Origin of the sequence: Salinirubellus litoreus (assembly GCF_037335815.1) — an archaeon.
GTDB classification, from domain to species: domain Archaea; phylum Halobacteriota; class Halobacteria; order Halobacteriales; family Haloarculaceae; genus Salinirubellus; species Salinirubellus litoreus.
Window position 1 is genome coordinate 57,672 of the sequence record NZ_CP147842.1, and the last position, 56,979, is coordinate 114,650.

The following is a 56,979-nucleotide window of genomic DNA, read 5'->3' on the forward strand; positions in this document are numbered from 1 at the left end:
TTTTGGCATCCCAATTCGAAGTACTCGTATGGAAGACGTCCGCTCGGTACGGTTGAGTGAGGGCGAACGGAACGAATTTTTAGGCCGCGGTGGAACGGGTATCATCTCGTTCGATACCCCGGGCGATGAACCGCCGTATTCCCGTCCGGTTTCGTATGGATACGACGCAGAGACAGGGCATTTCTACTTCCGGTTTGCCGTTGGCCCCGACGACGCTGGGAAGGCAGATATTGTAGACGAAGACAGGGTGGTTTCGTTCGTCACGTATGACCAGACGGACAGCGGCTGGCGGAGCGTCATCGCCACGGGGAGGCTGGAAGAGATAACGAAATCGGCCCTTGATCCAGCTGTCGCTGATGCGATGGAGCGAGTCACCATCCCGTTCGTCGACGTGTACGACAGCCATCCACTCACGTTGGAGTTCCGATTCTTCCGACTCGCGCCCGATGAAGTGACCGGAAAACAAGAGGCTGGGACTGCGCGCTGAGCAGTGTGAACAGGACGGGTTCGACGACGCTCCTGAAACAGAGCATCCACGGTAACGACCTGTCCACACTCTGCAGCCGGGGGACAGTCGCCCGGCACTCCGCAAGATCGGTTCGTTTGATGGCAGCGTACTCCCGACCCCGGATCAAGGATTGACAATCGGTCTCGTCCTTTTCTACGGTAACCTCGACCACATCCTCTCCTCTCAACGGATCACCGGAAGGATCGCTGCCGCAACTGCCTCGCTCGCAATCCCGACGAGAAACAGAAGGAGCAGAAACAACCCCAGGATGATAACGAGGACCGTTTCTTCTTTCATCCGTTACTCCATGCAATTCTCTTCGACGGTGTGGACTCTCCTGTGTTGACGTGTTCCGTGCTGATCCATCGAGAATCACCGTGTCTCGTTGGCTTCCATTAGCATATGCAATCGGAAAAGGAGCGGGCCTACGTTCGTCAGAGCCATACTGGTGCTGGACAGAGAGGAATACTTTTTTAGTCGTCTCCTCTCGACTCAGCTATACTAGTTTAGGTGGTCCTAAAACATGATCCGCGATCACATCAGGCATATCAGAGCGCACCTCGACGAACAGTCGGTTCCAGTCCGTGGCGGCGTTACCGTCGGTGCACTCGTGTCGCTCCCACTGTTGGGAAGCGGAGTCCGAACAGTCGGGAGTGCGCTTGACCTCGGGATGTGGACGCTCCCGCTACTCGCGATCGCGCACGTGCCAGCCGTCATCGCCCTGATCGCGATTTGGTCCATCGTGAGTGCCGTCCGGGGGTGACTACCGATGTGGAACCAGATTCCTCTGCAGGACAGTAGTTCCAAGTGGACCGGTCGAAACACCCCCGAAACGGGATGATCAAACGATGACGACCGTCGAAAACGTTCACGAGGGTCCGGGAGCGCCGCACGCACAGCTCTTCCCCGAGTCCGAACCGAAGACGATTCGACTCACCCTCGAAGCGGGCGAACGGGTCGAACCACATCGGCATCCTGACAGGGAGATCGTCTTCTACGTCATCGACGGAGCTATTGAACTCCAGCTCGGCTCGGAGAGCCATGACATAGAAACGGGTGACGTCGCTCGCTTCGAGGGCGATCAGGACATCTCGCCGCTCGCTACTGAAGCGAGTACCGCGTTGATCGTGCTGGCTCGCCAATCGGAATGAACACTCCGTGGACACGATTAGGGGTGCCGATGTCCCGGGAACCGGGTCGTCCGTGGGAAGCACTTGAGCAACGGTGACGAGTTTCGAAGACGGGAACCGGGAATGATGACCATTCAACAGGAATTCGACCAGTGGGCCGCGTCGGGGAGAGATCGCGACATGGAGGATGACCACTGGCACACGGCAAAGCAAGCCCTGGCGATGATGCCCGTCGAGGCGGGCGACACCGTTCTCGATCTCGGCACCGGTTCGGGGTATGCGCTTCGGGCGCTCAGCGAGATCCACGAACTCGACCGGGGTGTGGGTCTCGACGGAAGTCCGGAGATGGCGACCAACGCACGCGAGTACACTCAGGCCGACTCTATCGGTTACACGGTCGGCGACTTCCATCACCTTCCGTTCACAGACGACAGTATCGACCACGTCTGGAGCATGGAGGCGTTCTTCTTCGCGCACGAACCGGTCACGATGCTCGAGGAGATCCGGCGGGTGCTCCGCCCCGGTGGGACGGTCTTCTGTGCGGTGAACTTCTTCGAGGAATCCGAACAGTCCCACCAGTGGCGGGAGCGAATCGATCCGCCGATGTACCTGTGGAGTCAACAAGAGTATCGAACGCTGTTCCGCGAGGCCGGATTGAGCGTCGCTGTACAGGACACGATTCCGGACGAGGAGATCGAATCCCTCCCGAAGACCAGTTCCCGACCGACGAGTGGGAGACGCGCGAAGCGATGGTCGATCGCTATCGGACGTGGGGGACGTTGTTGACCGTCGGTGTTGCACCGTAGCCGGTGGGAGTACGCCGTGACCGACTCGCGCCCTCCATCTTGCAGGCGCTCGGAGAACTATCCAATACGATACAGATGAGTGGTGAAGCGCGAACCCGCAACTCTACGGTCGACGAACCACTCACCTCCGGACGAACCCCTACCGGATAATTGAGACGAGGACGGGCGACCGCCGCATGACCGTCTCGGCGACACTCCCCAAGGGAAGTGGCGAATCGTCGTCTCTCCCGTGGCTCCCCATAATGATGTGATCGATGTCGTTCTCCTCGGCGTACTCGACGATAGCCCGCCATGGTTCGCCCACGGCTACCTCAGTGGTTATCTCCGCACCATGATCGGAGGCCACCTCCCGTGCCTCGTCGAGTATGTCGTCGGTTTCCTCCCGAGCTTCGTCGTACCAGTTCTCGAATTGGGCTTGTGAGAGCGATTTATCGCCGTCGTTCCATGCGCCGTGTGGCGTCATCACAGAAAGAACCGTGACCCGGTCCTCGGGGTACGTCGTTACCGCGTACTCCAGCCCCTCCAGAGACTTCGGCGATCCGTCCACGGGTACGAGGATTTGTCGTGACATGACTACACATCAGACCGCGAAACGAGAAAAGTCTGCAGGCAAGCCAATCTGACTGCAGCCACACTTGCATCCCCCTATCTCGACAGCTCTCGCTTGAACACCTACAGTGACCCATCTCTTTTCCCTCTCACGGAACGTAGACCCTCTGGTATGCCAGAGGAAGTGCTCTTCAAGTCTGAGCAGCGCCAGAGTCGAGAACAGATCGCATCGTACCTCCAGACGGTCGTCGATACCCTCAGCGCCGGTGAACCGATCACACTCCAGGGTGGTGGTGACTCGGTGACGCTTGAGCCCCCCACACAGCCCACCTTCGAAGTAAAAGCCGAACGAGAAGGCCCGACGAACGGCCCGAAAGAGTTGAGTATCGAGTTCGAACTCGAATGGCCCGAAGACGGTGATGACGGCGGCGAGCTCGAGATCGGGTAACCTCTCAGTTGACTTCTCGTAGGGACTTCTCGTACACGTTCCGACGGGACCCCTCCTTCTGTTTCGCCTGACGGCGTGTCTCAAGATCGAACTCCTCTTGGACGGTGTCATCGATCGCTCGGAATGCCTCTTCCACGGTCATATCTGTTCATTCGTAGTGGAGTCAGGAAACTCTACGTGGTGATTCCCGTAGAACGGGGCTTGATCTCTCACCGGACCTAGGAGACAGCATGTACTTCGATATCCTGATCCCCACGGATGGAAGCCAGGGAGCGCAGGTAGCTATCGAACACGGACTTGAAATCCCACAACAGTCCGCGACCACGGTTCATGCCTTGTACGTGGTCGATACGCGAGTGTCGCGATCCGGTCCGCTTATCGAATCGCTCCGGCGCGAAGGGCGAGAGGCAGTGCGAGAACTCGAGGTGGCTGGAACTCAAGCCAGCCTCTCTGTCGTCACGGAGGTTGTTGAAGGAATTCCACATCAAGAGACTCTCGAGTAGAGTACGACTCATGGGATCGATCTTATTGTGATGGAAACCCGGGGTCGGACAGGTGTTGATCGTTTCGTGATGGGAAGTGTCGCTGAACGTGTGGTCCGCCACTCTCCAATCCCCGTGCTCACGGTACGAAGAAATAAACTGTAGCCGAATACCCACACATATAGCCGCCACAGAGAGGACCACTACTCTCTATCGCAATCGGTCGCAGCTTCGGCCTCGAGCTGGACCCACAGATCCTGAAAAACTCACACATTACGAGACGCGGCCTCAACTACTGAGCGCTTTGGGGAGTGGAACTACAGTTGGGGTATCGGGGCTGTAATGCGTGGTATCGGACAAATTCTATCTACCCGACCGAAATGCGACTGGTATAATGTCTCCGGCACATCAGGGTTTGCAGCAGGTGCCGGCGACAATGCTCGATGTATGCTGCAGGATTTCACACACTGCTGATTTCGGCCTCAGACTGACTAACAGACCGTGGGAGACCACCTTTCTGGATCACGTTGAATGCCCGCATCAAATCTGTCCGGGAGATGATCCCGACGAGGTTCCCGGTTTCGTCGACGACAGGCAGGCGACCGACGCCGTTCTGCTGCATTTGCTGAAACGCCTCCATCGCGTCGGCATCGGGGGCAATCGTCTTGATGTCGGTTGACATCACGTCCTCGACCCGGAAGGCGTCTCGTTCGACCTCTTCGATAGCGCCCGCATCATCCAGTGTCACCATTCCGATGAGATCACCGTTTCGTACCACCGGATATCCGATATGCCGTTCATTAAACATCCGCGCAACGAGGTCGGTGATTGAGGTGTCCCCGGTAACCGTCTCAAGATCCTCTTTGTGGGTCATCACGTCCTCGACGGTGACGCCTTCGAAGGCCGCTTTGACCGAGATCTGTTGCGCTTCACCGGATGCGGCGATGTAGATGAAGAACGCCAACAAGACGAGAAACAGATTGGTGAACAAGCCGAGCAGGCCCAACATGAACGCGAACACTTTTCCGACGGAAGCTGCCTGTTGTGTCGCCCGAGCGTGTGGCTGATTGCGAGCGAGAATCGCCCGGAGGATACGTCCCCCGTCCATCGGAAAGCCGGGGAGGAGGTTGAACGCAGCGAGCACGATGTTGAGAATGGTGAGATAGCCGAAGACGAAGCGGGCGGGGTTCAGACTCGACGGTAGTGAGACGAACGCGACGTAGGAGCCAATGCCGATGAGGACACTCACGATTGGCCCGGCGATAGCAATCACCAGCTCGTGCTGCCAGTCTTCAGGGAATTCGGTGAAGCTCGCCACGCCGCCGAGCAACCAGAGGGTAATCGAATCGATCTCGTACCCGTACCGCAGTGCGACCAGCGAGTGGCCGAATTCGTGTAGGAGCACGCCAGCAAAGAGGCCCAGAGCTGATGCCAGTCCAAGTATCCACGGAAGATATCCGCTTGTCAGTTGCTCGGAGTCGATCGTTGTGGTAAATGTCTCGTTGATTACGAGTACCAATTCAGTGATGTCCCAGGCGATGAACGCAGCGAACAGGGGCAGGACGATCAGAAAGGTCCAGTTGAGCCTGATCGGGATCCCGAACGCCGAACCGATCCGAAATCCTCGCATACGTGAGTGATTGCGTGGAATAGGTTAAAAAGCGTCCGTTGGCAGGAGCTACGTGTATCGGTGAGACTGGTAGTATCGCCCTCACTATAATCTTGTAACTCATCAGCGGACTCGGTCTGGATGCCTCTACGACTTGTCTAGCCGAGTGCGAGATATCCTTCTGAGGGCGTTTTCGGCTGTCCTGTTCGTTTCCGCGATCGGGGGAGCGAATTCTCGCACAGCACGAGTTTGACCCATTCGAATCGGGCGCCGCCTTACTTGACCGCCGATGGATCCGTAGGGGGATTCCTTCGTTCTGGGGTACGATTGATCTGAGAGACCTCTCCCACAGACCCAGACTGCATCGAGCGATCTCCAGTACTCGTAAGGGAACCACGCGTGAACGACTACCATGCCCAAGTCCGAACCCTTCGAACGATACACCGAGCGATACGAAGGCTGGTTCGACACACACGAAGCCGCCTATCAGTCCGAAGTCGAGGCGCTCCAGCGACTGGTCGCACAGCCGGGATTCGGTATCGAGGTCGGCGTCGGCAGCGCTCGGTTCGCTGTCCCGCTCGGGATGCAGGTAGGACTTGATCCTGCTGGCGACATGCTGGTTCGCGCTCGCGAGCGAGGGATCGACGTGGTCAAAGGCGTCGCCGAATCCCTCCCGTTCAGAAACAGGACATTCGACACTGCGCTGATCGTCACGACGATCTGCTTCGTCGACGACATCCCCCAGACACTGGCTGAAGCCCAGCGAGTGCTGCGCCCGGACGGATCGCTCGTCATCGGCTATATCGACAAGGACAGCCCCGTCGGTCAGATCTATCAGGAGAAGAAGTCGGAGAACCCGTTCTATCACGAGGCCGTGTTCGTCTCGACCGACGAACTCGTCGATACGCTTGACGCTGCGGGGTTCTCGGAGTTCGAGTTCGTGCAGACCATCTACCACTGGCCCGACGATATTGACGAGCCCGAACCGGTTGACAAAGGGTATGGTGACGGGTCCTTCGTCGGAATCAAGGCTACCATGTAGTAGCAATAGTCCAGTACTGGACCGCGTCTACTGTTGAAGATGTGTTCATGGCCGCGGGCAATCTACTCTAGTGACTCGGTCGAATCGCGGGTTGATGGGGAGAGAATCCTGCTTTCGCGACCACCAAGTGCAGCCGGATTCGATCAGATATCATCGAAATCAAAGAGCTACGGAACGTAGGGTGTCGGAAAATTCGAAAAACGGCGCGGTAGGTTCACGGACTGACCCCTCCGTGAACGGACCTTTATCTACATCAGATCCCCGAGAAAGATGACGAGAAGCCCGAGAGAGGTGACAAGCCCTAAGAGAGCGGTAATCGAGAGCCGTCCGACGGTGAGCGGGGCAGTAAACCCGTCCCGTACGCGTGGGGCGTCAAACCGCAGCTTCAACAGTGCCCCGTTCACCAGAACGAAAACGATGAGCAGTGCTGCGTTAGCCAGCCCAGCCACGGCTCCGAGGTCTCCAATCAGGACGAACGGAACCGTGAGACCGCCGACCAGAGCGACCGCCAAGTACGGCGTCCGACGGGTACGGTGAATTCGCGAGAATACCGTCGGGAACGACCGATACTCCGACTTTGAAACGCCGTAGAGTAGACGGGATGTCGAGACCAGCAGGATGAGGACCGTGTTCGCCGTCGAGGTTAACGCAATGGCCGCCACGAGCGTTCCGAGTACCGGCCCGCCACCGACCTCCGCGACCAGCGCGAGCGGCGACGCCGACGCACCGAGGGCCCGCCAGTCGACGACGGCCACCGCAGAGACAGCGACGAGTACGTAGAGGACCGTCGTGATGCCGATAGCGATGAGGATGGCTCGCGGGATGGTTCGTGTGGGGTCTTCCGTTTCCTCGGCGACGTTAACGATTGAGCCGAACCCGAGGTAGGCGAAGAATACGAAGAACGTTGCCTCGAACACGCCAGTAACGCCGTACGGCACCTCGAACGGCGCGACGGTCCCCCAGGATCCTCCCCCCGACCCAGATGACCAGTGCCAACCCGGCCACTTCAGCGACCGTGAACAGCAAGTTGAGTTTCGCCGAGGTTTCGATCCCCCAGAAGTTGACGGCTGAGGCGGCCACCACCAGAGCCACGGCGACGGCGACGGCCGGCGTCCGGAGGAACGACGTGAGGTATCCCGCGAAGGCAAGCGCCACGGCTGCTGCCGAGACGGCTCCGACGAAGACTCGGAGAAACGCCGCTATCTCCGCGAGACGCTTGCTCTGGATGGCCTCGCGGACGTAGACATAATCGCCCTCACCTTTCGGAAATCGTGACGCGAGTTCGGCGTAGCTCAGACCGGTGAACGAGGCGATGACCGCCGCCAGGAGAAACGAGAACGGGACCGCCTCGCCGGCCACGGCAGTTGCCTCGCCCAAGATGGCGTAGATACCCGCGCCGAGGATGAGTCCGACACCGTAGACAACAACCTCGACGAGCCCCAAATCACGACGTAGCGTCGGTACTGCCGACCCGCTCGCTCCCGGTCCTTTTGGGGTCGTCATCTAGTCCCTCCCGGATATCGTCGCCAAGATAACGCCGCTACGGCGACGTGGCTCGAGGATCGTGTATCATCCATTAGCGGCGTTGTCACATTCGGAACCAATTGATCTGTGATTCTGGACGCGGTGCTATTGGCGTTAGGGGAGTGTCTTATCCCCACAGATGGGTGATCACCGTCATGGTCAATCTACTGTTGCATCCGGTACCGAGCTGTCTTGCGAATGGATAGTTCCCAGTTGGGGGTAATTACAACGTTACCCTTCGTTGGGCGAGGGGTAAAGTTGCATGACGGAAGAAAATGCGCACTGTAGAACTGTTTCGACTTCTCGGAGATATCCCCACCGGAGCGGTTCCCCGACGGACGCTGCTCACCACGGGGGCGAGCGTTCTAGGCGGTGCGCTCGCAGGGTGTCTGATCTCCCCATCATCAGGCGGTCCGCCGTACCAAACGCACGAGATCGACGACGGTGCAGTGTACGGTCCTGGTCTCCAAGACGAGCAATCGATGCAGTTCTACGCCGCCCTCGTCGAGGACGAGACCGCGACGAACGCCTTCGACCCGCATGGGCTCATGGAAACCAATGCTCGGGAATTCATTGAGCGGACTGACTTCCGGAGACAGTACCTTGGAGTCGTCCAGATCGGGGGCATCAACTCCTCAATGCGGGTCCGTGTACCGGACGTCTCCGAGAGCACCGTGAACCTCACGGTGATCGCGTCTCTCGAGGATGAACCCCCGTATTCCGAGGACAGAGTAATTACGACGCTTTTGATCCGAGTGACCCGGACGCGGCAGACGGTTCCCGACAATATTCGGGTCGAACTATCGATCGATGGCCGCCACGAAGTATTTACTGGTGACTGAAATGAATCAGTACAGCAAGAATTCAGGTGTGTCTTCCCCTATCTCCCTGCATGACACGCGCTCGCCAGCGACGGGGACACGCTCTTCACGGGGGAGTAATAGTTCCAATAGATCGCAGACGGCGCTTGCGATGACGACTCCACGAACTCTAGTTCGTCTCCGCGGAGGACGAACCCTCCACGAGACGTATGCCACGGGAACATATTACCACTCCTCAAGAGGGGACGATCGGTAATGCTAGTGGAGGCGCTACTGTTTCTGGGCGGCTTGGCAGCCCTCGTCATTGGGGCTGATCGGGCGGTCACCGGCGCGGGGGATCTGGCGCTCTATTACGGCGTTTCGCCGTTTTTCATCGGCGTCACGCTCATCTCGATCGGTACCTCGATCCCGGAGATGGTCACGTCGGTCTACGCGGCCCACTACGGCGCGGGCGACCTCGTGGTGGGGAACATCGTCGGCTCGGAAATCGCCCAGATCACGCTCGCCATCGCGGTCGTCGCGTTTATCGCCCCGTTCGTCACGCAACGACGCGACGTCCTCGTCTACGGGAGCGCGATGATACTCGCGATGATCATCATGCTGTTGACCCTCGACGACGGGATCATCGGTCGCTCGGAGGGGTTTCTGATGATGCTTGCCTACCTCCAGTTCATCTACACGTTGTACACGAACAGGGGTGGCGAGGAGATCGCCGAAGAGGTCATCGAGGAACCCCGGACGCCACGTGAGACGTACCCGTGGATCGTCGGCGGGTTACTGCTGGTCGTCGTCGGTGGGCAAGTGATGGTCACGAACGGTGTCGCTATTGCCAGATTGGTTGGTATCCCGGAGTTCCTCGTCGGTCTGCTGACCGGCCTGGGGACGACCCTTCCGGAGGTCGTCGTCGCCGGGATCGCGGCCCACGAAGGCCGGGGCGGTATTTCTGTCGGAGCGATCCTCGGGAGCAACATCACCGACCCGGTGTTCTCGCTTGGCGTCGGGGCGCTCTTTTTCGACGTCGTCGTCGATGACATCTCCGCACTGCAACCCTCGCTGACCTACATGCTCGTCGTCTCCATCCTCGTGTTGGCCCTGTTCTACTGGCGAGAAGGGATTGACCGGAAGGCAGCCGCCATTTGCCTATTATTATACATTCCTACGTTCTTCTTGCTGTGACCCACGCCCGGGTCGATATGATGGCTTTCCCGTCTCTCAGTAGCTCCATAACTCAACCCAGCAGGACCGGCCAGACCAGTCTGATGAGCAGGTACGCCACTCCTGTTGTCAGAAGGATAACGATGCCATCAAGTAATGCTCCCGCGCGAAGCATATGTTCGCGTCGGATGTATCCGGCACCGAACACGATGGCGTTGGGCGGTGTCGCAACCGGCAACGCGAACCCGTAACTGGCGGCGATCCCGCCTGTCACCGCCAGCAACACTGATGCGACCTCCGACGACGTGCCGAACGCGGCCGCGTATACCGGGCCGATGTTGACGAGGAGCGGAGCGAGAAGCGCTGCCATCGCCGTATTCGACGCTAGCTCGCCGACGACGATTGTCATCGCCACGACGACGAGGAGAACGACGACGATCGAGCTCCCCTCGAACTGGCCGAACGTCACTTCGGCGAGCCATCTCGTGGCGTTCGTATCCGCCAGCGCGTTCGCCAGCGAGATGCCGCCTCCGAGGAGCAATAACGTCCCCCAATCGATGTGGAGCAGGTCGTCCCACGCCGCTGCACCGCTGACGACCAGTGCAGGCACGGCGAGAAGCCCCACGAGGACATAGAACAGAACCCCTTCGTGGCCGACCGTTCCGAACACGCTGGTCGCTGTCCCGCCGAAGAGGGTGACATATCAAGTATGCGGGAGCAGATCCGCGAACAGGAACCCGAGCCCGCCGAGCAGCCACAGGAACGCCGTCGCCCCGAAGATCGCGACGGTTCGGTGTGCCGGCGACGATAGCGATCCCATCGAACGGCGGTGCTCGTTCGCCCACTCTCGGGCCCGGCTCACGTCGAACGATTCGGGCGGATACGTGACGTACGTCAGGAGCACCCACGCGACTGGGAGCGTGACGATGACCATCGGCATCCCGATGGCCAGCCACTCCACGAAGGTGATCTCGATGCCGACGAGTTCGCTGAGTTGTCCGACGACGATCGCGTTTGGCGGCGTCCCCACCAGCGTCCCGACACCACCGAGGCTCGCCGCGTACGGGACGCCGAGCAGCATGGCGATCTGGAGGTTCGAGCTGGCCGGGGTGTCACCGTTCGAATCGTCCTCGAATTTCGCTACGTCCGTGACGCTCTCGACGATGCCGAGAACGATGGGCACCATCATCGCGACCGTCGCGGTGTTGGAGATGATCATCGAGAGGAGTGCCGTCGACACCATGACACCGAGGACGAGTCCCCGAGCCGAGGTTCCGAACCGGATGAGGATCGTGAACGCGATACGTCGGTCGATAGCGTGCTTCTGGAGCGCCTCGGCTAGCATGAATCCCGCGAGCAGGAGGAAGATGACCGGATCGGCGAATCCGGCGACTGTGTCCCCGAAATTCGGGTAGACGCCGAAGATTGTCAGGAGAATCGGGATCAACAGCGCAGTGAGCGGGAGTGGAACGGCCCCGGTCACCCAGAGGATCGCCGCGAACGTCATCGTCGCGACCGCATACTGACCGGCCGTGGTGAGTGTTCCTGACGTGGGAACTGTTGCGACTCCGGCCATGCAGAATATGGCGGCACAGATCGTCAGGAGTCGTCCGTGTTGATTCGACGCCACGAGAAGTCACTCTCCACCCACTCTGTGTCCTCGTCGGTCGGGAGCTGACGTGTATCAATTTCACCAGCGAGTTTGCGATACAGATAGGGAATCTCGACGAGAAGGCTCAAGCGTTGATGAATGATCGCGGCTTTTCGCGGTGTTTCACCGGAGGAATCGAAAATATTGGTTATCGGTCTTCTTGATCGGTAAGAACTACTGCATTAGACTGACCGACTGGCAGACGAAGGTCAACCGAATCATGAGTGACTTCGACGAGGTCAACGACGCGGTTCAGCGGGTCAGAGACGCCTTCGAGAATGTGGTTAAGAAACCGAGGAAATGAGCGAGCAAGCGAGACAGAGCGTCGAAGAGGCCATCGACGACCTCGAACAGCGAATCGAGGCGCTCAAAGATCGCGAGTAAAGGGACTGTGCATTAGATACGGCTTCGACGTCCTTTCTCCACGGGCTGACGGGAGTGACTGAGAGATGGGGCCCATACCCTACGCAATCCCCCCGACTCCGACGAGTGGTTAGGAGTCGAAAAATGACAGCAGGTCATCGAGCGATCGAGTATTCAGAATGTTGTTCGCCTCACACCACCCCCTGCGTGCTTGTGAGACGCCGAGATGCATGAACTCGAGTTCACCAGTCGTGTGCGCGTCGGTGCAAATGACGTACTCAACTGTATCGCGATACTCTTTGACGGACGCCCAGTCGAGATCCAGTCGCTCGGGTTGGGCGTTGATCTCGATCGCCACATTCTCCGCAGCAGCCGCTTCCATCACCGTTTTCGTGTCAAGATCCAGCGGTCGCCGCTCGTTGATCAATCGATTGGTGGGGTGGGCGAAGATATCGATCGGGAAGTCTTCGAACGTGCTGATCACCTGTTCGGTGGGATCGGACGGGGTGCTGTGCATCCCTGCAACGACGAGGTCGCAGTGTTCGTACCACTCCTCGGGGAGTTCCAGTCCGTCGCTCGTGATCTCGGCCTCGATCCCCTGAAGGATCGTGATATCTAGATCGTCATTCACCACTTCGATATCGCCCCGTTGTTCGTCGAACGATTCCGCATCAAGCGTGCTGGGAATCGGGGTGTGTGGGCCGTGATCGGTGACGAGGATGTACTCTAACTCCCGGTCGACTGCGGCCTCGGCCATCTCACGGACACTGTGGGAGCCGTCGGAGTAGTCGGTGTGCAGCTGTAGGTCACCACGAACGTCGTCGAGTTCGACTAAATCGGGCAGTTCCCCGGTTGCGGCCGCGTTGATTTCGCCAGTGTCCTCACGGAGTTCGGGTGGGATCCACGTGAGATCCAGTGCGTTGTAGACGCGTTTCTCCGTTTCACTGGCGATGCGCTCGCCGGCACGCTGGCTGTTATCAGTGTCATCGACCTCACTTACGTCGAACAGGCCATACTCGTTGAGCTTCCAATCACGATCGATAGCTCGATTCCGGAGAGAGATGTTGTGGTCTTTTGACCCCGTGAAATAGACGAGCGCAGAGCCGTGCTCGGCCTCGTCGATGATGCGAAGATCCATCTGGAGGTCACCGGAAACTACGACCGACGATTTTGTTTCGCCTCGAGACAGGACCTCCTTCACGTCGTCGTGGGTGCAGAAGACTTCCATCGCCGTCTCCGAGTCAGACGCGGTCGCCAAGATGTCGATATCGCCGACAGTCGGTCGTCGCCGCCGGAACGAGCCGACGATATCCACCTGATCGAACGCATCGGTGGCTTGGAGACGTGATTCGACGTTCTCTGCGATCGGAAAGGCGCGTCCCAGGAGCATCCGCTCCTGGCTTTCCTTCGCTCGATCGATGTGATCAAGGATGTTCTCCTCGGATTTCTCGCCGAATCCTTCGAGGTCGGCAATCTCGCCCGCCTCGGCGGAACGTTCGAGATCTTCGAGCGTCTGGACATCGAGTTCCAGATACAGCTGCTTGGCAGTCTTCGGACCAACCCCCTCTACACTGGTGATTGCCTCGATGTTAACGGGGAGGTCCGCTTTGAGATCCTCGTAATAGGCCAACTCCCCCGTTTCGAGGTATTCCGCGATCTTCTCACTGATCGATTCCCCGACGCCTTCGATCTCTTCGAGTTCCCCGCGCTCGTAGATGTCTTCGATATCTTCGGACAGCGACTCGATGTTCCGTGCTGCCATCCGATACGCACGCGGCTTGTACTCGACATCCTGGATTTCGAGGAGATCCGCAATCTCGCGGAGTAAGGTGGCGATTTCCTGGTTTTTCATCCCCGTCTGCTCCTCCTGTGTGCTAGCATCTCCGGCAGCAGGTAAGTAGTCAGGTCTCGATTCCCACGAACGAGGGAGACTCCTTATTCGGGAGATCGTCATTACAGAAGACGCCCCGTTTGCTTTCCTCACCGCCGTCACCATCGCTGGCGTTCAACTGGCTACGACGGTCAGTTGCGTTCGCTTCCGAGACACCTCCTAAACCTCTCGCTCCACACGACCGCCACCGACCTGCTAGAATCAATGTCGACACAACGGCTCGTCGGATGTGTCGTATGTGAACGTCGATCTGAGGTCGGCATTCTTGTGGCCCGGTGAGCCATCTCTCGTTGATGCGTATCATCTGATGCTTTGACCGAACCTGTGTCAACTCACCACCAATTGGCTGAGAAGAATCCCCATGGTTAAGGGGCGGGAGTACCCCTGCCGTAGGAGTTCTCAACTGGCGGGATTAACGGCCTTAGTATATACGACTTCTTGAGATATATCTCCTCATGGGAGAGCTTGAAACAGAAGAGCAGAAAACCCGAGTCGAAATCGCCTCGTATCTCCGCCAATTAGCCGATCAGCTCGACGGAGGCGACGCTGTAACGCTCGAACTCGGAAATCAACGCGTAGATCTCGATCCCGTCGATCCGATCACGTTCAAACTCGAAGGCGAGTCGGATTGGGCCGAGGGCGATACGGAGGCCAAACAGAGCATCGAATTCGAGCTGGTGTGGTGGCGGGAAGCACAGACAACCGAAGAAGGGGCCCTGAACATCGAACAGACGGAACCGTGAGCAGCTTTCAGTAATGTTTCTCGAACGATTTGATATTGCTTTATGAGAACCGTGCTCGAACACCACAAGAGGACACTCCTGAATGTACGACACCATACTCGTTCCAACCGACGGTAGTGAAGGGGCTGAAGCCGCGGCGCGACACGGGCTGGATCTCGCGACGGCATTCGATAGCCAGATTCATCTCCTGAGTGTCGTTGACGAACGGTCGTACAGCAGCGCTCTGGCGGACCTCGACCCGACGATTGGAGAGCAACGAGAGCAATTCGAACAACAGGCCACTGAGGCTGTCGACCGTCTCGAAGAACTCGTCTCTGAATCGTCGGTCACGTGCCACACGGCAGTCGAACGCGGAATTCCTCACGAAGCGATTCAGTCCTATGTCGCAGAACATGACATCGACCTCGTTTCGATGGGGACCCACGGACGAACTGGGCTCGACCGATTGCTGCTCGGCAGCGTGACAGAACGCGTCGTTCGAACGAGTGACGTGCCCGTTCTTACGACCCGACATGAACCAGACGACCGCTCGAGCTACGATCGAATCTTGATTCCGACAGACGGCAGTGAGTCTGCGACTGCAGCGATCGACCTCGGGATCGCTATTGCCGAACGATTCGATGCGACTGTCCACGCGCTCTCGGTCGTCGACGTTAATGCCGTCGCAGGCGCCTACGATGCTGGACCCGGCATTCCCCATCTGCTCGATAGCCTCGAAGAGGGATGTGAGCAGGCTGTCGCGGCAGTCGAAGACGAATGTGAGAACCGTGACGTCGACATCGTGACGGACGTCGTCCAGGGAACTCCGTATCGGGCGATCCGAGAGTACGTCGACGGCGAAGGAATCGATCTCATCACGATGGGGACGCACGGTCGGACCGGTCTCGAACGCTATCTCATTGGTAGCGTGACTGAACGGACCGTCCGAATGAGTGACGTTCCCGTACTCACTGTGCGGTAGATATCGCTTCCTATTACACCACGTTCCGTAACCCGTCCGATGCCATCTCCCTAGCCGGAAGCTGCGGCCATCGCCTCGCACGTCTTCCCTGTGATCTTACCGGGGACAACGGTCCTCTAAAAACAGTTTTGCAGCCCCGTCTTCGGTTCGGGGCTTGTATTTAGTACTCGGGTCGTTGCGCCTGGATGACCGACGCCAGCTGCTGGTTTTCGTCGGCGAGGAGTTCGGTTAGATCGTCGGCAGTGATGATCCCCACGAGTTCGTCGTTCTCGTCGCAGACGGGCAGGCGACGAACGCCATTCTCGCTCATCGCCTGTGCGGCCTCGTAGAACCCAGCGTCGGGGCCGACTGTACACAGGTCCGTCGACATGACATCGTCGGCAGTCTGGTCGGCCGGAGTGGTCTCTTCGGCAAGCACGCGCGTCGTTAGGTCCCGATCCGTGACGATCCCGGTCGGGCTGTTGTCGTTCGTGACGACGACGCTCCCCACGTTTTCGTCTCGCATCTGTTGGGCGAGTTCGGAGACCGATGTTTCGGGGCTGGCACTGACGACTTCTGTTCGGGCGAGATCTTCGATTGGCATTGCTGTTGCCTCCGTGTAGTTCATCGCCGAGCGTGCACATATACCGAGATGCCCATTCCTAATCGTCTGGAATCTCCCGGATACTCATCGGGGGGTTAATCAGGCACAACAGTGAACGACGACGCTTGAGTCAAACAGCGACCATAATACGGTGAGAGACGTGGATTACCAAGCGTTGCCGAGCTCTTCAAGAAGTGTCCCAATATCTTCTTGGGTGTTAAACACGTGGAGAGAGGCTCTGATTGCGTCTGGATCCGGAAGTGACCTGATAATGATATTGGCCTCTTTGGAACGGTCGACAGCCGTCGCTGGATCGTCGACATCGATCGTAACGAGACCGGATTCAGGACTCGTCGGACTCAAAAGCCGGTCATCCGGGACACCGTTGACGAGACGAGTTGTCAGTTGCTGGATTCGGGATTCGACTGTGTCGAGACCAATTTCATCGAGCGTTTCGATGGCTGTTTGTAATGCGACGTAAGGAGCTGGATTTGTCGTGCCGATTTCGAATCGTCGTGCGTCGGGTTCGAATTCGTAGGTTTCGTCCGTTGGCGTTACGACGCCTCGGTACCCGATGGTTCGCGGATTGAGTGTGTCGATCACGTCATCAGACACGTACAGAAAACCGGCGCCCCAGGGCCCGAGAAGCCATTTATGACCCGCGGCTGCGACGATGTCTGCGCCCCACTCGTGGACATCGATCGACGTCTGGCCCACGCTCTGGACGGCATCGACCAACACAAGCGCACCGGCATCGTGTGCGATGTCGACCAACGTCTCGATCGGCAGTCGAGTCCCGTAGTTCCAGGTGAGCGAACTGACGCAGACGAGTTTTGCATCCTCGACTGTCGCCCGATAGGCGTCGATATCCAGCCGTCCCGCGTCACCTTCGACGACCCGAACGTCGATCCCACGAGTGCGCTCGAGTCGTTGCCAGGGGAGGATCCCGGCGGGGTGCTCGAGGTCTGTCCGGACGACCACATCGTCCGTCGTCCACTCAAGCGCGCAGGCAACACGGTTGATCCCGTCAGTCGTACTTTGGGTCAGGGCGATTTCGCCGGGATCGGCTCCGAGGAATTCTGCGACGGTTGCTCGGACATCGTCGTAGGCATCGAATGCAGCCGTGTACATGCCTTCGGCGGCCGGCGCTTCGAATTCGTGGTGTTCGAGGAACGTCTCGGCGGCCGTGACGACTCGGCGCGGACTCGGACCACTCGCTCCGGTATTGAGATAGACAGCATCTTCGAGAGCGGGAATGTCGGCACGGAGATCGAGTGGAGTCACGCTGCCTCCTCCAGCGAGCCCGCAAGTACCTTCGCTGCGGTCGCGATCGGATCCCAGACGGGGCTGAACGGTGGCGCATATGCCAGATCGAGGTTCTCTACCTCACTAACGGTCAGGCCCGCGTGAAGTGCAGTCGCGATCGTGTCGATCCGTTTCGCCCCTTCGCGTCCGACGACGCTCGCCCCGAGAACGCGCTCCGATTCGCGGTCGGCGACGAGCGTGACCGTCAGCTCTTCTGCCCCCGGATAGTAATGGGCCCGCGTCGGTGCTGTGATCTCGACGGAAACCGGATCGAATCCTGCGTCACGAGCACGCGCTTCGTCGATATTCCCTGTTCGTGCTGCGCCGAGGTCGAACGCTTTCACGATCGCCGTGCCGGCGATTTCACCGACTTCCGTCGGCGTTCCCGTGACCGTCTGGCCGATCGCCCGTCCTGAGCGGTTCGCCGTCAGTGCTAACGGGACGTGATCGGCCTCGCCGGTGACGACGTTCGTCGCCTCGGCACAGTCTCCTGCTGCGAAGACGGTCTCGTAGTTCGTCCGGCCGTACTCGTCAGTGGCGATAGCACCGGTCTCGCCGATTTCGATGCCAGCGTCTTCGGCGAGTTTGACGTTCGGTTCGACGCCGACGCCGACGATGGCGATATCTGCCGGCACCGTCCCCGAATCGAGTTCAACCGAGGTGACGGTTTCTTCGCCACCGTACCCTTCTACCGGTGTGTCCAGATGAAGTTCGACGTCTTGTTCGCGAAGATGGTCTTCGACGACCGTCGCGACTGACTCGCCGAACGGTTGGAGAACGTGCGGAAGCATCTCGAACAGGTGGATGTCCAGCCCGCGGCCGGCGAGTGCCTCGGCCATCTCGATTCCCACGTAGCCACCGCCGACGATGGCTGCCGTCTCGGGATCGGTCTCTGTTACGTACGTGTGAATCGCATCGGCCTCGTCCATATCGTGGATGGTGAAGACGCCTTCGAGGTTCATGCCAGCGAACGGCGGTTCGATCGCCTGTGCCCCCGTCGCGATGAGTAGCTGGTCGTACGGCTGCTCGAATCGGCCGTTATCCGTCGAAACCGTCACCGTCTGTGTCTCGGGATCGATACCGACGACCTCGTGATTCGTCCGCAGATCGATGTCCCGTTCTGTTCGGAATGCGTCGGGAGTGACTTGGACGAGGTCGTCTAGCGAGTCGACGTCGCCTTTCACGTAATAGGGCATCCCACACGCGGCGTACGACACCCAGTCTCCCTTCTCGAAGGCAATAATCTCGAGATCAGAATCCTCGCGTCTGGCTTTGCTTGCGGCACTCATCCCGGCAGCGTCCCCGCCGATAACGACGAATGTCTCCGTCATAACTCGGAGTACGTGACCGATCCGCTAAGAGGCGGTATACCATTCTCAGCAACGTGGAATTGCCAAGACCATAGAAACCCAGCGGCAACAATACCGTCACTATGGTAACGGACTGGAAGATTGCTATTCGAGAGGATCGCGGGGCGAAAGACGACTACTTCGAAACGAACTCCCATTCACCGATCCTGCCGGAGGACAGAGAGTCGTTTGACGGTCTGGATTACTATCCGCCACGGGAAGAGTATAGATTCGAGCTGCCGCTCCACGAGCACGAGGACAAAGCAACGGTAACAGTCGGAACGAGTACCGGAGGCGAGCAGGACTATCTTCGATGGGGAGAGTTTCGATTCGAGATCGACGGGGAGACCGTTACGCTCCAAGCGTACAAGAGTGATCCCGAAGACGACCGATTGTGGGTGCCATTTCGGGATGTGACTAGTGGTGAGGAAACCTACGGTGCAGGCCGCTATCTCGATCTCGAAACAGATACCCACCAGACAGACGACGACAGATGGATTCTCGATTTCAACGAGGCTTACAATCCTACCTGTGCGTATTCCGACCACTACGAATGCCCGCTTCCGCCGACGGAGAATTGGCTTGATGTAGCCATCAAAGCGGGCGAAAAGGCCTACAAGTAGATCTCTGCGTTCACGATCGTCCTTCGAGTGCTTTTTCGATCGCGACAGGATCTGTCCGATGCTTGTCTGAGTATGAGGTTGGGAATGAACGAACTCAGTCCCCTGCTGCGGTGGCTACGGATCCGTGTTCGATTTGTGTCCCGAGGAGATCGAGGAACTGGGCGAGCCACTCCGGATGATCCGGCCAGGCCTGTGCCGTCACGAGATCGCCGTCGGTCGTGACCTCATCGACCCACGTACACCCGGCGGCTTCGACTTCGGGCCGGACGGCCGGGTAGGACGTCATCTCGTATCCGTCGAGGACGCCCGCAGCGGCGAGGATTTGCGGCCCGTGACAGAGGGTTGCGACCGGTTTCTCGGCGTCGAAGAAGTGCCGAACAGCGTCAAGCACGGCATCGTAGCCCCGGAGATACTCAGGGGCGCGTCCCCCGGGGACGACCAAGGCATCGTAGTCCGTCGGATTCACACCGTCGAATCCGTGGGTTAGCTCAAAGTCGTGGCCGCGCTCTTCGAGGTAGGTCTGATCCCCGCGGAAGTCGTGAATCGCGGTTTTGACGGTCTCCCCACCATCTTTCTCGGGACAGACGGCATGGACGTCGTGGCCGACGGCCTGGAGCGCCTGGAACGGAACCATGATTTCGTAGTCCTCGCCGAAGTCGCCGACGATCATCAGGATTTGCTTGCTCGACATGTTCACATACGATTGGAGTGCATTGGCCTTACCTCACAGGACGATTCTCGGGTGCTGGTAACACCGAGTAGGCCCGGTCTCGATGATCGCTATTTTACAAATAGAGGTGGACTTTATTGTCGTACTCCGGGTGAGCTAGTCCGACATCACATGTACGGGACAATTCTCGTCCCCCTCGACGGGAGCGATCCCTCACGTAGGGCTCTCGCACACGCAGTTAGCCTCGCAGACGAGATAAACGCAACAGTCCACGTCCTTACTGTCGTGGAACCGTCGCGGAGTTCACTCACATTTGGTATCGACGAGGTCGAAGACATCAATCAAGCGATCACCGATCTCGTCGAGACGATTGTGGACAGTAACAGTTGGACGGATGTCTCGATCCAGAGCGACGTGAGGAGAGGACATCCGGCCTACGAGGTGATTTTGGACTACGCCAACGAGATCGATGCCGATCTCATCGTCCTGAGTCGACGGGGTGCATCGTCACTTCCAGATGTCGTGTTCGGAAGCACGGCCGATCGAGTGACGCGATTCACCGATATTCCTGTCACTCTCGTTCCCGACCCCCGAACGGATTGATGTCTGTTCCGTTCTTCTGGGTACCCGCTGGGTCAGGGTGTTATGACATCCGACGCCGAACGAGGTAGACGAGGAGAAATCCGGCTGCGACGGCAAGTACAGGGAGTTCGTACGGTCGGTCGTGGAACGTCAGAATCGCTGCTGCGACGACGAGCGCTCCGGCGAGCACCGCATATCCGAGATCGTGATCACCCATCCTGTGTCCATCAACTGGCTCCGTACGGACGACCAGTTCGCCGCGTTCGAGCCGGTACAACGTTCGATCGAATCGGGACGGAACTCGTGCCAGGGCAGGGAGCGATCGGCGAATGTCCGTCCACGTCTCTTCGATGATTGCATCGAGTTCGCTCTCGATGAGTCCCTGCTCGACGAGGAATGAGCGCACGACCGCGAGGAAGTCAAACTCGGGATCGAGCTGTCGACAGACGCCTTCACCGACGGTCCCGACCCGAATGAGTAGCATCACATCCGGCGGAATACGAAATGGGAAATCACGGAGCATCGTTGTCAACTCCGTGATGATCATCCGCCAGGTGATCTCCGATCGGCCTTCGAGATTCTCGACGACGAGTTCGAGAACCCGGGCGACCTCGGCACGATTGACGTGTGGTTCGAGGACGTCGAGCGCGATGAGCGCGTCGACCAGGTCGTCCACGTCGCGACGGACGAGCGCCCGATAGAGCCCGATGATATCCTCCTGCACGGTGGCTGGAAGGCGTTCGCTCATCCCAAAGTCGAAGAGTAGCAGACAGCCGTCGTCTGTGACAGCGAGGTTACCTGGATGGGGATCAGCGTGGAACACCCCGTCGACGAGGCCCATCTCCAGATACACCTCGATGATCCGTGTTGCCATCTCGTGTGGCGTCACGTCGACATCGTCGAACGCGTCGTCGTCGGTTATTTTCCGGCCGGTCAGGTACTCCATCGCCAGCACACGCTCCGAGGACAGGGTCTCATAGACGTCAGGGATGACGACTCGATCGTCGTCGACGAAGTTCTCCCTGATGTCCGCCATGATCGCCCCTTCTCGGTCGAAATCCAACTCATTCAAGATGATGTCCTCGAAGTCGTCGGCGGCGTTTTCGATCGAATATTGCTGGCGGTCGCTCGCGAAGAGGCTCACCAGCGGAATCAGTCCGCGGACGACCCGAAGATCACGCTCGATCACGGGTTTCAGTCCAGGACGTCGCACCTTGAGTGCGATTCGCTCATTCCGATATTTGACAGTATATACGTATGCGAGTGATCCACCGGCGATCGGTTCGAGCGACGACCGATCGAGTTCGTCGCCAAGTTCTTCGTCAACGACCTGCTTCGGATCTCCCCCCACGTCTTCGGGAACTTCATCTTGGAGGGTTCCGAAAACGTCGGCATAGACCGGCGGCACGATATCGGGGCGTGTCGAGAGTACCTGTCCGACTTTGATGAATGCCGGTCCAAGTTCGAGCATCGTATCGCGGATCTGTTCGGCTCGCTGTCGATGTGTCTCGTCAGCGACTCGCCTTCGTGATCCGAACAGAATGAACCGCCGCCGATCACGGAGAAACGCCAGCGCGAAGGGCAGAAATCGGAAGAGGACGACGAGATACCGGCGGAACAATCCGTTCATTCTATCGGGGTAAGCAATGATTGGGTGTAGTCAACTGGCAACACAAACCTCGTTTTCGAACGAATGGCATATGTAAGTGAAGGAGTGGTTATATCGCCTCGTATAACCATCCACCTCTTTAGACCAGCCAAGCATTTGCGGCCGTTCTTGGATGATGAAGATAATCATCTGCACTTATTGTGAGCACAGACTCATCTTTGACCGAAGAGCCCCATGTACGACACCGTCCTTATTCCGACTGATGGTAGTGACCATTCCGTTCGTGCTGCCGAACACGGGCACTCCCTCGCGCAATTGTTCGATGCAACGGTTCATGTGATCAACGTCGTTGATCTCCAAGGCGCTGGGGGGATGTTTGATGCTGGAGGTATTGATCAGAGTATCAATGATCAACTCATCGCCGAGGGCGAAACCGCGATCGAGGCAGTCGAAGCCGTCGTTGGCGAACGAGATTCGGTGACGACTACCGTCGTCAAGGGGGAGCCATCCGAGACGATTCTCGAATACGCGGACGATCATGATGTTGACGTGATTACGATGGGAACGCACGGCCGGACGGGACTGAATCGCTATATTGCGGGCAGTGTGACTGAACGCGTCGTTCGTCTCGCTGACGTCCCTGTCCTTACGGTTCGTGCAACTGACCAGAGTCAGCTCGTGGGAGAGTACGATGAGGTCCTCATTCCCACCGATGGAAGCGAGCCCGCAGCTATGGCGATCGATCATGGACTCGCGATCGCACAGAAGACGGGTGCTCGCATTCACGCTGTAAATATCGTTGACGTCGGCGACGTTGCCGCCAGTCCAAACTATACCCCTCCGACAGAAGTGATAGAGCACCTCGAATCGGAGGGAGAAGCGGCGACGGATCGTATCGCTACACAGGCTCGAGCACGGGGGCTTGACGCGATTACTGAAGTTCGTGAAGGATTTCCGGCGAGCGATCTCCTTGACTACGCTGACGAACACGATATTGACCTGATTACGATGGGGACCACCGGCCGCACAGGCCTCAATCGGTATCTTCTGGGCAGCACCACCGAACGGATCATCAGGCATGCGGAGATACCAGTCTTGGCAGTAAACGCGAGGGAACAAGAGAGGAATTAACGAGTTCAATAACAGAAGAGCTACTAACGGAGATCTGCCTCAATTTCGACGTATCCACCACGAAATCCGATTAAGTGCGAGGTTGAATACCTGACGAAACCATTGATGTATGAACCCCGTTGGGACGGGCCCAGGGTTACTCGTCCGGTTCGAATTCACGGGACTGGCTCTCGATCACCGTTGCGGCGTCATCTAGCATTTCGCCGGCCGTCGCGATGACGTCGTCGAGGGTCGCGATTCCGACGAGCGTCCCCTCGTCGTCGACGACTGGAATCCGCCGAACCCGACCTTCGGCCATCGTCGCGGGGAGGTCGACTGCCGTGGCGTCCTCGTGGATTGTCACCGGATCTGGCGTCATGACGTCGTCGGCAGTCAGGTCGGACAGGTCGTCATATCGGGCTACGGCGAGGGCGATATCACGGTCGGTGACGATGCCAACCGGCTTGTCATCCTCGGCGATCACGAGGTCGCCGAGTTCCTCGTCCAGCATCGTCTGGGCGAGTTCTTTGACTGATGCGTCCCTGCTGGCCGTGATAACGTCTACCGCGAGATTCTTGACTGGCATGATCCACATAAAAATGTGCTGACTATTCACAAATAGCCGACCTGCTTCTACCAGTAGATGGGAATCTTGAGTCTCTTCATCAGGCCTCACAGAGTGGTTTGTCCCCGATAAATGGAATTCACCGCATGTCTTCGAGACTGATGAACGAGCCTTCTTTCGCCGTAATCCAGGTGGTCAGGCGTTCGAAGTCAGTCGCGTCCGGGGGAAAGACCGTGCATTCGGCGGGGCGGTTTTGAGAGACGATGATTTCAGCAGCTAACATCGGGGGCACGTCTTCGGGAGTCGCTTTGATCGGAAGTTGGTCGTCTTCGTCGTCCGTCGCGCGTTCGTTCATCGTGATGAACCTCCGTGGGGAAGCCTCTGTGAGGGAGTACGGCCGATAATCCAAAAACTACCCACTATACTTCCCATTCTTCGAGAAATCCTGATGGTCGACACCCACTCATGAGGGAGTTCCGGGCGCTCGTCCCTGGCCATGGAGAGTATACTTACCCCTCGACTTCGTATGGAGACATCCGTATGTACGACAATATCCTCGTCCCCACCGATGGTAGTCCAGGTGCCGAAAACGCGACCGCCCGTGCCTTCAACCTCGCGCGAACCGGCGACGCGACAATCCATGTCCTTCACGCCGTCGGTCCCGACTTGACCGCGGTCAATCTGGATTCAACGGATATTGAAGAATTCCGACAGCAGTCCGAAAAGCGCGGGCGGGAGGCGACCGTTCAGATCCAAGAGCGGGCGACGGATCTCGGGCTTGATGCCGTCCGGACCGTCCATGAGGGGACCCCGTATCGGGCGATAGTCGAGTACATCGACGAGAACGAGATTGACCTAGTGGTGATGGGAACGCATGGCCGGACCGGCGGCGAACGAGCACGGCTCGGCAGTACCACGGAACGGGTGATTACGCTCGCGAACGTCCCGGTCATGGCCGTCCGTCTGGCTGAGGACGATGTCGTTCCCGAATCGGGATATGGGATGTACGACCACGTTGTGATTCCCACTGACGGGAGCGATGCCGCCGAACGGGCCGCTGATCACGCACTGGGCATCGCCGAGCGCTACGGCGCCGACGTTCACGTGATCTACGTCGTCGACACGACGACCTATGGGTTCGAAGACTCTCCCCGGAGTATCGTCGGCCTCCTCAAGCAGGGCGGGCAGAACGCGGTCGAGGAGATCGCGACCGATGCTCGCGAGCTGAATCTTCCGGTGACAACTGACATTCTCCGTGGTGTTCCCCACGAGGAGATCCTCGAGTACGCGTCAGGTGTTGACGCCGACGTGATCGCGATGGGGACTCGCGGTCGAACTGCGGACACAGACCGGCTTCTCGGGAGTACGACTGCACGCATCGTCAGGCGGGCCGACGTGCCAGTGCTAACGACCGCGTGAGTTCCATGAGCGTGGAAACACTCTGCCAGATCTGCGAATCGGCACCTGCCAATTATCAGTGTCGGCGGTGTGGTGCGCTCGTATGTAGTGACCACTACGATGAGGATACCGGGTTATGTACTGACTGCGTGTCCAGCACCAACAAGTATTGACTGACACATGATGGGGATTCGATTATTCGCTAAAATGCTCGTATTACGATTCTCAATAGCAGACACAAATAGTGTGTTGAATTGAGGTTGTATCACTTCGAAAAGAAGGTTCTGCGTATGTGTGCTGGGTTATTCGGCCCGTTCCGCTTCAAGCGCCTCAAGCGTCTGGTAGGCTTCGACGGCGTAGGTCATGGCAGGTCCGCCACCCATCACGACGGCGATTTTCAATGCATCGACAATTTCGTCGTGAGTCGCGCCAGCGTCCAGTGCTGCATCGGTGTGCCAGAGGATGCAGTGGTCGCACCTGACAACTACTGAGATCGCCAGCGACATCAGTTCCTTCGTCTTGTTGTCGATCGTGTCGGTCGCTTCTGCGGATTCCACGAACCCGACGAACGACTCGAGTTCCGGTGCCTCTTCGATCAGATCCCCCAGCGTCTCTTTGAAGTCAGCGAGATCTCGCGTGTAGGACATCAACGTGAACATCGTCCAGGTCGCGTATAAATTTCGACTACAGTTCCTAAGTGGCGAGAACGTCGTCGAAAATCCGGCCGATCCTGGCGAGGACCTGCACTAATGGTTTCGAAGGGCTTCGTCTACGACCAGCAGAGCGATCCAGATGCGTTGAGCATTAGAACGCGTAGATCACTGTTAGAAACGAGGAACTTGTTTACGGCTCAAACACTCCGCGAGCGAATTAGGACATCTCCGGCTCCTCGATGACGTCATCGAACCCCTGAGCTGTCGCTGTCGTATCGAGATAGTCCGCGATGTCTGTCTCTTCTCCGTGTTCATCGTATCGTACAGGAATCTCGATCTGCTGCTGTTCGGTGAGCGTCGACTGGCCAGTGATGGTTTCGAACAGCGTTACGAAATGCGTGCTCCGATCGGGGCGATCTGTCATGGTTCTCAGTCTCCCAGTATCGAAGCGGGCGATCCGGTCCGCCCGGGGGCCTTCCCCCGTGACACCCGCACCTCCGTCTCTCCCCGAGTCCCGAGTGAAATGACGACATCGTCGACCAATCGGGTATACTCACTGGCGTGTTTCCCGGACTGACGAATGCGGGTCCGTTCTTCGAGCAACCCGGCCTCGGTGAGGAGATCGAGTTTGCGATACGTCGTTGACAGCGGAAGGTCGTGAGCTTCGGAGACCTCGTTTGCCGTTAACGCTTCTTCATCCGTCGCATCGAGAATAGCACGACAGTCAGCATCGTCGAGCGCATTGAGGAGCTGTTGAACAGCACTTTCGGCAACGATAGTTTGCACGTCTTTCGTGGACTCTTCGGATGGACGGACCGTCGCAGATGCCATCGATGATTGGCTCATATACGGTTGTGACCGCGGCCATCAGGAGTAACACACACCCACACTACCCGGGCAGGTTTATAACAACGAGACGAACACCTTCGGATTCTTCCGACTTGGGCCAAGGGAAGCCCGGCAACACCCGAGCGAACGGAACGAGGACAGCGGCACCCATCCTCTAGAGGAGGTCTTCCAGAATTTTCGATTCCGCCGCCGTGAGGTGTTCCCTGAATGTGGAGGGATTGATATCGAGTTCCGCCGCGATTTCCGTCGCGTTGGATCGCCGTGGACGATCGAAGTATCCCTTCTCGTAGGCGGTTTCCAAGATCTCGAGCTGTCGGTGAGTGAGTTTGCTCCGGTCTACGAACACACTATCTTGGGATTGCTCTCCGGCCGGAGACTGGACAAATCGTTTGATATCTACCTCGGGAAACTGATCACGAAGCTCGCCAATTACCTCCTGGAGTTGGTCGTAATCGGCCGCGTGAAACACGATCGTCAATGTTCCATTCCGAGCAACGTATCGAGCGACGGGACACCCGAATTGACCGAGATATTCGCACGGACAGTCCATACCGTCATCGTGGGTAAGCCGGTACCGATCTGAGGACCCATGTGAGAAAATCGGAGTCGCATCTACCTCGAAGTCACCATCTGAACCCATCGAAAACTCGGTCACACTCTCCGTACAATCGGATGAACAGACGTTCGTCGCTACCGAGTCAATCGTCGTCTCTGCCGCCGCTGAGAGTTCGACGATCGGACAGATGCCCGGAGTAGCGAACTCAACTTCGGCCTGGATTCCAAACGGCATGATGGCTCAAAAACATACAGTATGGAGGAACTTCAGTATACAGGTGCCACCACAGACCTCCGGAGCAGCGTCAACGTTGGCACGCGGCTGAAACAACTGACCGTGTCGCATCAAGCAGTGAAATAGCCCCGACTATCGTGCATAGTAGCAGCGTGCTCTCACGACACTGATGCTACCAACTGATGATGAGTTCGATAGAGCCGAATACCCTCTTCCATTCAATCGAGCACCGGGCGGTCGATTCGAGCGTGGTCGAGACAGATTAAGAGTCGGTATCCTCGCGCTCGATCTCGATACGGCGACCACTCAACTCGTCCGGTTCGAGTTGGTACAGTTGGATATCTAGATCTTGGCGAGATCCCCCCCAGATCTCGAAGAGCGGTCGTTTGGCCTCGCCGTATTGCTCGATGTGTTCGACGGTCAATTCATCTCGTGGAACCTCGTTGAGTGTCCCGGTTGTAACGACGCTCCGGTAGATTGGATCGTCTTCCTCATACACCACGAGACGTGCGTGTGGTGAGGATGCGAGGAACCGTCGTTTTTCGCTTTCGGGTGTCGAAACTAACCGAAGATAGAAGCGACGTACTTCGGTGTCATACCCATACGAGATGGGAATAGCGTACGGCTCGCCTTCCCGCGCCAGGGATAATACTCCCGTCTCGTGGCGCCCGAGAATAGAATCCGTCTCCTCTCGTGAAAGTTGGGTTTCCTGATCCAGCGTCATCGTTCTCCGTATGACCACCGACAGGAGACAGCCCTTAATACCTGCCCCCGGCGTTCGACCTCCTCCGGAAAGCGAGAAGGCCTGGATGAAGGGCAGACTCGCTATTTTGTCGAGATATCCTCAAGAGTGTTGTCGCAAAATGCAATCAAGACGAGTCCCCAGTAGAGTTTTTCCGGAACGCCTCCATTGTCACGGAAGTTCCACAGATGACACATCCTCTATCGACGAGTGACTCTTTCATCGAGTCGTTTACCTTCAAAGATTCGTCGCACGCTGGACAAAGGAACACGTATTCCTTGTCCTCTTCACTACTCATCGTATACGATGAAATGTTGTCTCCCGATATATGATGCGCTCCTTTTCCGAATCTATGAGAACCACGCCTCGTCTGTTGTCTCGACAGTCAGCGCGAGCCTCGGCTACCGGTTCACTCGGCAAGCGATCTCCTCATGTTGCCGGGATTGATCGGGTCGGGTTCTCACTCTATCTTCGCCCGTTCGGTTTACACTTGGGATTCGACTGGGAATTTTCACGATCGCTCGATCGAGTACCTAGGGAAGATTCCCTCACTCGATAGGAGATCAATCACTCCTCGCCACGAAGAGATTCGATCCGCTGTTCGGGATGGTCAATCGCGTCTTCGAAGCTCTCGTGCGCTCGATTACTCAGTTCCTCGGCCTCGTTCACTGCCTCGTCAAAGGCATCACGTACTCGCCTGATAACAGTCTCGATGTCGTCGGATTGGTTCATGATCCGGTCATCTCTGCTCGGCTTTCTCTATCCGGAGCGGAGTCCATTCGGCCCTGACGTCGAAAGCGATGTATGACCGGTCCAGAGATGACTCACCGACCGGCTTGGAAGCGCTAAAGGTCTCGATCGGGAGTAAATGAACACCACTTGACTACTGCAATCAAGGCAAAGTGCGACGCGACGACTACGTCTACGGTTAATGGATGACGTTCGAGTGTGATCGGCTCCGGATTGAGGATAAAGTAGTTCTCACATACCAGAGCGAGTCCGATGACCGTCGTTTCGCCGTACGCGCTCTCGACCTACTCGTGGTGGCAGACCAGACAGAGGTCAGAACTGAGATTTCTTCCAACAGAAGCGGTTCCCGTCGATGCGCTCCAGGTAGCGTCCGAACACGAAGCAACAATCCACGTTTTCACTGCCGCAGATACCAGCCAAGACAGCCTCACCTGGACACAAGACGATATTATTATTTCTACGTTTGATCCCCGAATATTCGCGTGTTCAGCCGTGATACGACCACATTGAGGAGGAGGAACACCACGAATCCGACTGCGATCCACACCCACTCGACAGGAGCGAGGGGAACGACCTGGAAGAAGTCATGCAACGGTGTATACAGGACTGCGAGGTGGACGAGGAGCGACACGCCGATAGCCCCGACGAGCCACAGATTCGAACGAAGCGTCTGGTCGTACCGCGAGCGGATGACCTGAATGCGGATCAGTTCGACAACGACAATGAAGGTAAACAGCAGCGACTGAGCGCGGAGGAGCGACCCCGTGCGGTCAAGGGCATGAAAGAAGATGCCCAAGCCAACCACTGCTAACAGGATGGCGATTGTCAGTATTGACACGAGTACGCGGGTATTGATCACCCCCTCGTCAGTCGGTCGAGGGGGGCGGTCCATGAGGCCGTCCGCGTGAGGGTCCGCACCCAACGCGAGCGCGGGAAGCGTATCCGCAACGAGGTTGATCCAGAGAATCAGGATCGGCGTCAAAATCAACGCCTCTGATGTCGCCGAGAACTGGGCCGGGAAGAGGAGACTTCCGAGCAATACGCCGAGGAACACCACCAGTACCTCACCAGTATTAGTCGAGACGAGATAGTTGACGAACTTGCGCACGTTCTCGAAGATCCCCCGTCCCTCCCGGATCGCGTCACGAATCGTCGCGAAGTTGTCGTCCCGAAGGATCATATCGGACGCCTGCCGCGCGACGTCGGTGCCGCGTTCTCCCATCGCCACCCCGACATCCGCCTGCGTGAGGGCGGGTGCGTCGTTGACGCCGTCACCAGTCATCACGACGGTGTGTCCGTTGTCCTGGAGCGCGTTCAGAAGACGGACCTTATGATCTGGCGTCACTCGGGCGAAGACATCGACGTCTTCGACAGCGCTTGCGAGCTGGTCGTCCGACTGTTCGGCGAGGTCACTACCAGTGAGCGCACCTTCGGGATCAAGTCCAATCTGCTCGCCGACGGCCTCGGCCGTGGTGAGGTTATCACCCGTCGCCAGTACAGTCCGGATGCCAGCCGATTGGCAGTCAGCGATTGCCTCCTCGACTTCCTCTCGGGGCGGATCGATCATCCCCTGCAGGCCGAGAAATACCATTTTGTCTTCGATCTGATCGGGGTCGGCCGACGGATCGTCGATAGTCTTCGACGCGAAGCCCAGGACCCGAAGCGCGTCCTCTGCGAACGACGTCGTTTGGTCGAGGATTTCTCGGCGTTTTTCGTCGGTGAGTTCGTGCACCTCGCCATCTTCGAGGATGGAGTCACATCGATCCAGGACGACTTCCGGTGCCCCTTTCATATAGGCAGTCAGCTCCCCATCGTCGACGAGTACGGTCATCCTTTTCCGCTCCGAGGAAAACTGAATTTCACGGATTCGCTCTCCGGTTGGCTCGATACCCGCCTCATCCGCTAACCGCAGGAGCGCGATCTCCGTCGGCTCACCTCGATACTCGTCTTCCGTTCGGTCGACGTTGTTGCAGAGCGCCCCACATCGTAACAGCGGGGCAACTCCTGGACGAGAACGTTCATTGCCGTCAGCATCGATTTGTCGGCCTTCGGGGACTCCGTTTCCTGATTGCACAGTCGAGTCGGACAGATCCACGACGGAGCCCGAGGCGTAGAGCCGCGTCACTGTCATCCGGTTTTCGGTGAGCGTCCCCGTCTTGTCCGTCACGATGACATCGACCGAGCCGAGACTTTCGACGACCGGAAGCCGTCTGACGAGTGCGTTCCGGTCGACCATCTCACGTGCGCCCAACGCCAGTGTGAACGTCACTACCGCGGGCAAACCCTCCGGCACTCCCGCAACGGCGAGCGTGATTCCAACGAGGAGGATCGCGACCGAGTCCGTCGCGGTGAACAGAAATTGAACAGCGACGACCAGGACGATCAGCGCGACGACCAGTCCACCGATCTGTTTTCCAAGCTGTTCGACCTCGGCCTGAAACGGCGTCTGGTGGTCGTCACCCTCTCCGAGTTGAGTCGCGATCCCACCGACCTCGGTCTCCATGCCGGTTTCGACGACGACCGCGCGTCCATGGCCTTTCACGACGGTCGTGTTCTTGTAGACCATGTTGTGACGCTCGGCCAGCGGCGTGTTGTCGTCGACAGTTCCGGTCGTCTTCTCGACAGGCGTACTCTCTCCAGTGAGTGGTGACTCGTTCGTCCGCAATTCGTCAGCGTCGAGGACTCGAGCGTCGGCCGGAACCGCGTCTCCCTGTTCGAGGTGAATGAGATCACCGGGGACGATCTGTTCTGCGTCAATAACCTGTTTTTGGCTATCGCGGACCACGGTCCCATTGGGACTTGCGAGTTCTCGAAGGGCCTCGATCGACCGGGTGGCCTGATAATCTTGGACAAATCCGAACAGCCCGTTCGCACCGATGATGAGGACGATAAACGCCGCCTCGGTGTAATTGGGGTGGCCACCAGGAAGAAATCCGACACCGAGCGACAGAATTGCCGCCACGACGAGGAGATAGATGAGCGGGTCGCGGAACTGCGTGACAAGCAGATCGAGAACTGATGTCCGTTCAGCGTCGTGGATATCGTTCGTGCCGTACTCCGATAGTCTGCGATCCGCTTCGTCAGATGAGAGCCCCGTCTCGTCGGTCGTTAACGCTGAGAAGACATCGTCAGTCGACGTTGCGTGCCAGGGTTGCGAGCGAATCGTGTCCGAATTGGAGCGAGTCATACTGTCGAGGGACGCCACACGCGGCTCGGTTCTACGCTGAACTCGTCCAACTCCGATCGACCGCGTGTTACAGGTACGCGACGAGACACCGGCATTGCACAAAACGCTCCCGGAGTGCGCCTCTTGTTCTCTGTACGCTCCGTGAACGCCTATGTGTCGGTGTTGGGCGCTCGGACCGTCAGTACCGGAATCGGCGACGTGCGAACGAGATACTCAGTGACGCTCCCCAGGACGTATCGGTCGAAGCCAGTTCGCCCGTGAGTGCCGACCACGACGAGGTCAATATCGTGTTCGTCGATATAGGTGAGGATCACTTGGTGAATCGAGGGGCCATATTCGACCGATGTTGACGCTGGCTCGACACCAGCGTCGTCCGCGAACGCCGCGGCCCCCTCAAGGAGTTCGTGGGCACTTTTTTCCAACATCCTCATCTGGATATCAGGACGGACATCGACTCCCAAGGTCGTTATTGCAATCGCAGTGAGGAGATGCAGTGCTGCGTCTTCGGCATCCGTGATATCGACGCCGATGGCGAGCGCTTGGTTCGCACAGTCACTCCCGTCGGTCGGGACGAGGATGTCCTGATAGGGGTGAGAGATCGTGACATCGTCGTCGGGCCGCATCGTGAGCACGGGGACGTCCGCCCGACGGATGACCCGCTCGCTGGTGCTCCCGAGCAGGAACCGTTCGAGCCCGCGGCGACCATGCGTCGGCATCACGACGAGATCGAGTCCGTGTTTTTCGGCATAGTCGACGATTTCGCGATACGGTTCGCCCCGGACAACGTCAGTCACGGTGTCTACCCCCCGTTTGTCAGCTTGCTCAGCTGCCTCGCGGACGATTCGGTCCCCCTCCTGTTCGAGGGCATCAACATCGTCGCCTCGAATCTCCAGAAGACCATTCTGCGTCGTATCTGCAACGTTGAGGATGTGTACTGTCGCGTCGTGGCGGGCTGCGAGATCTAATACGTGATCGAACGCGAATGCTGCCCCGTCACTCCCGTCGGTGGGAAAGAGAATCTCCTCGAACACGACTTCAACGACAGTGCGGACACACAAAAAGCGGGCGCGATATTATCACCTGATGACAAACGGAGGGTATCGGCTGTACGCTGTCCCTCCCCCTATTCCGCTTCCGTCAGTTGGAACCGTTTCTCGACGAAATCGGAGTTCTCTTTGAATGGCTATCACTTGTTCTCCGTGTTACGTTGTACAATACGCGATCGCATCGCGAACGGCCTCTCTCCGACCGATGAACGTCAAGTGGTCGCCCATCTCGATCTGATCGTCGGGCTCCGGGAGTCGGTTCGCCTCGTCCCGACTGATCAGTGCCAGGTGACACCCCTCCGGTAGCTCGTCTGTCAATTCAGACACCGTCTTTCCGGCGTGCTCTTTCGATGTGACTTCGACCTCCTGAACGTCGCCGTCCCGGTCGAGTTCCCGCATCCACTGTGAGATTCCGGGGCGCTCGATGACGTTGTCCATCGACCACGCGACCGACATTGACGTCGAGATCGCTTCGATATCGATATCCTCGAACGCGTCGAGATTCGAGGGCTCATTCACGCGGGCCACCGCGGTCTCGGCGTCGTACGTGTTTCTCGCGAGTTGTCCGACGAGGAGATTCACGTCGTCGTCTCTCGTCGCCAGTGCGACGATTTTCGCGTTCTCGATACCAGCCTTCTCGAGAACCTGCTGTTCAGTTCCATCGCCGTTGTGAACCGTATGCCCCGCCCGGCGCAACTCCTCGACCACCTGTTGGTCGCTCTCGATGATGACGACCTCTTCCCCCCGGCGTTCGAGTCGTTCTGCGAGCTCTCGTCCGACTCGTCCACCGCCGACAATGAGCGCACGCATCGGGATCACGTCGAGTGTCTGGGCGATATGACGGGCCAGCCCGCCTTCAAACACGACGGTCACGAAGATGACGAGAAAGACCGTGCCGATCAGCGTCGTCGCCGCAGTCGGGTTCGTCGACTGGAGTTCGAGCGCGAACAGCGTCGCAACGCTTGCGGGAATGATCCCTCGAGGGCCGAGTGCACTGATGAAGAGCCGTTCGGGAACGGTCAGTCGGTCACCGACGGTACTGATGAGAACAACTGCTGGCCGAATGATGGCGGCGATGGCGATAACGGCGATGATGCCGGCGACACCCAGTTCGAGGAAATCCCGGAGCGAGAGCAACGACGCGAGCGTGATGAACACGAACGCGATCACGAGAATCGAGACGTCACCTTTGAACTGCTGGATCGTGTCCCGGTAGGGGATGTCCGCGTTGCCGAGGAGGAATCCACCAGTCGCGACTGCAGCGATACCGGCTTCCGACGCCCCAAACGCTGCCCCCAGCACTTCGGCAATCCCGTACATCGTCAACGAAGATACGAGTACCATCAGGCGAGCGTTCTGAGGTGCATTCTCGACCGCCTGCCTCCCGTATCGAAGAACGTACCACAGGACGCCTGCCACCGTCGTCCCGACGAGGATCCCGAGGCCGAACCGGACGGCGAATTCCCGGACGAGCGTCGGTAATCCGTGTGACCCCCTTACGACATACTCAAACATGACGATCGCCAGGATGGCCGCCGTGACGTCGTTGACAACGCCTTCCGTTTCGAGCGTCGAGGCGACGCGTTCACGGACGGGAACGACGTTCATAATTGGGGTAATCACGGTGGGGCCGGTTGCGATGAGTAGCGCTCCGATGAGGAACGCGACGTCCCACGGCACCCCGAGAATGTAGTGCACGACGAGGGCCGTCCCAACAAGTGACCCGAACGCCCCGAACGTGATCAGTCGAAGCGTCTCTCGCTGCGCACTGCGAATCCGGTCGATGCGAAGGTGGAAGGCCCCCTCGAACACGATGATCGCGACGCTCAACCCGACGATCGCCTGGAGCGCGTTTCCGAAGATTGCGGGAGTGACGAGACCGAGCCCCTCCGGCCCGACGATGACGCCTGCAAGGATCAAAAAGACGACACTCGGGATCCGGAGTCGATCTGCGAGGACTTGCGCAGCGGCGCCTAACCCCATGATCGTCACGACGATCTGGATGATATCGACTGCGGCACTCATGGTGGGGAGCCACAGGGGATTGGGGAATCGCTGGTAGACGAGAACACTGCGATCGCTCCATGAACTACAGAAACACCTGTCTACAAAGTGTCTTTCAAATCAAACGGTGGCGTCATCGCTGAAAGAGTACGATCCTCACTCGCCTGCCGACGGAAGCCCGGAGAGTGATACGATCCTCCCACGAGCGGAAACTATCGGTCATCCCTCGAGCATCCAGCCGAACCGCTTCTCCCAGAACTCCTCGCTCGGAGGTTTCTTGCTCTCACCGTACGTCTTGCGGTCACGTATCTGTCGCTCGAGCACGTCTCGCGCCTCGTTGAGTGCGTGACTCGCCCCATAGCCTTCTCCGGAGGCGATGTACAGCCCTCGGTCAGTGTGTAGTCGGATGCGAGCGAGTAAGAGGGGCGTTCCCCGGAGTTTCTCGTCGTGCTCGTGGAGGTGGATCTTTGCGTCCAGAACACTCATCCCGTGGTCTCGGTCGTCGAACTTCTCGACCATCGCCACGACGTCCTCGTATCGCACGTCGTCCAGTAGATCAGTGCCGTAGATCTGGCCGGCCCGATTGCCACCGGCCTCCCACGTGAGCGAATCGAGGACATCCGTTTTCGTGACGACCCCGTACGGCCGGCCGTTTTCAGTGACGACGAGCGACGATCCGTCGATAGCGAACATTTCTTCGACAGCCGTCTCGAGTGTCGCCTCCGGATGAATGGTGTGTACCGGGGAGACCATGACGTCTCGGACCGGGAGATCGAGGATACGGGCGAGTTCCCCCTCCCGGGCACCGAAGCCACCGTGAGCCCGTCCGGTACTGGCGGAGACGTCCCCACCGAACGAATCCGTCCCGCCTGCATCGCCCCCCTGGCTCTGCGTCGTGGAGCGAACCGTGAGAGCGGTCACGTCGTAGAGGCTCAGGATACCGATCGCTGTACCGTCCTCGACGACCGGGAGATGGGTGATCCGATTTTCTCGGAAGACGTGGAGCGCTTCACCGAAGGTCGATGCCGGATCGAGCGTGACGAGATCAGCAGTGTAAGCCTCAGCGACGGTCGCCGCGTCGAGAAACGGCTGGACCTTCTCGAGAATCGCGCCGACGGTGACGACGCCCACCAGCTTACCCCCGTCGAAGACCGGAAGGAGCCGTGTATCGCTGTCGATCATGAGCTGGGCGACCTTGCGGACGTCCTCGTCGGGGACAAGTCGGGGAACGTGCCAGACCAGCGACCCGATCTTCTCGTTAGGCTGATGATGTGAGGTGGCGAGCTGTCTCCTGGTGATGATCCCCTCGAACACGTCGCCGCGTACCACGACACCCTTGACTGTGGGATCATCGAACGTCCCGACGAGTTTCGAGACGGGCGTATCCGGGGCGAATTCTACGTAGTCTTCCGAGACGATGTCGGCAATGTCCATGGCTGTGAGTGTATGTCCGCTCTGGTTGGATGTCGGTCGATTCGGTCGCAAGTGCGCTGCCGATAGATGATATTTCGGTATGGGTTCACAAGTGCTCGCTGGTCGTTCTCGATATCTGGAAAGCAACGTACAGGGGTCATGCCGCGACGAGCCCCAGATATCATCACCATCCCGTATGACCCTCTTGTTCGATATATTCGGCAGTGTATCGGTGTCAGAGAGGGCTCCAGAGATCAGACGGGTAGCTCGAAGACAGTACGACGACACCCAGTACAATGGCTCTATCGAGCGTCCGACTGGAGAATTATTCTCAGAATCCCCACGGGTACAGGTCCGGGCCGAGCAATACGTACGTTCGATCACCGAACCGCTCGACGAAGCGATCCAGATCCTCGGGGTGTTCCAGTTCGTGTGTCCGAGAACGGATGTCTTCGACGGCCGTCTCGATGTTATCCGGTTCAGTCCACGATGTGCGGTCCTGTAGGGTCACGATTTCTCCCACTCGGCGTTCTCTGCCGTGCTGAGTCGCTGGCTGACTTCTTGCTTGAGTTGGTCGTCGTTGACGTTCACTTCGAAGGCGAACTCAGTACCGTTTTCCGACCTCGTTGCCTCGCGAATGTTCGCACTCACGAGATCGTTATCGAAGTAATACGGCGTAAATCGGGTCATGACCTGCTCGTAGACCACCGTTCGAACGTGCGGATGGCCTTTCTAGTGGTCGTGTCGACGGCACGAAGCCCATGTTCGATGGCGTCCTCCCACTTTTCGAGCATGTCTTCAGGGCCATCCCCTTTGGCCTTCTCGAGCGATTCGAGGGCATGCTCGCTTGCCCGTTCGAGATTCTCTCTAGCTGCCTGTCCTGCCTGTTCGCCAGCACCTTCTTCGATGCGAGCCTGTTCGACGGTCTTCTCGCTCACTTCCTCGCCGAGTTCTTCGTGGGCTTTCGGCCGCCAGTCGTCCCACTCGGCGAGTGCGTCCCCATCGACGTCGCTCTCTCGCAACGCTCGGGCGATCCGCTCACCGTGTGCGACGACCTCATCCCACGATCCGCGGACACGAAAGCCGGAGACGCGCTCTTCCATAGCGGACGTTCACCTCGAACGGTGACTCACTCCGAATATCCCTCTTGGAGGAATTCCCCTTCCGTCTCGTAGATGGAAACTAACTCCGTGATGAACTCCTCGTACGATTCGTCCTCTTCGAGGTGGTCGTCCAGTCGGTCTTTGAGTTCGTCGCTGATTTCGAGCGTGTAGGTCATGATCGGGGAGTACTGTTTCAGCGTCTCCTCTATCGTGGTCGATGTCTAAATACCCCGACAGCTATTCCCGCTAGATAGTAATCGTCGACCAGTACATCCAACTCCCATCATGATATCAGCATATATCGATGCCTGCAGTGACTGTTGGAACGGTTCTTGTCTTTCTGCTTATTCTCGTCGCTTTCGTTTTGTTCGTCACCGAGCCGGTCCCGATCGACGTCACAGCGATCGGGATCATGGTCACGCTTATGATACTCGGTTCGTGGACGGGCGTTTCGCCGCGCGAGGGGTCTTCGGATTCTCGACCCCGGCAACGATCACGATTCTCGCAATGATGATCCTAAGCGAAGGCGTCCGTCGGACGGGTGCGATTCAGCGTCTCGAAAAGACAGTCGCCTCCTACACGGGGAGAGCGAACAAGGGCAACTCGGCGCAACGGTCGGGCTCGTCGGCCCGCTCTCGAAAATCATCAAGAACACTGCTGCCGTCACCGTCTTGTTGCCGATGGCGAGCGATATTGCTCACGAGAACGGGACATCGCCGTCAAAGTTGCTCATTCCGCTCTCCTACGCGTCGATGGCCGGTGGGATGCTCACGCTCATCGGAACGTCCACGAACCTTCTGGCCAGCGACATGGCGATTCGACTTGCCACCGACTATCACTCCTTGCACGCGTTCTCGATGTTCGAGTTCACCCACCTCAGTCTCGTGGTGTTTCTCGTCACCGGGGTGCACCTCCTTACGGTCGGATACTGGCTTGCTCCGTCTCACGTGACGCCCCGCAGTAAGCTCGAAACGACACAACAGGAGGAGTTTCTCACCGAGGTGATCGTGGGCGACGAATCACCGTTCGTCGGCTCCACGATCCGGGAAGCGCTCGAAGAGGTCGACTTCGAAGCGAACGTCACCCAACTGATTCGTGCTGGTGCCTATCATCGAGAGCCGAGACTGTCGATGACGATACGGGAGGGGGACACCTTCACGATCCGGTTCACGGAAGACGCGTTATGGACGCTACACGAGTAGAACGGGATCGAGTTCGTTCCGGAAGTCACGCCGCCAAGTGGTCTCGACGCGCTCGGCCCCGGGCAAACGCTCAACGAAATCGTCGTCACCGCCGGGTCCGATCTCGTCGGTGAAACGGTCGAGTCGTCACGGTTTCAAGACCAGTATCAGACGGCTGTTCTGGCCATCCGCCGTGGCAGTGAGACCGCCTACGAACGCCTCACAGAGTATCGAATCCGTCCGGGCGACCTACTCCTTATCGAGTCTGAACCGGACACCGTCGACCGACTTGCGGACGATCCGAACGTGATCGTGGCTGGCGAACTCGCCCTCCAGCAGTTCCGGTCGTCGAAACTCCCGATCGCAGTCGGCGTCGTGCTCTCGGTCGTCGGAGTGACAGCACTCGGCAACCTCCGGTCATGGTCGCCGCACTTGGCGGCGTCATGATGATGATTGTGACTGGAATCGTCAAGCCGGGGGAGGCCTACGAGGCCGTCCAGTGGGACGTGATCTTCTTCCTGGCCGGCGTCATCCCGATCGGCAGAGCGCTGTCGGAGATGGGCGGTGCCGATCTGCTCGGTACGGTCGTCGGCTCGACGGCTGACTTCCTGCCCGCAATCACCGTTCTCGGCCTGTTCTATCTGCTGACCACTGCGATGACCAACCTTATTAGCAACCAGGCCAGCGTCGTGTTGCTCATCCCCGTCGCTGTCGACGCGGCCGCCGGGTTGGAAGCAAACGCATTCGCGTTCGTCCTCGCAGTCACGTTCGCGGCCAGTACGGCGTTTATTTCGCCGATCGGGGATCGAACTAACCTCTTCGTCTATGGCCCTCGTCGATACGAGTTCATCGACTACGCCCGGGTCGGCGGGCCGCTTCAGGTGAACCTGGCCATCGTCACGACCCTCGGGATCGCCACGTTCTGGGGACTGTAAATTTGCTCAGGATCTCTGACTCCTCGGTTCGGCGTCACTGTTCCTGAATTCAGCAGTTATCGTCCTATGGGAAATACTGACGAGATTATAGGCTAATAAACACTATGTCTGAATGTGATGTATAGGGTACTTGTTCCGGTCGACAGAAGTGAGGAACGCGCGTTCCACCAAGCACAGTACGTGTCACAGCTTCCGAACGCCACCGACGATGTCCAGGCGACGGTGCTGTACGTGGTGCCCCCCGATGAGTTCAGCGACGCCGACGCGGTGGAGTTCTCGAATATCGATGCGGCTGTCGGGGCGGCCAACCTTCTCGAAGGCGAGGGTGTTTCCGTGACCCGAACCGTGGACGACGGTGGCATCTCGGACCAGATTGTCCGTTCCGCTGAGGGACTGGAGGCCGACGAGATCGTTATGGGTGGGCGCAAGCGGTCAGGTGTCTCCCGCGTGCTTCTCGGTAGCACGGTCCAAGACGTTATGCTCTCGGCCGAGCGGCCGGTTACCATCACGAGTGAGACGGCCGTGCCCAGCGAAGGAATCCGACAGGTTCTCGTCCCGGTCGACGCCGACGTGGAACGCGCCCATCATCAAGCGGCGTACGTTGCCGGGTTGCCCGAGGCGGCGGAGACGGTCGAAGCGACGGTGCTCGTCGTGTTCCGTCACCAGGACTACAAGGGGGCCCCTCCCCACACGTTCGAGGAGATCGACGCGGCCGTCGAGGCGGCCGATGCCCTCGAAGACGAGGAGGTCCCAGTCGACCGTGTCGCCATCGGGGGTGAGGTGGCCCGGAAGATACTCGACGTGGCAGCGGAACGCGATGCCGACAGCATCGTCATGGGCGGGCGCAAGCGGTCGGGGCTCCAGGAAGTACTCATGGGGAGCATCACGCAGGACGTAATGCTCTCGGCCGAGCGGCCGGTCACTATCACCGGCTAGCCTCGGTCAAACGCCGCACCCACGTCAGTAATAGTCACGGTCCATTGCGCCTAATACTGTAAAATATGGGCCTGAGCAGTCCACAGTATCGGATTCCTGAATCGCTGGAATGACGGGGGAGTTGAAATGTGGCCTAGTCGAATATTCGAGGAGGCCGAGAGCGACGGTCTACCCTCGAGTAAGCCAATATAGGGAGAAATCCATGCCAGACACGAAACGTATCGTCATCGCCGGCGGCGGCCGTATTGGATTACGAACCGCACAGGAGCTCGCAGACCGCGGATACGAGATCGTATTGATCGAAAAAGAGGAGGCTCGGTCAGAGGAGGTCGCGGATGAATACGTCGCGATGGTCTTGCAAGGGGACGCGACAGCGCCCTCGATTCTCGAGCAGGCGGATCTCGAGCGGGCTGACGCCATCGCCGCGTTGACCGATGAACCCGGGACCAACCTCGCGATTTGTATGGAGGCAAAGCGAATCGCACCGCACATCCGAACTCTCGCTCGAACCGGCACAGGGACCGAGGACGAGTACGACGAGATTGCCGACGCGACGATCCTGCCCCAAGAACTCAGCGCGAACACGGCCGCGGACATCCTTTCTGGCGACGAAGTGCGGACCATTATCGGCACCCACCACGACCTCGAAATTCTGGAGATCAAGGTGGCCGAGGACGCCCCGGTCGCCGGACATACGCTCGCGGAGATCAGCCTCCCGAAAGGGAGCCTTGTCATCTCGGATCGGAACCGAACACAGATCGCACGTGCCGATATGGAGCTTGAACCCGGCGAGTATTATATCGTCGGCGTGGAACCTGACGTCCTTGACGAGGTGCTGAACCTCTTCCGCGGCTAATCCTGGGGGACTATTTTACGCTCCGTCTGCATCTCGACATGTAATGGCGAGCCGGACCGAGACCCAACTCGAACGCACGCTCGGATTCAGGGAGGCCTTGACCATCGGCGTCGGAACCATGGTGGGCGCGGGCATCTTTGTCCTCCCCGGTCCGGCGGCCGCCCTCGCCGGCCCCGCGGCAGCCGTTGCGTTCGTGGCCGCGGGCGGGCTCGCCGTTCTGACCGCGCTCTCGGCGAGCGAACTCGCCACTGCGATGCCGGCCTCCGGTGGCCCGTATCACTTCATCAATCGGGGGCTGGGGCCCGTCTTCGGGAGTATCGCCGGGCTGGGCAACTGGCTCGGGCTGGCGTTCGCGACGGCGTTCTACGCGGTCGGGTTCGGCAACTACGTCGCGCCGCTGGTGAGCGGGATACTCCCACCCCTCGGCATCGGGCCCCTGCCGCTCTCCGGGCCCCAGCTCGGCGGACTCGTCGCCGCCGTCCTCTTCATCGGCGTCAACTACCTCAGCACGAAAGGAACCGGCGACTTACAGAACGTCATCGTCATCGTACTACTCGGAATCCTCGGCCTGTTCATCCTCCTCGGGGTGACCCAGGCTGACGTCGCGACGCTCCGCCCCCTGTTTCCCGAGGGCCCTGAATCGGTGTTCCTCGCCACCGCGCTGGTGTTCGTCTCCTACCTCGGGTTCGCCCAGGTGGCGACCGTCGCCGGGGAGATCAAGCAGCCCGGAACGAACCTCCTGCGAGCGATGGTCGGCGGCGTTCTCCTGGTCACGGCCGTCTACGCGGTGTCAATGGTCATCCTGCTCGGCGTCGTCGAACGCGCTGCCATCGCCGGCTCCGGGACGGCGATCGCGGACGGTGCGGCCGTCGTCTTCGGCGCGTTCGGGAGCGGCGTCGTCGGCGTCGGTCTGCTCACCTTCGGCGGGCTGCTTGCAACCGCCTCGTCGGCGAACGCGTCGGTACTGTCGGCTTCTCGTATCAACTACGCAATGGGCCGGGACGGCCTGATGGACGACCGACTCTCGGCCATCCACGAGCGGTTCGACACGCCACACCGCTCTATCCTGCTGACCGGTGGGCTCATTCTCGTGTTCATCGTCGTAGGGGAGGTCAACAGCCTCGCACGGGCGGGGAGCGTCCTGCACCTGCTGGTCTACGGCCTATTGAACGTCTCGCTCATCGTCTTCCGGGAGACCCGCGCCGGCGGCTACGATCCGGACTTCGAAGTGCCATTCTATCCGGCGGTCCCGGCACTGGGTGCCGTCCTCTCGTTCGCTCTCATCGGATTCATGGAACTGCCGGAAGTACTGCTGGCCGCCGGACTCGTCGTCGGGGGCATCGTCTGGTACGTACTTATGTCCGCCGCCGCGTTGTGGACACCAGCGCGCTGGCGATGTACCGCGGCGCGGTCCCGCTCGAGATTGAAGTCGAGGTGGAGTTCGACTTCGACGCCCCGGCGAAACGTGCCGAGGAGGTAGCGGAGGATGGCTGACAGCTGGACGCCGTACGTCGGGAATGGGCGGCGGACAGCCGCGTTTGACCGGTCACGCACGCACCGCCCGCACCCGCTGGACATCACCCACCACTCATGATTGAAGATCCCACCCTGCTGATCCCCCATCGACGCATCGGCCCCGGAGGACCCACCACAGGCACTCGTGGACCTCCTGGAACCACTCCACATCGTCGTGCTCGGTCACTACCCGGTGCCCGATCAGGCCGCTCCCCAACAGCTCCAGGAGGCCCACGAGACGGAGGCGAAGGATGCGATGGAACCGGTCGTCCGCCGGTTCGTGGAGCAAGGAACCGATGTCGAGTCGGTGCTGGTATTCACACGAGACCACGTCACGTCGATCGACCGCGTGGCTAACGAGCACGACTGCGACGCAGTGCTCGTCCCGGGGTCCGTCGGAGACTTAAGCGACGTCCTCGTTTCACTGAAGGACGAGCAGAACATGTTCAGGGTCCTCGAGGTGGTCGGCCTCTTGCTGGAAGAGACCGATCCCGACGTGACGCTGTTTCACTCCGAGAGCATTGAGAAAGGGAGCGCCATCTCGGAACTCCTGCTTCGCGGTGCGACTGACTGGCTGACCGAACGGGGCCTCGAACGAAACCGCATCACTTGGCGCGAGCCGACCGCCGAGACCCAGACGACCGACCTGCTCGAACTGGCCGACGAACACGACTTCGTCATCATGGGCGAGGAGGAGCCGTCACTCGCCGAGCGCGTCCTCAGCGAACTGCCGGATCGGATCCACGCCCGAACCGGACGAGCAGTCCTCGTGGTCCGCAAGGAGCGATGATTTCGATGCCCGAGAACAGCAACAGGCCGTCGGTGCTCGTGCCCGTCGACGTTTCGACAGACGAGCGGCCCGACCCGCAGCTCCTCGAACTCCTCGAACCCGCCCGGATCGTCCTCGGTGGCTGGTATCCCGTCCCCGACCAGACGCCCCCCGAACAGCTCCAGGAGGCCCACGAGGACGAGGCGATCGAGCGCATCGAGGCCATCGCAGCCGAGTTCCAGGACACCGACACGGCGGTCGAGACGGTCGTCGTCTTCACCCGGGATCGGTCGACGACGATCGACCGGCTCGCCGACGAGTACGACTGCGGGGTCGTCTTGGTCCCCAGAGCCGTTCAGCGGGTCGAGCGTATCCTCGTGGCGATCCGGGCCGATGTCAACCTCTCGGCGATTCTCTCGGTCGTCGGCGTCTTGCTGACGGATAGCGAGGCGACTGTCACGCTCCTGCATGCCGCAGAAGCCGACGAGGACACCGAGGCCGGGAAAGTCATGCTCAGGGGCGCAGGCGACGAACTGCTCGACGCCGGTGTCGACGCCGACCGTATCGACACAGTGAGCCTCGAATCCGACACTCCTGTTGACGATATCGTCGATGCCGCGGCCAATCACGACGTGCTGGTCATCGGCGAGTCTGAGCCGTCGCTCATCGAGCAAGTCATCGGTGACGTGCCAGGTCAACTCATCAAACGGACCGACCGGCCGGTGTTGATAATCCGGAAGCTTCCGACTGAAGAAGAGGAAGACGAGGATGGCGGGGAAGCACTGGAGTGAACCGGTACATACCCCGGCTGCGGCACGGGGAACTGCGCCATGAACGGCGCGAAGAACGTTACATCGGTCGAGCAATCAGGATTTCGACTGGCCATACCCACGCCCGATGGAGATGCTCTTGTCGTTCAACCACGAATCCCGCTTCTTCAAGCGTTCGAGAGGCGTAAATCGGTCGACACCCGAACCGTTCGTAGCCCGGAACCCGTTCGAACAGCCAGTCGTACGCTCGCACGAACAGGTCATCTTCAGCGCCAGCCCGTTCCATCGTCACGACACAGAGCCGACCATCCGGCCGGAGGATGCGCTTGAGTTCCCCGACAACTGTCGGTATCTCGTCTTCCGCAAACAGTTCTAACGTGTCCTCGATAAAAGCGATGTCGGCGACGTTCGCTCGAAACGGGAGTGATCGAGCGTCTCCGAGACAGATCTCGATGTGCGTCTTTGCTCCCTCTCGAACGGCCCGCCTGCGGGCCCGATTCGCCATACTCGCTGCGGCATCGAGCCCGACGATGGCTCCCTCTGGGCCGACTCGCTCGGCGAGCGCGACTACTGCATGCCCGGGTCCACATCCGACCTCCACGACGTGTTCCCCACATTCGATAGCGAGCACGTCCAAAGCCCGCTGCCGTGTGCCCGCTTGCAACGGTGTGATGAACCAGTCGTACAGTGCCGCCAACCGGTGATACGTCTCGACGACGGTTTCGTTGGACACATCTGGTTTGGGCAGAGTGGTCATTGACTGGAGGCGGCGCGCTGATTTTCGGAACGTGCTATCGAGTTGCAATCGAAGGAAAATACCACACTCTGCGTCCGCCCTGGGAGAACAGATTCCGACGACGACTGCTCGACTAGACGCCGCCAACGGACGGACAGACGTCCCTGTTCACTCGGTGACATCCTCGGACGTTCGATACGTTTGAACATCTTCAAGCATCGGGATACCTCGTCGAGCACCCTTCTCGCGCGTGGAGAGTGACCCGGCGATCGTTCCAATTTTGATGGCTTCCTGCAATGACGCCCCGGCTGCGAGTTGGGCCGCCAAGAAGCCGTTCAGGACATCGCCGGCACCGGTCGTATCGACCGCTTTGACCGTCGGTGGCGTTACAGTGAACCGTCGCTCCGCTTCGACGATGACGTCGTCGGCACCTCGTTTGCGAATGAGGACTCCATCGAACTCTCCAAGGGGGGACTGTAGCGCCCGATACTCGTGTTCATTCGGGGTGAGGTAGTCGACCGCATCACAACCAAGGAGTTCTTCGATTCCATCTGCAGGCGCGGGGTCGAGGATAATAGTCGGTCGGTCCCGTTGGGCAGCCAACTCCGAAAGTAGTGTCATAACCGGCTCGATCGGAATCTCGTTTTGCAGGAGGAGACACTCGGCTGAGAGAATCGTGTCGTACTGCTCTCGGATGTAGGTACTATCGATAGCACTATTCGCCCCTGGTCGGACGATGATCCAGTTGTCGCCCTCCTGCCCGACGAACACGTAGGCCGTTCCAGTTGGTTCTGAGGCAGTTCCGATCTGAGTGACACCGACTCCGGCTTCCGTGAGATGACTGCGGACCCCGAATTCCCTGCCATCGGGGCCTACCTTGCCGAGCATTTCCGTCTTTGCTCCGGCCTTCGCCGCAGCCACGGCCTGGTTCGCACCTTTCCCTCCATGACGAATACTATCGGGATCGACTGAGAAATCCGTCGGGAGGTCATCGATCTGGACAGTCTGGCCGCGGTCTGGAAACCAGCTATATCGGTCTCTGAGATCGGCGATCTCGCCGTCGGACACGTGATGTATTTTGTCCACGTTGATGCTCCCGAGACTGACGACGTCTCTCATATCGAACGCTTACTCAATCACAGTTTCTCTCATCGGATGAGTGTCACAGGAACCGTTGCCCGCCGTGACACGATCTCCGCGATGCTCCCGAATACGGGTCGTTCCTCCTCCGTTCGTCCGTGCGCTCCGAGAACGATGTGGTCGATCTCCTCCTCGTCGGCGTAATCCACGATGATCCGCTTTGGATCACCGATCTCGGACGTGGTGGAGACCTCGCGGCCGTACTCATCAGCGAATTCTCGAGCCTCATCGAAGAGTTGCTCTGAGACTTCTTCAGCCCGCTCGTACCACTCTTCGGATCCCATCAATGGTTCATACGAGGTTTCGAAGTCAGGATAGGCACCGTAGCCGGGCTCGAAGAGATCAACCACGTGGAGCACCGTGATCGACGCATCCGGGAATTCTTCGAGGGCATGACGAAGCGCTCTTCGTGACAGCGGCGAGCCATCGAGTGGGACGAGAATGTGTTCGGTCACATCTCCACCTCCTGAACGATTATCCGCTCGATCAGTTTCGGATCAACCTGGACTCGGAGTCTCTCGTTAAGTAATCCCATTATCGATTTCAGTTGGAGCGAGACGAAATAGGGATCGTCGGTAATTCCAGTCGAGTGAGAATCCATCCCGGCCATCAACCATCGGAGAACAATACCGAGGACGCGTCCAGCAGTACGGCGATCATATTCATTCACTCCAACAGTAACGAGCGGAGTGGAGGAGTTCACTCGGCTTTCGGCAGCTCTACGATAAACTCCGCTCCTTCTGGCTCGTTGTCTTCAACCCATACGTCACCACCGTAGATCTCGAGGAGCGTCTGGACGAGGTACAACCCGATACCCGTTCCCTGGCTTTCCAGTCCTTTCTCGCCCTTCCCGAAGATCTCGTCCTTCTGGCTATCCGGCACGCCAGGCCCGTTATCTGTGATCTGGACGAGGATCGAATCGGATCGGTTTGTTGCTGAAACGATGATTTCGGGCTCGTCCTTATCGTTGTGCTCGATAGCATTTTTGAGTAGATTTCGGAAGACTGAATCGAGCATCTCGTTCGCTCGAACCGTTACGTCCGGAATATCTGTCTCACAGGTGACAATCGCCTGAGAATATGCCGACCGGATATCATCGAGTTCGCTTCGGAACGATGACTGGAGGTTGACCTGTTGTAAATCCTCTTCAGTCGAAAGCATCACGTCGGACAACTCCCCTGCCGTCGTTGTGAGGTCCACTGCATGGTCGGCACTTTCGAACACTGTCTCGATATAGTCGTGTACCTCTTGATCGTCACATTCTTTCTCTAACAACTCCGCGTAGGCTGTTACCAGCTGAAGGTCGTTCCGGATGTCGTGTCGCAGCATCTGATTGAGGAGGTCAAGGTTATCACGCTGCTGTTCGAGACGTTGTTCATATTTTTTGCGCTCGGTGATTTCACGACTATTGATGACGTATCCATCGAGCGCCGTATTGGTACGGTTGCTCCCGACAGATTCGAACCATTCCCAGTGTCCATCCGCATGCTGTAATCGATGCGTGCTGCGGTCAGTCACGTGCTCGGGATTGTTTATTACGTCAGAGAACCGATTGACGACGACCTCTCGGTCGTCCGGATGGATGTATTCGAACGCGTTCGTTCCGGTCATCTCGTCCGACTCGTAGCCGAGGATACGGTCGACGGCTTCGTTGACGAACGAGATCGTCCCCTCCTCGTCGACGATCATGATGATGTCCTGAGAGTGTTCGACGAGAGCCGACAGTCGTCCCCCGATCACCGAATCCATACTAGAAGGGAATAGTTTCTGACGTATTGAGAGTTCTCATCATCCTACAATCACAGAAGATCCGATATCGAGCGAAACACGTCTTCGAGAGTCCTACTGGTACATTCCTGGCATCGCCGGTTGCTGGTCCTGTTGTTGCTGATACTGCTTGAGTTGCTCCGCGATCTGTTGTTTCTGTTTCTGGATCTCCTCGGCCTGTTCGAGCAGTTCCTGCGTGTCGATATCAAACTCGACGAGCGGTTCGAGAGCTTCTTCGATCACAGCACGGGCAGCCGCTGGATCGGGTATATAGGGGTTCGAACGCACGATGAGCACCGCGGCTGGAACGTCGTCGTGGTAACAATCAGCCAGCAGCGCACCAGTCACGCCACCGACGACACCAGAGCCGTCGGCCAAGGTGATTCCTGCATCGACGAGAGCGGTCTCCAGATCATCCGTCGTGGCAACGCCAACGACCTCGCCGATCTCGTCTTCGGACTCCGCTGGAGTCCCCGCGAGGAAAATAGCCTGTTCGAATTCCTCCGCCAAGTCGCTCAGGACACACTGGCTCAGAGAATCAACTGCAGCAGGCGGGATCGGGATGTCACTCTGGAGGGTCATTACAGCCGGATCCTCCCCTGCGTAGACGCGTACTGCGTCACGAACCCGGCCGTCGTCGAATGCTGCAACCGGTGGGAAATCGTCGGAAACGATGGTTCCGTGCTGGTCCAGCTCGAGTTGCTTCGTGATTTGATCGACAGCAATCGCCGCAACTAATCCCAATCCGGGAAGTCCCTCGATGAGGGTCGGCGATTCGGTCCCCAGTTCTGTCGTCTTCACGAAACTCGTCGATGAATCAGGAGTCATTACTCGATACCAAGTCTACCATCGAATAGTACGGCCTTATCAACACCTCTAATTCCTAATCTGTGAGACCGCTCTGTCTATTCACGAAGACTCATCAGCTGATTCAGCTGGCATACGAACCGTCAACACCGGCGCATCCGAGAGCCGGACGACTTTCTCGGTGACGCTGCCCAGAAGATATCGATCTAGGCCCGTGCGGCCATGCGTCCCCATAACCACGAGATCGATGTCGTGTTCGTCGACGTAATCGAGAATGGCCTGGTGGGGTGCTCCCTGTGCCACTACACCTTCGATCGTGTTCACACCAGCTGCCTCTGCTTGCTGGATCACCTCATCGATCGCGTTCTCACCAGCCTCTTCGAGGGCATCAAGCGTTCCGGGGACCGAGGAATCGATACCGACGTTCGTATCGGCGACATAGATCGTATGGAGTGCGGCGTCGTAGGTCGTTGCGAGATCGATCGCGTGTTCGACGGCACCTCTTGTCCCTTCACTTCCGTCCGTCGGAACCAATATCTGATCGTACATATCGGATCTTCGTTGTCGGAGGGACAAAGAGAGACTGTCGATTACGAGACGCTGGGAAGACCTCAGTTCCCGTTATAGGGTAGATTCAGGCTCGGACCTGTGTCCCGGTCTCCCCGGCCAGTGCGTCCATCAGATGCTCGGGAGAGGTAATCACGGCCCGCTCTCCACCCTGTTCGATAAAGCGGAGACAGGCCTCTATCTTCGGTTCCATGCTGCCCTCGCCGAACTCACCCGCGTCGAGATGCGTGCGCAACTCCTTGGGTGAAGGCCGACGGAGCGGGCGCTGATCGGGCGTATCGTAGTTCACGTACGCGAACTCGACATCCGTCAGGATGACGAGGGTATCAGAGCCGAGTGCCGAGGCGAGCAGTTGCGAAGCCTTGTCCTTATCGACGACTGCTTCGATACCCCGGAGCCCGTCGTCACGAACGACGGGGACACCCCCACCACCAGCGGTGATCACGAGGTTCCCCCGCTCCACGAGACGAGTGAGTTCCTCTCCTTCGACGATCTCGACGGGCTCGGGAGACGGGACGACACGACGGTACGGACGGTCACCGGTCGATACGCGTCGTGCCTCGAATGATTTCTCCGCAGCTTCCGCTTCGGTGTAGAACGGTCCGACGGGCTTCGTCGGGTCCTGGAACGCAGGATCGTCGGCGTCGACGACCACCTGCGTCACAACGGTGATGAAGTCGGGTGAGTCGGTAAGTTCGTTGTCAAGGGCCTGTTGGAGGAGATAGCCGATCTGTGCCTGGGTTTCGGCGACCAGCACGTCGAGCGGTAACTCAGGCGTCTCGCTGACGCGCTCTTGCTGTAAGAGGAGGTTGCCCACTTGCGGTCCGTTGCCGTGGGTGAGTACGACATCGTAGCCGGCCCGAATCGCTTCCGAGATCTGTCGAGCCGTTCGCGCTATCACGTCGAGCTGTTCGTCGATCGTCCCAAGACCGTGCTCACCGAGCAGCGTGTTTCCGCCCAACGCCACGACGATCGGATCCGTTCCCGTCTCGTGAGAGGTGCCGCCCATACTAATTCCACTTCCCACGCGTAGTTAGTACCATGAGTCAGACGCGGATAGTCATCATGGGCGCAGCGGGCCGGGACTTCCACGACTTCAATACCGTCTTCAGAGGCGACGAGCGTTTCGATGTCGTCGCGTTCACACACACCAGCACACAGAACATCGGCGAACTCGATGAGCTCCCCAACCGCCACTATCCCTCGGAGTTGGCCGGTGAGGACTATCCTGATGGCATCCCGATCCGCGCCGAATCGGACCTCGAGACGATCGTCGACGAGGAAGACGTGGATACGGTCGTGTTCTCCTATTCCGACGTCTCACACGAACACGTGATGCATCAGGCATCGCGTGTACTCGCCGCCGGTGCTGACTTCCGACTGATCGGCCCGGACCGAATGATGCTCCACGCCGAGGTCCCCGTCGTCGCCGTCGACGCAGTTCGAACCGGGTGCGGAAAGTCACAGACGGCGCGGAAGTTCGCCGATCTGCTACGCGAACGGGGGACGGACGTGGCCGTCGTCCGGGAGCCGATGCCGTACGGTGATCTCGTCGCCCAACGGGTCCAACGGTTCGAGTCGATGGACGACCTCGACGAGAGCAACGTGACCATCGAAGAGCGAGAGGAGTACGAGAGTCACATCGAACGTGGTCACGTCGTGTATGCGGGTGTCGACTATGAGGCCATTCTGGACCGCGTCCAAACCGACGCCGAGATCATCGTCTGGGACGGCGGCAACAACGAGCTCCCCTTTTACGTCCCCGATGTCCACGTCGTCGTGGCCGACCCCCACCGTGCCGGGTCCGAACTGCGATACCATCCGGGTGAAACCAACCTCCGGTTAGCGGATTACGTCATCATCAATAAGGAGAACACCGCCGACGTGGCCGGGATTCGCGAAGTCGAAGCAAACGTTCGGCAAACGAATCCGGACGCGGAAATCATTCACGCGAACTCGACGATTACGGCCGACAGGAACGCCATCGCTGGGAAACGCGTTCTCGTCGTCGAAGACGGACCGACGCTCACCCACGGTGACGCACCCTATGGTGCCGGCTTGATTGCCGCCCGGAAATACGGAGCTGCGGAAATCGTCGATCCCGAACCGGCGGCCGTCGGTTCGCTCCAGCGCGTTTTCGAGGAATACGAGCACCTCGATGCGGTGCTCCCGGCGATGGGCTATAGCGACGCACAGATTCGGGATCTGGAAGCGACGATCCGGAACGCAGCACCCGATGTAGTGATCTCGGGGACGCCCCACGATCTCGCGCGACTGATCGACGTAGACAGCCCTATTGTACGGGTTCGCTACGAACTCGAGGAGAAAGACGTCACACTCGACACGGTGCTCGATCGTCACGCTCATGCGTTGAACCTCTAATACCTGTCAAACAGCGATCCTTCGGAATCTATGGATACTGCTCTCAATCGCTTGCGTGCCCGGCTCGAAAACACTCGGGTCTTTGCCTCGTCTCGGAGCAGGCGGCGCTTCTTCGTCCATCTGCTCGCACTCGGACTCGCGTTTGTCGTCGTGACTGTTCTCGTTCAACGTCACTTCGGCTTCCTGACCGATGCGCAGGCTTTGCGCGAGTTCATTCGGGGGTACGGTATCTTGGCGCCCGGCGTACTCATTGTTCTCCAAGCAGTCCAAGTCGTCGCTGCACCGATTCCTGGACAGATCCTTGCAGTTGTCGCCGGCTATCTCTTCGGCGCATGGTGGGGAACGCTCTACAACATGATCGGCATTACCATCGGAAGTACCATCGCGTTCTGGATATCCCGTCGATACGGTCGTGCGTACGTGGAGACCATCGTCCACGAAGAGGCACTTGCTCGGTTCGATACTGTCAGCGACGACTACGGCAAACCCGCGCTATTTTTCTTCTTTCTGGTTCCGGGACTCCCGGACGACGTCATCTGTTTTGCCGGCGGACTCACCAATATCCCACTGTGGCAACTCGTCGTTCTCGCCGCAATCGGACGAGCACCGGCGTTCTTCCTCGTTAACGTCGTCGGTGATCTGCTCGGCACCGATCAGTTCCCAGCCGCGGTGGCGCTCGCCGTCATTCTCGTCGTGATTTCCGCGGTCGGATATCGGAAACGCGACCTGCTCATCCGACTTTTCGGAGGGAATTCGTAACGGGCGACCGTCGCATCAATTCCGTTGACGACCCTGTCTTCATATTGGGGAACCCGTGCCCGTCACGATAGCATGTTACCTTACTTCACTGAGATGAACTCCTCCTCGTCGATGTACTGAAATACATTCGGTCGGTAGCGATTCGTCCTCTCTGACTGAAAGAAGTGCGGTTCATCCACATTACGAGCGTACTGACCGTCCTCGGTTCAGGTGGCGACCAAGACCGGTCTTCCCGCGTTCTGGACGACACGGTCGGTCACGCTCCCGATCTGCTTCCCCTCTGCGTGGGAGTGTCCGTGGTAGCCGAGCACGATCAGGTCGGCGTCAATCTCGTCGGCGTAGTTAATGATCTCCAGATATGGCTTCCCGTGACAACACCGGGTCGTAACCTCAATCCCGAGTTGTTCGCCCCGGTCAGTGATCTCGGAGAGTTCCTGATTGCCCCAGTCTTCAATCTCGTTGGTTTCCAATTCCATGCTACTCAGGGCTGGCTCAGCGTATCGATCGGTATCGACGACGAAGATTGCATGAAGTTCAGCGTCATGCTGTTCGGCCTGTTCAATCGCGTGTGTTGCTGCGCGGTTTGCGTCGGCGCTACCATCGGTCGCGACCAGAATCGTATCGTACATACTGTTTGAGACGCGACGAGTCGCTTTGTAGTCGCTGGCAATTCCCAGATAGTGATAGGAGCCTCGTTCGTTCCAGGGCTACCGGGGCACGTAAGCAAACTGCCGGTGGGCTCACCGATATTCCCCCGAGGCGAACTCGTGATTTTTTTCGTGATTAGGGAGCATCGGCGTTGTCTCTTTTCACGATCGTCGGTCGTCTACTTGAGACCGACTCATTCGCGCATTCGTGGAAAAGCCGTAGAAACCCGTTATAGTCCCAATCCCCCCGATCCCTCCTTGTGTAGCAAAACACTCCTCTCTCATAGTAGCACGTCCCGCCGCTCCACCGAGAACGCAGAGTGGCTCCCCCGAACTCCCGGATAGATATTAAGATATACTCCCCGACTGGTTGGATAGCGATATCCTCCTCTCGGCTCATCCCGGCTCTTTGCTCGTGTCGAGATGGACCGTCAAAACTGGTACATCAACGGTACGGACGACCCGTTCCGTCGTACTACCCAGGAGTGTGTGCTCAAGGCCAGTCCGGCCATGCGTTCCAATAACCACGAGATCGACATCGTTTTCGTCGATGTATTCACGAATGATCTCGTGTGGAACGCCGAGCCGAATCGCCTCAGTCGCGGGAATATCCTTCTCCTCCGCTTGGTCCAGAACCGGAGTGGTCGGCCTCTTGCCCGATTGATCGAGCAACTGGATGACCTCGTCACGGTCCATTTCCGTGCTGATAGGACTCATTCGGACATCGACTACATAGAGAGCATGTAGCGTCGCGTCATATCTACTCGCGATATCAACTGCATGTTCGGCAGCCGCGTTCGCCCCCTCGCTACCGTCCGTCGGCACGAGAATTGTTTTGTACATTTGTCTCGGTCTTGGCTACCGGGACAATAGTCTATAAGACATTCCCACACGGTGACAGGCCAGTGACTTTTGGCTCGTATATCTCTCCACGAGTGATACGGGTCGAACGATTCCGGCAGTGCACTGTTTGGTTTTGAGTGAACACATGCAGGTGGGATTCCAGGAGAATAGGAACTGCCAGTCGGAACTAACCCGACATAGAGCATAGTTTTTAGATATGAGCGAAGCCTTCGCTACGAGTCGCACGATTCTAGAGGAGCCGGCGACGAGCGTCCGTGTCGGAGTGTTGAGTTTCCATAATAGCAAAGAAACCAAGGCGATTTGTAATGCGGTGCGGGCGCTCGGGCACCAGCCAGTCTGGCTTCGCGAAGAGAACACCCGTACCTGGATGGAAAACGGGACGCTCCATTTCGACCCAGACGTCGATATCGTCGCGAACAGACTCCTGACGACGAAGGCCTCGCAACCGCTCGATGACCTCGGTGTGGCGACGAGCTATGCCGCCGCCCGTCCCGTCCTGAACACGCCCGAAACCGTCATGCGGGCGATGCACAAGTACGGCGCGGCGGCTACCCTCGCTGCAGCGGGCCTCCCGGTTCCGGACGCCTACATGGCCTTCGCTCATCAGACCATCAATAACGACGATCATCCCGTCGACGGCCCGACTGTTCACAAGCCCGCTATCGGGACGAACGGCGACCGGATGGAACTCGTGGACGTGAACGAGGCCGTCTCTCCACAGATCGCCCGACGACGGGCGTTCCTCCAGCAGTTCCTCGATACCGACGCCGAACGACCGTTCGATGTTCGCGTCTACGTCGTCGACGATTACATCGTGGGCGCGATGAAACGGTACGCGCCAGCCGATAAATGGCGGACCAACGTCGCGCTCGGCGGTGATGTCGAAGGGATCTCAGACGACCTTCCCGAGGATGCCGCCCGCCTCGCGACAGAGGCGACGACCGTTCTCGATCTCGACTACGCGGGCGTCGATCTGCTGCGGCGTGACGACACGTGGTACGTCCTCGAAGTGAACGCGACAGCCGGGTTCAAGGGCTTTTTCGAAGCGACGGGCGTAAGTCCTGCACCATACATCGCCCGGCTCGCGATCGAGCGGGCGGAGGGACGCGTCGAGTCAGAGCGGGTCGCGGAGCTCGCCACAAGACTCGACGACTCCGTGCCCGACTGCAAACCCTCGATCGATTCGAAGCCAGAGAGTCCGGAGACGGTCGGCTACACCGAGCACGTGGCCGTGAGCGGGGGACGGAAGATCGAATACGCGGTGGCCAAGTCGGACACGGGAGCCCAGCGAACGAGCATCGACATCGATCTCGCCGCGGCCATTGGGGCGGGTCCGATCGTCGACACGACTCGCGTGAAATCCGGCACGCGGAACGGGAGACAGAAGCGCCCACTCGTGGACCTCGAGGTCAAGCTCGGCAATCGGTGGCACTCCACGACGGCCAGTATCGAGGACAGAAGCCACATGAGCTATCCCGTGCTTCTGGGACGGGACGTCCTGCGAGGCTACCACGTGGATATCGAACAACGGGTGGCCGAAGAATGACGCCCGAGTACTACCCTGCATCCCCTGTCACGCGACCCTCCTGGAGGTGATCCCCCATGGAACACGTCGAATACGCCTACACGAGCGGCATGGACGATTCGGAGATCGAAGAGTACAGACAGCCGAGACGGGCGTCCTCGCCCTCTCCGGCGACGGCGACGCGTATGCGATTCCCCTCGCCCACTACTACGACGGAGACGGCCTGTATTTCCGTCTCGGCGTGACTGAGGGAAGCACGAAACGGGAATTCTGGGAGACGACCGAGACAGCCTGTTACGTCCTGTACGGAACCGAGCCAACCGACGACCCGCGTGGACTGGATTCCTGGAGCATCATGGTCACTGGCCAGCTCGTCGAACTCCCCGAGACGGAACACGAACGGTTCGATACCGCCGAGATCAATCGCCACTTCTCGCCGATCCGGGTCTTCGATGAAGCCATCGACGAAATCGATATCACGATCGTCGAGATCGAGATCGAGACGATAACCGGCCGGCACACACCGGCACAATAACACCGCCAGGAGAGATTGGCATGGAGTCCACAGTCGAGCCGTTCGAGTACGACGGTGGGGTCGTCGCCCCGGGTGAAAGCGAGAAACTCCGGTTTGCGATCAGCGAAACGTATCTCGGGGATCCGGTGCGGATCCCAGTGACGATCGTCAACGGCGCCGAACCGGGCCCCACGTGCTTTCTCAGTGCGGCCATCCACGGCGATGAACTTCAACGGCATAGAGGTCGTCAGAGAAGGGGTCGACGGGTGGGATCACGACGATATTCACGGCTGTG

The 56,979-nt window shown here is 58.7% G+C and carries 55 protein-coding genes and 6 pseudogenes (1 of these 61 cut by a window edge); 27 read left to right on the plus strand and 34 right to left on the minus strand.

Translation table 11 applies throughout. From position 1 onward, the window contains the following. The first annotated feature begins 28 nt into the window (after positions 1-28). The 4 genes and pseudogenes from WDJ58_RS23095 (at position 29) to WDJ58_RS23110 (ending at position 2,444) form a co-directional block, all read left to right on the plus strand. Complete coding sequence (locus WDJ58_RS23095) at positions 29-487, plus strand: pyridoxamine 5'-phosphate oxidase family protein (RefSeq protein ID WP_338917954.1); 459 nt, start codon at positions 29-31, stop codon at positions 485-487. A gap of 544 nt (positions 488-1,031) precedes the next feature. Beyond that, positions 1,032-1,271 carry a hypothetical protein gene (locus WDJ58_RS23100; protein WP_338917955.1) on the plus strand — a complete coding sequence of 80 codons (240 nt, stop codon included), beginning with the start codon at positions 1,032-1,034 and terminating at the stop codon, positions 1,269-1,271. An 85-nt stretch (positions 1,272-1,356) separates the two neighbouring features. Further along, on the plus strand, positions 1,357-1,659 hold the full coding sequence (locus WDJ58_RS23105; protein ID WP_338917956.1) for a cupin domain-containing protein: 303 nt from the start codon (positions 1,357-1,359) through the stop codon (positions 1,657-1,659). A gap of 105 nt (positions 1,660-1,764) precedes the next feature. Continuing rightward, positions 1,765-2,444, plus strand: a pseudogene (locus WDJ58_RS23110) (class I SAM-dependent methyltransferase). Positions 2,445-2,583: 139 nt separating this feature from the next. On the opposite strand, the gene WDJ58_RS23115 reads toward WDJ58_RS23110, so the two are convergent. Next, on the minus strand, positions 2,584-3,015 hold the full coding sequence (locus WDJ58_RS23115) for a universal stress protein (protein WP_338917957.1): 432 nt from the start codon (positions 3,013-3,015) through the stop codon (positions 2,584-2,586). A 150-nt stretch (positions 3,016-3,165) separates the two neighbouring features. Here WDJ58_RS23115 and WDJ58_RS23120 point away from each other — a divergent pair, with 150 nt between their 5' ends. Beyond that, positions 3,166-3,441, plus strand: a complete 276-nt coding sequence (locus WDJ58_RS23120) for an amphi-Trp domain-containing protein (RefSeq protein ID WP_338917958.1) — start codon at positions 3,166-3,168, stop codon at positions 3,439-3,441. 4 nt (positions 3,442-3,445) lie between these two features. On the opposite strand, the gene WDJ58_RS23125 is transcribed toward WDJ58_RS23120, so the two are convergent. After that, a complete protein-coding gene (locus tag WDJ58_RS23125; RefSeq protein WP_338917959.1) occupies positions 3,446-3,583 on the minus strand; it encodes a hypothetical protein in 138 nt (45 codons plus the stop codon). A gap of 88 nt (positions 3,584-3,671) precedes the next feature. Between WDJ58_RS23125 and WDJ58_RS23130 the strand changes: the two genes are divergently transcribed. Together WDJ58_RS23130 and WDJ58_RS26455 are read left to right on the plus strand one after the other, a co-directional pair. Next, positions 3,672-3,944, plus strand: a complete 273-nt coding sequence (locus tag WDJ58_RS23130) for a universal stress protein (RefSeq protein WP_338917960.1) — start codon at positions 3,672-3,674, stop codon at positions 3,942-3,944. Positions 3,945-3,959: 15 nt separating this feature from the next. Beyond that, entirely contained in the window at positions 3,960-4,088 is a 129-nt protein-coding gene (locus WDJ58_RS26455) for a universal stress protein (protein ID WP_380661977.1), read from the plus strand. A gap of 295 nt (positions 4,089-4,383) precedes the next feature. Here WDJ58_RS26455 and WDJ58_RS23135 read toward each other — a convergent pair whose 3' ends face one another. Continuing rightward, positions 4,384-5,553, minus strand: a complete 1,170-nt coding sequence (locus WDJ58_RS23135; RefSeq protein WP_338917961.1) for a CBS domain-containing protein — start codon at positions 5,551-5,553, stop codon at positions 4,384-4,386. A 391-nt stretch (positions 5,554-5,944) separates the two neighbouring features. Here WDJ58_RS23135 and WDJ58_RS23140 point away from each other — a divergent pair, with 391 nt between their 5' ends. Then, complete coding sequence (locus tag WDJ58_RS23140) at positions 5,945-6,574, plus strand: class I SAM-dependent methyltransferase (RefSeq protein WP_338917962.1); 630 nt, start codon at positions 5,945-5,947, stop codon at positions 6,572-6,574. Positions 6,575-6,822: 248 nt separating this feature from the next. Here the strand turns inward: WDJ58_RS23140 and WDJ58_RS26460 are convergent. After that, positions 6,823-8,005, minus strand: a pseudogene (locus WDJ58_RS26460) (APC family permease); the annotation flags it as partial. Between the two features lie 575 nt (positions 8,006-8,580). Between WDJ58_RS26460 and WDJ58_RS23155 the strand changes: the two are divergent. Beyond that, complete coding sequence (locus WDJ58_RS23155; protein ID WP_338917965.1) at positions 8,581-8,940, plus strand: hypothetical protein; 360 nt, start codon at positions 8,581-8,583, stop codon at positions 8,938-8,940. Positions 8,941-9,174: 234 nt separating this feature from the next. Beyond that, positions 9,175-10,095, plus strand: coding sequence for a sodium:calcium antiporter (locus tag WDJ58_RS23160; protein WP_338917966.1), 921 nt, complete (start codon positions 9,175-9,177; stop codon positions 10,093-10,095). 52 nt (positions 10,096-10,147) lie between these two features. Here WDJ58_RS23160 and WDJ58_RS23165 read toward each other — a convergent pair. Together WDJ58_RS23165 and polX are read right to left on the minus strand one after the other, a co-directional pair. After that, a pseudogene (locus WDJ58_RS23165) lies at positions 10,148-11,704 on the minus strand (SLC13 family permease). 514 nt (positions 11,705-12,218) lie between these two features. After that, on the minus strand, positions 12,219-13,940 hold the full coding sequence (polX, locus tag WDJ58_RS23170) for a DNA polymerase/3'-5' exonuclease PolX (RefSeq protein WP_338917967.1): 1,722 nt from the start codon (positions 13,938-13,940) through the stop codon (positions 12,219-12,221). 494 nt (positions 13,941-14,434) lie between these two features. Here polX and WDJ58_RS23175 point away from each other — a divergent pair, with 494 nt between their 5' ends. Next, positions 14,435-14,722 (plus strand): amphi-Trp domain-containing protein, encoded by a 288-nt coding sequence (locus WDJ58_RS23175; RefSeq protein WP_338917968.1) that lies wholly within the window; start codon positions 14,435-14,437, stop codon positions 14,720-14,722. An 82-nt stretch (positions 14,723-14,804) separates the two neighbouring features. Beyond that, complete coding sequence (locus WDJ58_RS23180) at positions 14,805-15,683, plus strand: universal stress protein (RefSeq protein ID WP_338917969.1); 879 nt, start codon at positions 14,805-14,807, stop codon at positions 15,681-15,683. Positions 15,684-15,843: 160 nt separating this feature from the next. Here the strand turns inward: WDJ58_RS23180 and WDJ58_RS23185 are convergent, their stop codons facing one another. The 3 genes from WDJ58_RS23185 to WDJ58_RS23195 all read right to left on the minus strand — a co-directional run bounded on the left by WDJ58_RS23185 (position 15,844) and on the right by WDJ58_RS23195 (position 18,902). Then, the gene (locus WDJ58_RS23185; protein ID WP_338918388.1) at positions 15,844-16,266 is read right to left on the minus strand and encodes a CBS domain-containing protein; all 423 of its coding nucleotides are present in this window, start codon (positions 16,264-16,266) and stop codon (positions 15,844-15,846) included. 165 nt (positions 16,267-16,431) lie between these two features. Then, positions 16,432-17,550 carry an aminotransferase class V-fold PLP-dependent enzyme gene (locus WDJ58_RS23190; RefSeq protein ID WP_338917970.1) on the minus strand — a complete coding sequence of 373 codons (1,119 nt, stop codon included), beginning with the start codon at positions 17,548-17,550 and terminating at the stop codon, positions 16,432-16,434. After that, on the minus strand, positions 17,547-18,902 hold the full coding sequence (locus WDJ58_RS23195) for an FAD-dependent oxidoreductase (protein ID WP_338917971.1): 1,356 nt from the start codon (positions 18,900-18,902) through the stop codon (positions 17,547-17,549). Before WDJ58_RS23195 ends, WDJ58_RS23190 begins: the two co-directional genes overlap by 4 nt. A gap of 101 nt (positions 18,903-19,003) precedes the next feature. On the opposite strand from WDJ58_RS23195, the gene WDJ58_RS23200 reads away from it, so the two are divergent. After that, a complete protein-coding gene (locus WDJ58_RS23200) occupies positions 19,004-19,543 on the plus strand; it encodes a DUF1684 domain-containing protein (RefSeq protein ID WP_338917972.1) in 540 nt (179 codons plus the stop codon). 94 nt (positions 19,544-19,637) lie between these two features. Here WDJ58_RS23200 and WDJ58_RS23205 read toward each other — a convergent pair whose 3' ends face one another. Next, complete coding sequence (locus WDJ58_RS23205) at positions 19,638-20,234, minus strand: DJ-1/PfpI family protein (protein ID WP_338917973.1); 597 nt, start codon at positions 20,232-20,234, stop codon at positions 19,638-19,640. Between the two features lie 150 nt (positions 20,235-20,384). Here WDJ58_RS23205 and WDJ58_RS23210 point away from each other — a divergent pair, with 150 nt between their 5' ends. Further along, positions 20,385-20,816, plus strand: coding sequence for a universal stress protein (locus WDJ58_RS23210; protein WP_338917974.1), 432 nt, complete (start codon positions 20,385-20,387; stop codon positions 20,814-20,816). Positions 20,817-20,856: 40 nt separating this feature from the next. Here WDJ58_RS23210 and WDJ58_RS23215 read toward each other — a convergent pair whose 3' ends face one another. Then, positions 20,857-22,425, minus strand: coding sequence for an ABC1 kinase family protein (locus WDJ58_RS23215; RefSeq protein WP_338917975.1), 1,569 nt, complete (start codon positions 22,423-22,425; stop codon positions 20,857-20,859). A gap of 213 nt (positions 22,426-22,638) precedes the next feature. Here WDJ58_RS23215 and WDJ58_RS23220 point away from each other — a divergent pair, with 213 nt between their 5' ends. Then, the gene (locus tag WDJ58_RS23220; RefSeq protein WP_338917976.1) at positions 22,639-23,535 is read left to right on the plus strand and encodes a universal stress protein; all 897 of its coding nucleotides are present in this window, start codon (positions 22,639-22,641) and stop codon (positions 23,533-23,535) included. Positions 23,536-23,671: 136 nt separating this feature from the next. Here WDJ58_RS23220 and WDJ58_RS23225 read toward each other — a convergent pair whose 3' ends face one another. Then, positions 23,672-24,130, minus strand: a complete 459-nt coding sequence (locus WDJ58_RS23225) for a CBS domain-containing protein (RefSeq protein WP_338917977.1) — start codon at positions 24,128-24,130, stop codon at positions 23,672-23,674. 88 nt (positions 24,131-24,218) lie between these two features. Continuing rightward, positions 24,219-24,434 carry a DUF7511 domain-containing protein gene (locus tag WDJ58_RS23230; protein ID WP_338917978.1) on the minus strand — a complete coding sequence of 72 codons (216 nt, stop codon included), beginning with the start codon at positions 24,432-24,434 and terminating at the stop codon, positions 24,219-24,221. Between the two features lie 185 nt (positions 24,435-24,619). Here WDJ58_RS23230 and WDJ58_RS23235 point away from each other — a divergent pair, with 185 nt between their 5' ends. Continuing rightward, a complete protein-coding gene (locus WDJ58_RS23235) occupies positions 24,620-25,498 on the plus strand; it encodes a universal stress protein (protein ID WP_338917979.1) in 879 nt (292 codons plus the stop codon). Between the two features lie 281 nt (positions 25,499-25,779). On the opposite strand, the gene WDJ58_RS23245 is transcribed toward WDJ58_RS23235, so the two are convergent. The 12 genes and pseudogenes from WDJ58_RS23245 to WDJ58_RS23305 all read right to left on the minus strand — a co-directional run bounded on the left by WDJ58_RS23245 (position 25,780) and on the right by WDJ58_RS23305 (position 38,190). Continuing rightward, complete coding sequence (locus WDJ58_RS23245; protein ID WP_338917981.1) at positions 25,780-26,124, minus strand: carboxymuconolactone decarboxylase family protein; 345 nt, start codon at positions 26,122-26,124, stop codon at positions 25,780-25,782. Positions 26,125-26,347: 223 nt separating this feature from the next. Next, positions 26,348-26,554 carry a hypothetical protein gene (locus WDJ58_RS23250; RefSeq protein WP_338917982.1) on the minus strand — a complete coding sequence of 69 codons (207 nt, stop codon included), beginning with the start codon at positions 26,552-26,554 and terminating at the stop codon, positions 26,348-26,350. A gap of 5 nt (positions 26,555-26,559) precedes the next feature. Then, positions 26,560-26,961: a helix-turn-helix domain-containing protein gene (locus tag WDJ58_RS23255; RefSeq protein WP_338917983.1), complete on the minus strand. Its 402-nt coding sequence runs from the start codon at positions 26,959-26,961 to the stop codon at positions 26,560-26,562. Between the two features lie 172 nt (positions 26,962-27,133). Then, positions 27,134-27,769, minus strand: a complete 636-nt coding sequence (locus WDJ58_RS23260; protein ID WP_338917984.1) for a helix-turn-helix domain-containing protein — start codon at positions 27,767-27,769, stop codon at positions 27,134-27,136. 262 nt (positions 27,770-28,031) lie between these two features. Then, complete coding sequence (locus WDJ58_RS23265) at positions 28,032-28,493, minus strand: pyridoxamine 5'-phosphate oxidase family protein (protein WP_338917985.1); 462 nt, start codon at positions 28,491-28,493, stop codon at positions 28,032-28,034. Positions 28,494-29,078: 585 nt separating this feature from the next. Continuing rightward, positions 29,079-29,243 carry a hypothetical protein gene (locus tag WDJ58_RS23270; protein ID WP_338917986.1) on the minus strand — a complete coding sequence of 55 codons (165 nt, stop codon included), beginning with the start codon at positions 29,241-29,243 and terminating at the stop codon, positions 29,079-29,081. A gap of 475 nt (positions 29,244-29,718) precedes the next feature. After that, complete coding sequence (locus tag WDJ58_RS23275) at positions 29,719-32,448, minus strand: cation-translocating P-type ATPase (protein ID WP_380661979.1); 2,730 nt, start codon at positions 32,446-32,448, stop codon at positions 29,719-29,721. Between the two features lie 149 nt (positions 32,449-32,597). After that, a complete protein-coding gene (locus tag WDJ58_RS23280) occupies positions 32,598-33,479 on the minus strand; it encodes a universal stress protein (RefSeq protein ID WP_338917988.1) in 882 nt (293 codons plus the stop codon). A gap of 171 nt (positions 33,480-33,650) precedes the next feature. Next, on the minus strand, positions 33,651-35,519 hold the full coding sequence (locus WDJ58_RS23285; RefSeq protein ID WP_338917989.1) for a cation:proton antiporter: 1,869 nt from the start codon (positions 35,517-35,519) through the stop codon (positions 33,651-33,653). Positions 35,520-35,717: 198 nt separating this feature from the next. Beyond that, complete coding sequence (locus tag WDJ58_RS23290) at positions 35,718-36,932, minus strand: CBS domain-containing protein (protein WP_338917990.1); 1,215 nt, start codon at positions 36,930-36,932, stop codon at positions 35,718-35,720. A 486-nt stretch (positions 36,933-37,418) separates the two neighbouring features. Next, positions 37,419-38,014, minus strand: a pseudogene (locus tag WDJ58_RS23300) (DUF5828 family protein). 26 nt (positions 38,015-38,040) lie between these two features. Then, positions 38,041-38,190 carry a DUF7557 family protein gene (locus tag WDJ58_RS23305; RefSeq protein ID WP_220581931.1) on the minus strand — a complete coding sequence of 50 codons (150 nt, stop codon included), beginning with the start codon at positions 38,188-38,190 and terminating at the stop codon, positions 38,041-38,043. 128 nt (positions 38,191-38,318) lie between these two features. Here WDJ58_RS23305 and WDJ58_RS23310 point away from each other — a divergent pair. The 6 genes and pseudogenes from WDJ58_RS23310 (at position 38,319) to WDJ58_RS23335 (ending at position 44,997) form a co-directional block, all read left to right on the plus strand. Further along, a pseudogene (locus tag WDJ58_RS23310) lies at positions 38,319-40,130 on the plus strand (SLC13 family permease). A 117-nt stretch (positions 40,131-40,247) separates the two neighbouring features. Further along, positions 40,248-41,066, plus strand: coding sequence for a universal stress protein (locus tag WDJ58_RS23315; protein WP_338917993.1), 819 nt, complete (start codon positions 40,248-40,250; stop codon positions 41,064-41,066). 202 nt (positions 41,067-41,268) lie between these two features. Then, positions 41,269-41,922 (plus strand): potassium channel family protein, encoded by a 654-nt coding sequence (locus WDJ58_RS23320; protein WP_338917994.1) that lies wholly within the window; start codon positions 41,269-41,271, stop codon positions 41,920-41,922. A 43-nt stretch (positions 41,923-41,965) separates the two neighbouring features. Next, a complete protein-coding gene (locus WDJ58_RS23325) occupies positions 41,966-43,402 on the plus strand; it encodes an APC family permease (RefSeq protein WP_338917995.1) in 1,437 nt (478 codons plus the stop codon). Between the two features lie 180 nt (positions 43,403-43,582). Then, positions 43,583-44,227 carry a hypothetical protein gene (locus tag WDJ58_RS23330; RefSeq protein ID WP_338917996.1) on the plus strand — a complete coding sequence of 215 codons (645 nt, stop codon included), beginning with the start codon at positions 43,583-43,585 and terminating at the stop codon, positions 44,225-44,227. Between the two features lie 5 nt (positions 44,228-44,232). Beyond that, on the plus strand, positions 44,233-44,997 hold the full coding sequence (locus tag WDJ58_RS23335; protein ID WP_338917997.1) for a universal stress protein: 765 nt from the start codon (positions 44,233-44,235) through the stop codon (positions 44,995-44,997). Between the two features lie 58 nt (positions 44,998-45,055). On the opposite strand, the gene WDJ58_RS23340 is transcribed toward WDJ58_RS23335, so the two are convergent. The 7 genes from WDJ58_RS23340 to arcC all read right to left on the minus strand — a co-directional run bounded on the left by WDJ58_RS23340 (position 45,056) and on the right by arcC (position 51,002). Then, entirely contained in the window at positions 45,056-45,709 is a 654-nt protein-coding gene (locus WDJ58_RS23340) for a methyltransferase domain-containing protein (RefSeq protein ID WP_338917998.1), read from the minus strand. Positions 45,710-45,880: 171 nt separating this feature from the next. Then, positions 45,881-46,831, minus strand: a complete 951-nt coding sequence (locus WDJ58_RS23345) for a PfkB family carbohydrate kinase (RefSeq protein ID WP_338917999.1) — start codon at positions 46,829-46,831, stop codon at positions 45,881-45,883. 29 nt (positions 46,832-46,860) lie between these two features. Continuing rightward, a complete protein-coding gene (locus tag WDJ58_RS23350; protein ID WP_338918000.1) occupies positions 46,861-47,307 on the minus strand; it encodes a universal stress protein in 447 nt (148 codons plus the stop codon). A 244-nt stretch (positions 47,308-47,551) separates the two neighbouring features. Further along, positions 47,552-48,601, minus strand: a complete 1,050-nt coding sequence (locus WDJ58_RS23355) for a two-component system sensor histidine kinase NtrB (protein ID WP_338918001.1) — start codon at positions 48,599-48,601, stop codon at positions 47,552-47,554. 93 nt (positions 48,602-48,694) lie between these two features. Beyond that, positions 48,695-49,447 carry a proteasome assembly chaperone family protein gene (locus WDJ58_RS23360; protein WP_338918002.1) on the minus strand — a complete coding sequence of 251 codons (753 nt, stop codon included), beginning with the start codon at positions 49,445-49,447 and terminating at the stop codon, positions 48,695-48,697. An 81-nt stretch (positions 49,448-49,528) separates the two neighbouring features. Then, a complete protein-coding gene (locus WDJ58_RS23365; RefSeq protein WP_338918003.1) occupies positions 49,529-49,975 on the minus strand; it encodes a universal stress protein in 447 nt (148 codons plus the stop codon). An 85-nt stretch (positions 49,976-50,060) separates the two neighbouring features. Beyond that, the gene (arcC, locus tag WDJ58_RS23370; protein ID WP_338918004.1) at positions 50,061-51,002 is read right to left on the minus strand and encodes a carbamate kinase; all 942 of its coding nucleotides are present in this window, start codon (positions 51,000-51,002) and stop codon (positions 50,061-50,063) included. A gap of 32 nt (positions 51,003-51,034) precedes the next feature. Between arcC and WDJ58_RS23375 the strand changes: the two genes are divergently transcribed. Continuing rightward, entirely contained in the window at positions 51,035-52,375 is a 1,341-nt protein-coding gene (locus WDJ58_RS23375) for a cyclic 2,3-diphosphoglycerate synthase (RefSeq protein ID WP_338918005.1), read from the plus strand. Positions 52,376-52,405: 30 nt separating this feature from the next. Next, on the plus strand, positions 52,406-53,134 hold the full coding sequence (locus WDJ58_RS23380) for a TVP38/TMEM64 family protein (protein WP_338918006.1): 729 nt from the start codon (positions 52,406-52,408) through the stop codon (positions 53,132-53,134). 206 nt (positions 53,135-53,340) lie between these two features. On the opposite strand, the gene WDJ58_RS23385 is transcribed toward WDJ58_RS23380, so the two are convergent. Together WDJ58_RS23385 and WDJ58_RS23390 are read right to left on the minus strand one after the other, a co-directional pair. After that, positions 53,341-53,763 carry a universal stress protein gene (locus WDJ58_RS23385; protein ID WP_338918007.1) on the minus strand — a complete coding sequence of 141 codons (423 nt, stop codon included), beginning with the start codon at positions 53,761-53,763 and terminating at the stop codon, positions 53,341-53,343. Between the two features lie 414 nt (positions 53,764-54,177). Then, positions 54,178-54,624 (minus strand): universal stress protein, encoded by a 447-nt coding sequence (locus WDJ58_RS23390; protein ID WP_338918008.1) that lies wholly within the window; start codon positions 54,622-54,624, stop codon positions 54,178-54,180. A 217-nt stretch (positions 54,625-54,841) separates the two neighbouring features. Between WDJ58_RS23390 and WDJ58_RS23395 the strand changes: the two genes are divergently transcribed. The 3 genes and pseudogenes from WDJ58_RS23395 to WDJ58_RS23405 all read left to right on the plus strand — a co-directional run. Beyond that, positions 54,842-56,191, plus strand: a complete 1,350-nt coding sequence (locus tag WDJ58_RS23395; protein WP_338918009.1) for a RimK/LysX family protein — start codon at positions 54,842-54,844, stop codon at positions 56,189-56,191. A 46-nt stretch (positions 56,192-56,237) separates the two neighbouring features. After that, positions 56,238-56,705, plus strand: coding sequence for a pyridoxamine 5'-phosphate oxidase family protein (locus WDJ58_RS23400; protein ID WP_338918010.1), 468 nt, complete (start codon positions 56,238-56,240; stop codon positions 56,703-56,705). A gap of 20 nt (positions 56,706-56,725) precedes the next feature. Continuing rightward, a pseudogene (locus WDJ58_RS23405) lies at positions 56,726-56,979 on the plus strand (succinylglutamate desuccinylase/aspartoacylase family protein) (its annotated part continues 294 nt past the right edge of the window); the annotation flags it as partial.

Bases quoted from the DNA above. Each gene is read 5' to 3' on its own strand.
- WDJ58_RS23095 (WP_338917954.1), top strand. From the start codon at position 29: ATGGAAGACGTCCGCTCGGTACGGTTGAGTGAGGGCGAACGGAACGAA.
- WDJ58_RS23100 (WP_338917955.1), top strand. From the start codon at position 1,032: ATGATCCGCGATCACATCAGGCATATCAGAGCGCACCTCGACGAACAG.
- WDJ58_RS23105 (WP_338917956.1), top strand. From the start codon at position 1,357: ATGACGACCGTCGAAAACGTTCACGAGGGTCCGGGAGCGCCGCACGCA.
- WDJ58_RS23115 (WP_338917957.1), bottom strand. From the start codon at position 3,015: ATGTCACGACAAATCCTCGTACCCGTGGACGGATCGCCGAAGTCTCTG.
- WDJ58_RS23120 (WP_338917958.1), top strand. From the start codon at position 3,166: ATGCCAGAGGAAGTGCTCTTCAAGTCTGAGCAGCGCCAGAGTCGAGAA.
- WDJ58_RS23125 (WP_338917959.1), bottom strand. From the start codon at position 3,583: ATGACCGTGGAAGAGGCATTCCGAGCGATCGATGACACCGTCCAAGAG.
- WDJ58_RS23130 (WP_338917960.1), top strand. From the start codon at position 3,672: ATGTACTTCGATATCCTGATCCCCACGGATGGAAGCCAGGGAGCGCAG.
- WDJ58_RS23135 (WP_338917961.1), bottom strand. From the start codon at position 5,553: ATGCGAGGATTTCGGATCGGTTCGGCGTTCGGGATCCCGATCAGGCTC.
- WDJ58_RS23140 (WP_338917962.1), top strand. From the start codon at position 5,945: ATGCCCAAGTCCGAACCCTTCGAACGATACACCGAGCGATACGAAGGC.
- WDJ58_RS23155 (WP_338917965.1), top strand. From the start codon at position 8,581: ATGCAGTTCTACGCCGCCCTCGTCGAGGACGAGACCGCGACGAACGCC.
- WDJ58_RS23160 (WP_338917966.1), top strand. From the start codon at position 9,175: ATGCTAGTGGAGGCGCTACTGTTTCTGGGCGGCTTGGCAGCCCTCGTC.
- polX (WP_338917967.1), bottom strand. From the start codon at position 13,940: ATGAAAAACCAGGAAATCGCCACCTTACTCCGCGAGATTGCGGATCTC.
- WDJ58_RS23175 (WP_338917968.1), top strand. From the start codon at position 14,435: ATGGGAGAGCTTGAAACAGAAGAGCAGAAAACCCGAGTCGAAATCGCC.
- WDJ58_RS23180 (WP_338917969.1), top strand. From the start codon at position 14,805: ATGTACGACACCATACTCGTTCCAACCGACGGTAGTGAAGGGGCTGAA.
- WDJ58_RS23185 (WP_338918388.1), bottom strand. From the start codon at position 16,266: ATGCCAATCGAAGATCTCGCCCGAACAGAAGTCGTCAGTGCCAGCCCC.
- WDJ58_RS23195 (WP_338917971.1), bottom strand. From the start codon at position 18,902: ATGACGGAGACATTCGTCGTTATCGGCGGGGACGCTGCCGGGATGAGT.
- WDJ58_RS23200 (WP_338917972.1), top strand. From the start codon at position 19,004: ATGGTAACGGACTGGAAGATTGCTATTCGAGAGGATCGCGGGGCGAAA.
- WDJ58_RS23205 (WP_338917973.1), bottom strand. From the start codon at position 20,234: ATGTCGAGCAAGCAAATCCTGATGATCGTCGGCGACTTCGGCGAGGAC.
- WDJ58_RS23210 (WP_338917974.1), top strand. From the start codon at position 20,385: ATGTACGGGACAATTCTCGTCCCCCTCGACGGGAGCGATCCCTCACGT.
- WDJ58_RS23215 (WP_338917975.1), bottom strand. From the start codon at position 22,425: ATGAACGGATTGTTCCGCCGGTATCTCGTCGTCCTCTTCCGATTTCTG.
- WDJ58_RS23220 (WP_338917976.1), top strand. From the start codon at position 22,639: ATGTACGACACCGTCCTTATTCCGACTGATGGTAGTGACCATTCCGTT.
- WDJ58_RS23230 (WP_338917978.1), bottom strand. From the start codon at position 24,434: ATGAACGAACGCGCGACGGACGACGAAGACGACCAACTTCCGATCAAA.
- WDJ58_RS23235 (WP_338917979.1), top strand. From the start codon at position 24,620: ATGTACGACAATATCCTCGTCCCCACCGATGGTAGTCCAGGTGCCGAA.
- WDJ58_RS23245 (WP_338917981.1), bottom strand. From the start codon at position 26,124: ATGTCCTACACGCGAGATCTCGCTGACTTCAAAGAGACGCTGGGGGAT.
- WDJ58_RS23250 (WP_338917982.1), bottom strand. From the start codon at position 26,554: ATGACAGATCGCCCCGATCGGAGCACGCATTTCGTAACGCTGTTCGAA.
- WDJ58_RS23255 (WP_338917983.1), bottom strand. From the start codon at position 26,961: ATGGCATCTGCGACGGTCCGTCCATCCGAAGAGTCCACGAAAGACGTG.
- WDJ58_RS23260 (WP_338917984.1), bottom strand. From the start codon at position 27,769: ATGCCGTTTGGAATCCAGGCCGAAGTTGAGTTCGCTACTCCGGGCATC.
- WDJ58_RS23265 (WP_338917985.1), bottom strand. From the start codon at position 28,493: ATGACGCTGGATCAGGAAACCCAACTTTCACGAGAGGAGACGGATTCT.
- WDJ58_RS23270 (WP_338917986.1), bottom strand. From the start codon at position 29,243: ATGAACCAATCCGACGACATCGAGACTGTTATCAGGCGAGTACGTGAT.
- WDJ58_RS23275 (WP_380661979.1), bottom strand. From the start codon at position 32,448: ATGACTCGCTCCAATTCGGACACGATTCGCTCGCAACCCTGGCACGCA.
- WDJ58_RS23285 (WP_338917989.1), bottom strand. From the start codon at position 35,519: ATGAGTGCCGCAGTCGATATCATCCAGATCGTCGTGACGATCATGGGG.
- WDJ58_RS23290 (WP_338917990.1), bottom strand. From the start codon at position 36,932: ATGGACATTGCCGACATCGTCTCGGAAGACTACGTAGAATTCGCCCCG.
- WDJ58_RS23305 (WP_220581931.1), bottom strand. From the start codon at position 38,190: ATGACCTACACGCTCGAAATCAGCGACGAACTCAAAGACCGACTGGAC.
- WDJ58_RS23315 (WP_338917993.1), top strand. From the start codon at position 40,248: ATGTATAGGGTACTTGTTCCGGTCGACAGAAGTGAGGAACGCGCGTTC.
- WDJ58_RS23320 (WP_338917994.1), top strand. From the start codon at position 41,269: ATGCCAGACACGAAACGTATCGTCATCGCCGGCGGCGGCCGTATTGGA.
- WDJ58_RS23325 (WP_338917995.1), top strand. From the start codon at position 41,966: ATGGCGAGCCGGACCGAGACCCAACTCGAACGCACGCTCGGATTCAGG.
- WDJ58_RS23335 (WP_338917997.1), top strand. From the start codon at position 44,233: ATGCCCGAGAACAGCAACAGGCCGTCGGTGCTCGTGCCCGTCGACGTT.
- WDJ58_RS23345 (WP_338917999.1), bottom strand. From the start codon at position 46,831: ATGAGAGACGTCGTCAGTCTCGGGAGCATCAACGTGGACAAAATACAT.
- WDJ58_RS23355 (WP_338918001.1), bottom strand. From the start codon at position 48,601: ATGGATTCGGTGATCGGGGGACGACTGTCGGCTCTCGTCGAACACTCT.
- WDJ58_RS23360 (WP_338918002.1), bottom strand. From the start codon at position 49,447: ATGACTCCTGATTCATCGACGAGTTTCGTGAAGACGACAGAACTGGGG.
- WDJ58_RS23365 (WP_338918003.1), bottom strand. From the start codon at position 49,975: ATGTACGATCAGATATTGGTTCCGACGGACGGAAGTGAAGGGACAAGA.
- arcC (WP_338918004.1), bottom strand. From the start codon at position 51,002: ATGGGCGGCACCTCTCACGAGACGGGAACGGATCCGATCGTCGTGGCG.
- WDJ58_RS23375 (WP_338918005.1), top strand. From the start codon at position 51,035: ATGAGTCAGACGCGGATAGTCATCATGGGCGCAGCGGGCCGGGACTTC.
- WDJ58_RS23380 (WP_338918006.1), top strand. From the start codon at position 52,406: ATGGATACTGCTCTCAATCGCTTGCGTGCCCGGCTCGAAAACACTCGG.
- WDJ58_RS23385 (WP_338918007.1), bottom strand. From the start codon at position 53,763: ATGTACGATACGATTCTGGTCGCGACCGATGGTAGCGCCGACGCAAAC.
- WDJ58_RS23390 (WP_338918008.1), bottom strand. From the start codon at position 54,624: ATGTACAAAACAATTCTCGTGCCGACGGACGGTAGCGAGGGGGCGAAC.
- WDJ58_RS23395 (WP_338918009.1), top strand. From the start codon at position 54,842: ATGAGCGAAGCCTTCGCTACGAGTCGCACGATTCTAGAGGAGCCGGCG.